We start from the raw sequence: 57,435 nt of genomic DNA on the forward strand, positions 1-57,435 counted from the left end.
CGACACACGACCCACGCCGCCGACGTCCTGACCAGCAACCCGATCCAGTACGCCGCAGGCGAGCCCGGCGTCAAGGTGGGCCAGTAGCCCGTGCCGGCCCCGCGGATGTGGAGATCGTGACCTCATGAAGCCGTTTCGGTATCACCGCCCGGAGAACGTCACGGAGGCCGTGACGATGCTGGCCGATGCGCCCCACGGGGCCTATCTGGTCGGCGGCACCGACCTCGACGACCTGATGCGACTGGACGTGGCGTCGCCCGATCTACTGGTCGATGTGCGGTGCCTGACCTCCGATCGCGTCGAGGAACTGCCGGACGGCGGCCTGCGGATCGGCGCTTCGGTCCCCGCCCGCGAACTGGCGGCCGACCCGCGGCTCCGGCAGCGTTATCCGTTGCTGACCGAGGCCCTGTCGGCGGGTGCCCCGGACCGGGCCCGCAACGCCGCGACCACGGGCGGTGACCTGCTGCACCGCACCCGCTGCGCGTTCTTCCAGGACGTGACATCGGGGTGCAACAAGCGCGAGCCGGGATCGGGCTGCGCGGCGCGCGAGCGCCATCATCCCGAACTGGCGATCCTCGGCGGTTCCCCCGCGTGCGCAGCCACGCATCCGTCGGACATGGCTGTTGCCATGACCGCGCTCGACGCGGTGGTGCGCACACAGCGTCCGGACGGGGAACGCACGATCCCGCTGACCGCGCTGCACCGGCTGCCAGGAGACGAGCCGGAACGCGACACCGTGCTGGAGCACGGGGAGCTCATCATCGCCGTCGACCTGCCGCCGCCGGCCTTCACGAACTCGCGATACCGCAGGGTGCGCGCTGAGGCCTCGTATTCGGTCGCGCCGGCGTCGGTTGCCGCCGCGCTCGAGGTCACCGACGGGGTGGTGCGTGACGTGCGTATCGCGCTCGGTGGCGTGGCGCCCAAGCCGTGGCGGGCGACGGTGGCCGAATCAGCTCTGCGCGGCGCACCGGCGACGCAGGCGAGCATTCGCAATGCGGCCACCGCCGAACTCGCCGCCGCGCAACCACTGCCTGGCAACGCGTTCATGGTCCCGCTCGTCCGCACCACCATGATCGCCACGCTGCTCGAACTGGCCGAGGACGAAACAGCGGCTCCAGCCGCGGTCGTCGTGGGCGCAGGAACGCCGCCGCCCCTGTGACGCCGTCTCCCGCGCCCCGTCAGTCGGCGTGCGGAGTGTGCGGCTGGGTGAGCGCATGCACGATCCGCTTCCGCATGCTGGGGTGGATCGGCAGGAGCGAGAGTTCGGCGGGGTCGACCCAGGCGGCGTCACAGGTCTCGTCGTGGTCGGGCTGTGGCTCGCCACACCGCGGTTCCGCATGGAAGCACACCGCGAACTGTTGGCGCGCCTCACCGGTGGCCGGGTAGACCATGACGTGCCCGGGGTCGGTGAACACCCCGACGAGCCGAGTCACGCGGATGCTCACGCCGCTCTCCTCGGCAACTTCGCGTTCCGCGGCCGCAATGGCCGATTCGCCGACCTCGACGCGCCCGCCGGGCAGCTCCCAGTTGCCCGAGTCGGTCCGGCACACCAGCAGCATGCGACCTCGTTCGTCCTGCACTGCAGCAAAGGCCGTGGGCGCGATCGAGTTCGCCGGCGGCGCAGACCGGTCGTGAAAGAACTCCTCGCGGGCCACTGGCCTACCGTCCACCCGGGCCGGCCTGCCACATCGGGAGGTCAATATCTGGACACCAAGAGTTCACCATTGAGCAACCTCCATAACGCGTGAGGAGAACAATCTCCACGGAGCGGTCGGCCCGGCGTTCACGATCTCGATCGAGCGGCCTGCGGACTGATCGTCGAATGGCACCATGGCGGCGGGGTTACGGATACTCGGGCGCAAAGCCGCCGACGATGCCGCGCATCTGATCAATCCCGTGACGCTGGGACGGCTGGCATGCTTTGCGCTCATGGAGGCCTCGACTGTGCTGCGTCGCGCCGACCTGAATCTGATTCCCGCCCTCGCCGCCCTGCTCGATCAGCGACACGTGACCAGGGCAGCGGAGTCGATCGGGATCGGCCAACCGGCGATGAGCTCGGCATTGGCGCGGCTACGGCGGCTGTTCGACGACCCGCTGCTCGTACGCCATGGCCGGGTACTGGAACTGACGCCGATGGGACAAGCACTTCTCGAACCGGTGCACGACGTACTCGCGGGCCTCGAGCACCTGTTGGTGATCACACCGTCGTTCGATCCGGAGAACGACATTCGGTCATTCACGATCGCGGCGAGCGATTACGTCACTCTCGTACTGCTGCGCCCACTTCTCGAAGAGCTCTACCGGGAAGCCCCTGGCGTCAGGGTGAACGTGGTGCCCGTCAACCTGGCCACCTCCGTTGCGATCGAGCGCGCGCAGATCGATCTCGCCGTGGTTCCCCGGCAGGCGATGACCTCGCGTATGCCACATATCCAGCACCGCGAGTTGTTCACCGAGGAGTACGTGCCGGTGGTGTGGAAAGAGAACCGCGAGATCGGTGACGTTCTCGATCGAGAAGCGATCGAACGGCTCTCGTACGTCCGATACCACGACGAAAGCAGTGGTCCTGCCCTCATCGACGCACAGTTGGCCACCCTGGGCATCGAACCGCGGGTCGCACTGACCACGCTGAGTTTCGCGCTCGTCCCGTTGCTGCTGCCGGGCACCCAGTTCCTCGGCTTCGTGCAGAGACGGCTGCTGCGACAGGCGCACCTGAGGCGTGATCTACGGATGCTGACCACACCGATCCCCATCGATCCGATCGTCGAGCACATGTACTGGCACCCCGTCATGCACAGCGACCCCGCGCACCACTGGCTCCGTGAGCGGATCGCGGCCCTCGCCTCCAACATCTGACCCCGCGTCCCGGATGGATCGGCCACACCCGAGTCAGGCCCCCATGACCGCCTCCTCCGCGTCGTGCCCGTAGAGCCATTCGTTGTGGCGCAGGGGGTCCTGGCCTGCGAACTCGGCGTCTCTCGCCCGCTGCTCCGGCCCGTCGGGTAGATGATTGATGCCCGCCCGGTCCCGGCTGCCCAGTTGCACCGCCGTCGCCCGCTCGATCCGCATGTCCTGGTAGACCCGCAACGCCTTCTGGACGTCCGCGCCGCCATCGACGAGGCAGCGCGCGAGCACCGCGGCGTCCTCGATCGCCTGGGCAGCACCTTGTCCGAGATACGGGACCATGGGGTGCGCCGCGTCGCCGAGCAGGGCAACCGAGCCGCCGACCCACCTCGGCAGTGGATCCCGTTCGAAGACAGCCCACCGGCCGGCGCTCGGAGAAGCCTCGATGAGGCTGCCCAGTCGGGGGTCCCACGTCGCGAACTCGGCTGCCACGTCGTCCACTCGGCCCTGTGCGCTCCAGGACTCCACCGCCCAGTCCGTTTCGGGCACGTAGGCGACGAGGTTGATCAGCGTGCCGCCCGAGATCGGGTAATGCACCACGTGACGGCCCGGGCCGAGCCACAGGGTCTGCACCGGGCGCCGGGCGAAGTCGGGTGCCGCTTCCGCCGGCACCAGGCAGCGGTAGGCACAGAGCCGGGCGAACACCGGCTCCGGCGCCGGAACCACGGCGGGAGCCACAGTGGAATGCGTGCCGTCGGCCCCGATGACCACAGCGGCGGTGGTGGACGTGCCGTCGTGGAAGGTGACGAGCACGTCGCCCGCCCGCTGCTCGACCCCGACGCAGCGCTTGCCCAGCACGAGGCTCTCCGGGTCGACCGCGGCCACCAGCGCCGCGAGCAGATCGGCGCGGTGAGCCACCAGGCAGTCCTCGCCGTACAGCCGACGGCACCGCGCTCCCAACTCCTGGGAGAACAGCACCGCGCCATCGCTCCAGCGGCGGAACTCCCAGCCGACCTCGAGGGGAACGGCCTCGCGCTGCAGAACATCGATCACTCCCAGCCTGCGGATGAGTCGCACGGCGTTGGGAGATACGACAAGCCCTGCACCGACGGGCCGCAGTTCGGTGGTCTGCTCGTAGACACGCGCCCGCAGACCTGCCCGCCGGAGGAACGCGGCTGCGGCGAGTCCGCCGATACCACCACCGATCACGACGACGTCAGACTCGTCATTCGACCTCCAAACTGCGGACAAAGCCATCCTCCTGGAACGTTCTCGTGGCGTGGAATGGGCGTCTTCGCCGGCTTTCAGGATCAACGCTCGCTATCTACGATGATGTACCCACCTGGTCGAGCCCCGTTACGCACGCTAACGGTCCAGCTCAGGGATCCGACCGTGTTCCGTTGTCAAGAATCCGCAGAGGAGGTGATCCCGCAAGGCGACGGCGAAGCCCCCGGCGGGCGGTCGGCTGATCGAACCGGCCGGGCCCCGCTACCGGTCCGTCACGCCGTCGATGATCGCGGTGGTCCCACGTCGGCGCATTGTGATCATTTCCGGGCGGGCCACCGTTGATGATGACGCTTTCTTGATCACATCGGGTGAGACTCGACGACAAGCGGTCCCGTGGTGGCATCCTGAAAGGGGATGCTTCACTCGAACCGGTTACGAAGCCCGGCGCCGGAGGGTCCCCTACTCGGGCGCTTCCTGCATTCTCCCTGATTTCGCACATTGTTCATCTCCTGGTGGTGCTACGGTCCCGGCCGTGTATTCGTCCACGGGACATCGCGCCGATCTGTGTCCGGTTCGATACGGGCTGCCGATCACATGACGGGCACATGGTTGCGCCACAGGACGGCGACCGCCCACGTGGACGGCGCCGCCCCTGTCGTCGGCGTCGCGTCGACCGCCGTGGCCGGTTTCGCGTTCTGGCTCGTGGCCGCCCGGCTCTACCCGGCAGCCATGGTCGGCGTCATCGTCGTCGCACTGTCCGCGATGCAGTTGCTCACCGGCATCGCGCAGCTCAACCTGAACCAGGCCCTGCATCGTTCCGCGGCCGGACCGCACGACCACCGGCGGATCGGACGGGCCTACCTCGTCAGCGCCATGCTCATGGCGGCCGGGGCGGTGGCCGTCGTCGCCGCTGCGAGCTTCTGGGCACCTGAGCTCCTCGGATACGCCGGGCGGGTGCCGCTGCTGGAGTTCTTCATACCGGCGACGATCATCTGGTCCTTCTTCGCACTGCAGGACTCCGTGGTGGCGGCCGCCGCCCGGGGCGGATCCTTGCCGGTCGGGAACGTCGTCCTCGCACTGCTCAAGATCATGCTGCTGGCCATCGCCGTCGTCTGGGCGCTGCAGGACGGATCGACGTTCACCTGGGCACTGGCCGTGGCAGCGGTCGTGGCCTGCGCCGTCGGCTACCTCTTCCTCCGGGCGCTGGCCGACCGTGAGGCCACGCCCGTGCAGCAGTCCGGACTCGACCACGCCGGGCGGCTGCTCTGGTCGGCCGCGGTACACGGACTGCCTCTACTGGTGCTGGTCGTCATCGGTCCGGTGCACGCAGCCGTGTACGGCATCGTCTGGACGATCGGGTTCTCACTCCACCTCGTCTCGTCGACGATCGGCCACGCCCTCACTCCGCAGGCCGTCGCGGCGCCGGAAGGAGCACCCACGGCTCGGCGCGACATGGAGCGCCGGGCGCTGACGCTCCTGCTGCCGGCCGTCGTCCTGATCGAGGTGACGGCACCGTTCGTCCTCCGCATCTTCGGACCCGAGTACGCCGAGCTCGGCAGCACCGCCCTGCGTATCGCTGCGTGGTCCGCGATCCCCGGCATCGTCACCACCTCGGCCATCAGCATGGCCAGGGCCCGGAAACGAGGCGCCGTGCTGTTCGTCGTGCCGGCAGCGGTCGCGACGATCACGATCGGACTCTCGCTCATCCTCGTGCCCCGCTGGGGACTCATCGGCATCGCGACGGCGTGGCTCGTGGGTCAGAGCCTGGTGGCAACCGTCGTGCTCGTCCTCCGGGCCACGTGGCTACCGCCGCAGCTCGATGCGCCACTGAGCGCGGTCCGGCATGCGCGGCTGCTCGCGCGTCTCCGCTACGCGGCCGGCGGGCAGGTCCTGTCCGGTGGCGACTGGGGCACTTCCAGGATCCTGTCCGGTGGTTCGCAGGGGCTGGTCGTTGCGGTCGGGCACCAGGACGGCACGGACTCCGTGCTCAAGGTGGCCGCCACCCCCGTCAGCCGCGAGGCCCTCACACGGGAATGCACCACGCTGCTCGCCCTGCACGCGAACCCGCGCGTCGGCAGCTGGCGCAGGCTGGTGCCCGAGCTCGTCTCCGACGGTGCCGCAGGCGGGATCAGCTACGCACGCCACACACGACTCCCCGGCCGGCCCGCCACCGACGTCACCGATGCAGCCGTCCAGGAGCGGGTCGCCGCGGATGCCGTCGCGACGATCAGCGAGCTGCACCGGCGCACGGCATACGCGACCCCGGCCACCGAGGAGCACCTCGCCCGGTGGATCAGCCGGCGCGCCGCCGTGGTGCGGGAGCACGTGCCTCGCGCCGACCACGACCGCCTCGACCAGGTCGAGCAGCTCCTGATCGAGGAGCTGCGGGATCGCCGGGTCGCGCTCGGGTGGACGCACGGCGACTACACCGCGCCCAACGTGATCGTCGCCGACGACGGTGCGGTCTGCGGCGTGGTCGACTGGGAGCAGGGCGACCCGGCCGGGCCGACCATGCTCGACCCGGTGGCGTTCCGCCTGATCGCTGCCGTGCAGGCCGGCCGAGAGGAGCTCGGAGCCGTCGTCGTTCGCTGGTCGGCCGACGGCGGCCCGTACGCGGGCGAGCTCGCCGACCTGCAACGCAGGCTCGGCGCCGACCCGCTCCACCCCAGAGCGCTCGTGCTGTTCGGATGGCTGCACGTCGTGGCGCTCAGCATCGAGAAGTCGGCCCGGTTCGCCGCGAACCCGGTGTGGATGCGGCGCAACGTGCGGATGGTGCTGCGCGACGCCGTGCTCGAACCCGTCGGCCGAGCGCACCACCGATAAGGCCGGACCACCGTCACCCCGGTCTCCCACACCCCCTCGGAACGACCGGATCGCCGATCCCCACGTCGGTCATCGACCATGCGGGTCCCAGCGGGATCCCGAACACACACCGCACCTCACGAACGAGCCGGTTCGTCACGGCTGTCGCGCCGCACAGGACCGTGCGCAGCGCCTGCAGGTGCTGGGGCCTTCCCCGCGCGGCCGTGATCATGTCGTCGACGAAAGCGGGTGCGGCGAGGAACACCGTCGCTCCTGTCTCGGCGAGCAGAGCCAGACCGTTCTCCCCCGACCAGTCATCGAGAAGCACCACACAACCGCCGGTCAGCAGGGAGGAGAGGAGGGCGAGATTCCCGGTCACGTTCATCAGGTCGTGCGGCGTGAACACCACGTCCGGCCTGCCGGGGCGGCCTGCTCCCGCCCATCCGGACGAACGGGCGTGCAGGGTGTTCCACGTGTGGAGCACGCCCATCGGCTCGCCGGATGGGCCGGCGGTGAAGCAGACCACCGCGACCCGGTCCGGATCCTCGTGGGCGTCGTCCAGAGCCACCGGATGACACTGTTCCCACCGTGTGTCCTCGAAGAACGAGCCGAACTCGATCTCATCCTCGCTGGCGAGCCCGCCCAGGACCACCCGGTGCCGTAGCCACGGCAACCGCGGCGCCATCTCCCGCAACGCCCCGGCATGGCCGAACCCCGACCATCGGTCGACCGTGATACAGACGCTCGCCCCCACCCGGTCCAGCACTTGCTCGAGCTCACGCGCCACGATCCCGGTGGTGATCGACACCAGCATCGCGCCCAGCCGCGCCACCGCCAGCATCAGCGCACTCGTCTGCCACAGGTTCGGCAACTGCAGCGCGACCACGTCTCCGGGCCGGACCTCCAACTCGTACAAGGCACCGGCAAACCGCTCCACCCGGCCGGCGAACTCGGCATAACTGACCTGCTCCGGCTGCACGCCGGACCGGTACGCCCTGACCGCTACCCCCTCCGGCGTTTCGTCGCGCCATCGGCGTAGGTCGCTCAGTGGCCCGGAATCCCGCCACACTCCCGCGGAACGGTATTTCGCTGCGAGCGCATCTGGTGGGCGAATGCCGAAATCGAACACAGAAGATCTCCCCGAGCTCGTCAACACGGACGGCTTCGACTTTGGCCGGCCGCGCACACAATGGACGGAAATAACCATGCACGACGAGCCGACACCAGGTCGGGTTCGAAACACCCGGATCCGGCCGCCATCGACTCCCCATCGGACCGGCAATGCGTTATCTCGATAAGGCCGACCGGCAGAGCGGTCCGACCGTTCCGTGTTCTCGGGCAGCACCGGCCGACCAGGCCCCGACGCGAGAATCGGACGGCAGGGATCAGCGAACCGGTGGCATCACCGGTATACGCCGCACCGAGTGGCGCGGACCGCGATGGCGAGCCATTTTCGGATCGGCATCCCCACCTAGCGCGGGTGCATGCGAATCGCGATCTCCAATGACCTCCATCTCAGATGGAGCGAGCTGGCCCTCATTGCTTTCCCCTTTACCGCCTCACGGGACGAGGTAGTGGACACCGTGACCCGTCCTTTGCCCTCCGCACGATTGACTCACCATCAATCTCATCCCTACCAGGTCATTCTGCCACACACTTTCAGCCGTGCCCCCTCAGATTTCGCCGGGCCACCTCTTGTGACATGTCATCATTGAAATCGAGCTGGACATGTCGGAAATGCGCCGTCACCAGATCACCACAGTGCCGACGAAGGGGATGATCGCGCGCCGAGGGCCCTGCCGCAGCGGTGGGGACGCCGGACTCGAGAACGCTCAGGTACGCCCCTGCATCTGGGCCGCACAGCGATTCCCGGCATCGACGCGGTTCTCGGCCGATGGCGGACCACCTGACGTCGATGTGCCCGAGCGTCGAAGTGATGATCATGTGCCGGCCCTGTTCGCACTGATCGCCATGACATCAAACTGCCACCGGAACGCGGGCTCGGCCACGCAGTTCCGGCCATCCCGGCCACAGATTCGGACGCCTGACCCCGGCGGGCCCGAGCCGCATTCGTCCCGTTCTGGCGGCGCAGTTCACAGGCCGCATGATGATCCTTCACAGGCGTGAGCGAACGGGTTGCGATCGCAGTTCGCGTAGCTTGTTCCGGAGCATGGTGGGCTGCCGTTTCATACGGCATCGGACGATCCTGGGGGGTGGGGCGCGGCGAAGAACGAGAAGGCGGTGTTGGCAGGTGCTGCGTGGCCGTCACGACGAGCGTGCGGCGCTCGACCAGTTGCTCGATGACCTTCGGGCAGGCGCGAGCCGGGCGCTGGTGATGCACGGCGAGCCCGGTGTGGGCAAGACGGCGCTGCTGCACGACCTCGCCGAGCGGGCGACGGGGTGCCAGGTCGTGCAGGCCGCGGGGGTCCAGTCGGAGATGGAACTGGCCTTCGCCGGCCTGCACCAGCTGTGCGCGCCGATGCTCGAACGCGTCGAGCAGCTCCCCTCCCCTCAACGTGAAGCGCTGAGCACGGCGTTCGGACTGAGCCGCGGCCCCGCGCCGGATCGCTTTCTGATCGGGCTGGCCGTGCTGGGGCTGCTCGCCGAAGCGGCCCGAAGCCGCCCGCTCGTGTGCCTGGTCGACGATGCGCAGTGGCTCGACCGGGCCACGGCACAGGTGTTGGCCTTCGTCGCACGCCGCCTGGGCGCGGAGTCGGTGGGGCTGATCTTCGCGGTCCGAAGCCCCGACGGGGTGGCGGAGCTGGCCCACCTACCGCAGCTGGTGGTCGGCGGGCTGTCCGACGCCGACGCGCGGGCACTGCTGGGTTCGGCGGTTCGTGGCCCGTTGGACGAGCGGGTGCTCGGCCGGATGGTCGCCGAGACCAGGGGCAACCCGCTTGCGTTGCTGGAACTGCCACGCGGATTGATGCCCGCGGAGCTGGCCGGTGGGTTCGGTATGCCCGAAGCGGCCGCGCTCCCCCAGCAGATCGAGGACAGCTTCCGGCGGCAGCTGGAGCCCCTCCCGGATGACACGCGGCAGTTGTTGCTGCTCGCGGCCGCCGAGCCGGTGGGCGACCCCGTGCTGGTGTGGCGGGCGGCCCAGCGGCTCGGCATCACGTCGGGGGCGGCGGCGCCCGCGGTCGGGGCGGAGCTGCTCGAGATCGGCACCCACGTGCGGTTCCGGCATCCGCTCCTGCGGTCTGCGATCTACCGAGCGGCGACCCCCGAGGAGCGGCGCAGCGTGCACCGGGCGCTGGCGCAGGTCACCGACCCCGAGGCCGACCCCGATCGCCGCGCCTGGCACCGCGCCCAGGCCGCGCCCACCCCGGACGAGGACGTCGCCGCGGAGCTCGAGCGCTCGGCCGAGCGGGCACGGGCGCGGGGCGGGCCGGCGGCGGCAGGCGCGTTCCTCGAACAGGCTGCCGCGCTGACGCGTGACCCGGCGCGCCGGACGGAGCGCACGCTGGCCGCCGCGCAGGCCATGCACCAGGCCGGCGCTCCCGACTCGGCCCTGCGCCTGCTGTCCCTTGCCGAGGCGACACCGCTCGACGAGCTCTCGCGCGCCCACGTCGACCTGCTCCGCGCCGAGATCGCCTTCTCCGTGAACCGCGGCGGCGACGCCGCCCCGCTGCTGCTCAAGGCGGCCGCACAACTGGAGGGGATCGACGTCCGGCTGGCTCGCGAGACCTACCTGGACGCACTCTCCGCGGCCATGTTCATGGGCCCGCTGGCTGCCGGCAGCGGTGTACGCAAGGCCGCCGAGGCCGCACGGGACGCACCGCGGGCGCCGCACGACCCACGGGCGGCGGACCTTCTCCTCGACGGCCTGGCCACCCGTTATGCCGACGGGTTCGCTGAGGGGATACCCGTGCTCCGGCAGGCGTTGCGAGGCTTCCGCGGGCCGGACCTCTCCGAGGAAGAGGGGCTGCGCTGGCTCTGGCTCGCCCATGTCAGCGCCGTCGACACGTGGGACGAGACCTGGGACGGGCACTCCGCCCGCCATCTCGAGCTCGCCCGCGATACCGGCGCACTCACCGCGCTCCCACTCGCACTGTCCATGCGCATCGGCGTGCACGTGTGGGTCGGCGAGCTGGGAGCCGCAGCGTCGCTGATCGAGGAGCTGGAGACCGTCACCGAGGCGACCGGAAGCCACCTCGCGCCCTACGGTGAGCTCGCGCTCGTCGCCTGGCGGGGTCGTGAGGCCGAGGGCACCGCGCTCATCGAGGCCGCGCTCGAGGAGGCGGCACACCGGGGCGAGGGGATCGGAGTGGCGTTCGCCCACTGGACAGCGGCGGTCCTGTACGCAGGCCTCGGCCGGTACGAGGACGCGCTGGCCTCGGCCACCCTGGTGACCGAGCACCCGCACGAGATGGGCCTGTCCACCTGGGGCGCGCTCGTCGAACTCATCGAGGCCGCGACCCGCACCGGGGACCGCGGACGCGCGGCCGACGCCCTGCAGAGGCTCACTCGACTGACACGCGCCGGCGGCACCGACTGGGCACTGGGCGTCGAAGCTCGCTCCCGCGCACTGCTGGGTGACGGCCCGGCAGCCGAGGCCGACTATCGCGAGGCCATCGACCGACTCTCGCGCACCCGCGTCCGGGGCGAGCTCGCCCGCGCCCAGCTGCTCTACGGCGAATGGCTGCGCCGCGCGGGTCGCCGGCTCGACGCGCGCGAGCAGTTGCGCACCGCCCACAACGCGTTCACCGCGATGGAGATGGAGGCGTTCGCCGAGCGCGCCGAGCGCGAACTGCTGGCCACCGGCGAGCACGTCAGGAAGCGCAGTGTCAGCACCACCAGCGACCTCACCGCCCAGGAGGTCCAGATCGCCCGCCTCGCCGGCGACGGGCTCACGAATGCCGAGATCGCCTCCCGGCTGTTCATCAGCCCGCGCACGGTCGAGTGGCACCTGGGAAGGATCTTCGGCAAGCTCGAGATCACCTCACGCAGACAGCTCCAGCGGCGCTGACCGCCGAATCGCGACGTCGCAGCCCGTCGTGCGTCCGCGCAGCACGCCGGGGCGTTTGCCTGTCGCTCGCGGGATCAGGTCACCCCACGTGCTGCGAGGTGCCGGCGCTCACTGTCGCTGCCAGTGAGGCGATGTGGTCGATCACCGTGTCCAAGCCGGCCTCCAGCCCGGCGGTGTCCCTGCGGACCTGCGTGAGCAGCAGGCCTCCTTGCAGAGCCGCGAGCAACGCCCTGGCCAGGCGTTCAGGATCGGCCTCTCCGGGCAGCTCGCCGCGGTCGCGCATCGCCTGGATCCCCGCCCGGATCGCCGATTCCCACGTGCTGAACCCGGCGGCGAGAGCCACCCGGGCCGCTGGGTCCGTGTCGGCGAGCTCGCCGGCCAGCGAGCCGATCGGACAACCCCCTTCGTAGTGGCGCTCGCGCTGGAGCCCGACCAGGAGGTCGCGCCACTTCCGCAGGGCCTCCACGCTGTCCAGCCGGTCCAGGAGAGGCTGCTGGGCGCCGAGCACCGCATCCGTCTGGCAGATGATCACGGCACGAACGAGCGCCCGCTTGTCGCGGAAGTAGTGGTAGATCTGTGAGCTGCTCACCCCGGCAGCGGCCTGCACGTCCTCGATGCTCGTCCCGGCGACGCCATGGTCGAACATCAGCCCAGCCGCCGTGGTGACGATCCGGTCCCGGGTCGCCCGGCCCTTGCGTGTCAAACGTGACTCCGCGGGCACGACCCCGTCTGTACTCACGAGAGCCGATCCTACTTTTGGACCCACCGCCCGAGGTCGAAGCGAGGCGAGTCGGTCACGGATCGGCGAGCACCGCTCTTAGGACTCTCTTACCGATCCACCGCGCGGGCCTGTTCGCCGCCGCCGTTGTCGTAATTTGGAGCGCCCACACCATTTCGAAGGGACCCCCGATGACGCTCCTGCAGCGCGGCCCACGTTCGCGCCGGCGCACCGGACCGCATCCCATCCGGTTCCGCAGCCCGCTGCGCGGACCGTGGCTGACCTCGGTGTTCGGGGCCGTGCTGCTCGCAGCGCTGCCTCTGGTGGTGATCACCGGCCTGCTCGACTACGTCGCCTACGGACCGGGACAGAGCATCCCCGGCGACGTCGGCTGGCTGCACCTGCCGGTCTTCGACTGGCCCACCCGCCCGTCGTGGCTGTTCCGGTTGACCCAGGGGCTGCACGTCGGGCTGGGGCTGGTCGTCGTCCCGGTCGTGGCGGCGAAGCTCTGGTCGGTCATCCCGAAGCTGTTCACCTGGCCGCCGGTACGCACGCCCGCGCAGTTGCTCGAGCGCGCGTCGCTGCTGCTGCTCGTCGGCAGCATCCTCTTCGAGATCGTCACCGGGCTGCTCAACATCCAGTACGACTACGTCTTCGGTTTCAGCTTCTACACCGGGCACTACCTGGGCGCCTGGGTGTTCATCGCCGCGTTCGTCACCCATATCTCCCTCAAGCTGCCCACGATGGTCCGGTCGCTGCGTTCGCGATCCCTGCGTGCCGAACTGCGCACGCCGCTCGCCGACACCCGGCCCGAGGAGCCCGACGGCGAGATCGGGCTCGTCCCGGCCGCACCCGCGGCACCCACGATGAGCCGGCGGGGAGCGCTCGCCCTCGTCGGCGGCGGGGCGCTGTTCGTCGCCTTGCTGACGGCCGGTGAGACGGTCGGCGGCCCGCTGCGTCCCCTCGCGCTCCTGCTCCCCCGAAGCCGCACCCCCGGCGGTGCCGATGCCGGAGCCAACGACTTCCCGGTGAACCGCACGGCCGCCGCCGCGACGATCCAACCCGCCACTACCGGGCCGTCCTGGCGGCTGGACCTCCGCGGGGGCCAGGTCGCGCAGCGGCTGGACCGGGAGATGCTCCTCTCCGGAGCCGGCCCGCTGCCCCTGCACACAGCGCAACTCCCGATTGCCTGCGTCGAGGGCTGGTCGACAGTGCAGACCTGGACGGGCGTGCGACTGCGCGACCTCGCCACGCTCGCCGGAGTCGCGAACCCGGCCTCGGCGTTCGTCGACTCGCTCGACCCCGGCCCGTTCGGCCGGGCCACGCTGTCGGCCGGCCAGGTCCTCGATCCCGACTCGCTGCTCGCTCTGCGGGTCAACGGCGCCGACCTCAGCGCGGACCACGGCTTCCCGGCCCGTGTCATCGTCCCCGCCCTGCCCGGCGTGCACTGCACGAAGTGGGTCCGCTCGATCGACTTCCGGGCCGCGTGATGGTCCCGTTCCACCGTCGCTACGGCGCCCGTCCCGGCCATCTCGCGCTGCTGCTGGCCTGTTTCGCGCTCGCCGGCTACGCGGCGTCGTTCCTGCTGGGCGATCCGACGCTGCTCACCGTACTCGTGTGGTTCGTCGGCGCCGCCGTCGTCCACGACCTGGTGCTGTACCCGCTGTACGCCGGGGCCGACCGGATTCTCACCACGGCTCTCGCCCGCCTGCCGCGCCCGCGCGTGCCGGTCGTCAACCACGTCCGTATCCCCACCCTGGGCGCGGGCCTGACCCTGCTGATGTTCCTGCCCGGCATCATCCGCCAGGGCGGGGCGACTCACCTGGCCGCCACCGGCCTCGACCAGCAGCCCTACCTGGGCCGCTGGCTCTGGCTGGTCGCGGCGCTGTTCGTCGCCTCCGCCCTGGTGTACGGAGCACGGCTGCTGCTCACCCCCCGCCCGCCCGACCGTGACAGCGGGCCACCGGCGAGCACCGTGCCCGAGCGCGCACCGTAAGCGGAGTTCTTGTATCCGCCTGCTCGCTCTGCGTAACACGGCAGCGGATACGACGATGATCAAGAGTGATCACGACATGATCCGGATCGGATACGCCATGCTGACCGCGGTCGCCGCGCTCGCGCTGATCGCCGGGTGCGGGTTGGGCGATGCGAGTCGATCCGCAAGGCCGTCCGCTCAGCAAGTCGTCGACAACTTGAACACGGAGTTCCCGGTGGGCCGTCAACGGGACAACACGGAGTCGTGCACCTCCGCAGGCTGCGTGCAGCTGATCACCACCGATGCGGTGTCGGTGTACCAGATGCGCGACGACTCGACCGCGGTGCACTTCGCCGACGGGCTCGGTGACAGCGTCGAGCGGATCGGGCCGTTCGTGCTCTCCTACAGCGGGTCCGAGCAGCAGCTCACCACCCCGGAGACACGCGCGGCCTACGCCACGCAGGTGCGAGCGCTCCTCAGCGGCTGAGCCGCCGAGGAGCGGTCTCTCACGACATCGCGGGGATCGCGCCGGTCTTCGCCAGCACCGGGACGTCCACGGGCACCGTGTCCGGATAGATCAGCCCGGTGCCGGTGTTGAGCACCACCACGTCCTCGGCGCCGGTGAGCCACCCCGACTCCCGCAGCTGTGCGACCGCCGCGAAACAGGCCGCACCCTCCGGGCACACCCAGCTGCCCTCGTCGCGGGCCAGCGCGCCCTGCGCCGCGAGCAGCTCCTCGTCGGTGACGGCCACGGCCGTGCCGCCGGTCGAACGCACCGCGTCGAGCACGAGGAAGTCACCCAGTGCCTTGGGCACCGTGATCCCGAACGCGACGGTGTGCGCGTCGGCCGGCGGGCTGCTCTCGTCGAGCCCGGCGTGGAAGGCCTCCACGATCGGCGCGCATCCGGCGGCCTGCACCGCGACCAACCGTGGCAGGTCACCGGTGAGCCAGCCGAGCTCGCGCAGCTCCAGCAGAGCCTTGTGGATCGCGATGATCCCGACCCCGCCTCCGGTGGGATAGAGGATGACGTCGGGCGCCCGCCAGCCCAACTGCTCGACGATCTCGTAGCCCATCGTCTTCTTGCCCTCCAGCCGGTAGGGCTCACGCAGCGTCGAGGTGTCCTGGTAACCGGAGCGCTCCGCCACCGCGGCCTTGATCAACGCCCCCGCGTCTCCGATCAGGCCGTCCACCAGGTACAGCTCCGCACCGGTCACCACACACTCCCGGCGGGTGATCACCGGTGCGTCCACCGGCATCGCGACCAGTGCGCGCATCCCGGCGCGCGCCGCGTAGGCGGCCCATGCCGCGCCGGCGTTGCCGTTGGTCGGCATCGCGATACCGGTGACGCCCAGCTCGGCGGCGCGTGACACGCCGACCGCGGCACCGCGGGCCTTGAACGCGCCGGTCGGGACGAGCCCCTCGTCCTTCATCCGCAGCGTCGGCACACCGATCCGGGCGCCGTGGCGGGGCAGGTCCAGCAGCGGGGTCATGCCCTCGCCGAGGGTCACGACGTGCGCGGGATCCCGCACCGGGAGCAGCTCGTGGTAACGCCAGAGATCCGGTGCGCGTGTCGCGATCCCGGCCGGGGTGACGGTTGCGGCCGCCCGTTCGAGGTCGTAGCGGGCCAGCAGCGGGGCGCCGAGCGGGGACGTCCCCTGCACCACGTCGGCGTCGTGGCGGGAACCGTCACGGGAACACTCGAGGTGCGAGAGCGTGGAGAACTGGTCGGGGCCGGTCGAGGATGTGGCGTTCACGACCAATGGGAACTCCGTCGTGATCCGGTCTCTTCCGATCATGGAACGAGGACACGACGAACCCGGCGCCGGCAAGGGTGGCGCCGGGGCCGGCTAACCCACGCAACTGCGGCCCTGGACCGCCCGAGCCAGTCGTTCGCGGGTGTCCGTGGTCAGGTCCGGTATCCAGATCACCATGTGCAGGTCGGGATGCCCTGCGGGGGCCAGCCGGTGGAGCCAGAGGTGGAGATCACCGGCGACGGCGTGGTGGATCAAGGATCTCCTCGGGGTGAATCCGCGGACCTCGTGAGCCTCCCAGTAGGAGCGGAAGAGGTCGCTCCGGGCGGAGAGCCTGCCGATCAGACGGGAGACCGGCGGGTCGGTCAGCCGGGGACCGACTTCGGTTCTGAAGTCGGCGACAAGCTGTCGCCCGGCGGCCTCCCAGTCGTGCATCAACTCGCGCACGTCCGGATCGGTGAACATGAGCCACAGCTCGTTCCGCTCGGCTTCCCGAACGGTCGCGACGCCGGGGTAGATCGCCTCGAGCGTTCTGGTCCACCCCACGATCTGCCAGTCCGCGGAGGCGACGTATGCGGGAAGGTCGTCCAGCACGGCAAGCAGCCTTCGCGCGTGCACCGGGGTGCGCCGGGGGATCTTGTCCTCGGCCGGTGGAGGAGCGGCATACCCGGCCAGCGTGAGGATGTAGGCGTGCTCGGCGACCGACAGGCGAAACGTACGGGCGAGCGAGTCGAGCACATTTCGGGACGGCCGGGTGTCGCGTCCCTGTTCGAGCCAGCTGTACCAGGTGATGCTCATGCCGGACAGGGCGGCAGCCTCCTCGCGGCGAAGCCCGATGCTTCGCCTGCCGATGGGGGGCAGACCCAGATCGGCGCGGAGGAGCCGCAACCGCCGGATTCTGAGGAACTCGCCCAGTTGGCGCCGCCGTTGCGCATCAGCATTCATGATTCGCGCGACGCAGGCTTATAGGGGGCCATGACCTCGGTTGCGGATAGGTCTCCTCTGGCGGCTCCGCCGACGGGCACGACGTGCAATCGGTCCCGACCGGAGGTGTGGATCCGGCGGCCAAGTGCGATATCGGGCCCCTCGGTGGGCGGCCGGGAGCCTCTCCGGGCATGTCCTGCCGGAGAGAAACGGTGGATGGTGATGACGGAACCGGCTCCTCACGCGAAGGGGAAGGCACCCGTGCCGCACAGCTTGCGGTCCTCGGCGGCGGCGGGCTATTCGGTCCGCCGCAGCACCCCTCGATCCGAGGCGAGTGGCGACCGTCGGTGCCGACCCTGCGCAGGTCGGGGAGCAGGAGGATGAACCGCCAGGGCGTGCCCCGCCTCGCGGGGATCCGGCGTTCGGGCTCGTCCAGGGCTGACGACTCAGGCCCTGCCCCAGCGCGCTGGTGCTGGATCGCGCGCGGCCGACCACGCTTCACCCCTGTAGGCCTGGGCGCACGTTATGCGTCCCGGCTTCCGCCGGCGTGACATCGAGGGAACGGGGCCCGCGTTCTCGGTGCCCCCGGTAGCCGTTTCCGGCAACGCGTCCGGAGGACTCGACCTCCTCGTGCAATTGACTCGGGATCGTGTCACAGGCATTCCTTTCGATTCGCGGGATGGCACACTCGCAAAGACAGCTACCTCCCCCCGGATAGCCGCGCGGTCCAACCGTCATCGTCATACTCATCGTACTTTCGGAAGGCCGGACGGCCGAGGACTGCACTTCTGCTATTGCTGACGCTAAGCAGAAAATCGAGATACGCACGGATCGAGCGGACTGCACGAAGAGGACAGGAGCCGGCCCGTCGCGAAGGTCAGCACGCCGACGTGATCGGAGTTCCCGCATGACCTTGGGGCGATTCTGCGCAACACTGACCAGCGCGCACGCACCGGACGTCCACCGGTAGCGGGGCCGACGACCGCACTCCTGGCCGAAACCGAAGGAGCACTCGGATGCGCACTCAACCCCGACCCGACCGCTTGTCGAAGCTCGCTGCTCCCGACATCGACGTCGCCCGGCTGCGGAAGGAACTGGAGTACGTCACCGCCCACCGCGACGAGCACGAACAACGTTTCTGGGCCCTGCGCCGCCCCGGCTGCGGCACCTCGCACTGCCTCGCCGGCACAGTCGTCCGGCACGAAGGTCTCGCCCTCGACTGGGAACCGATCACCGACCCGGTCTCCCAGTGGCACGGTGCCTACTCCGCGCGCCGGCTCACCGACGGACGCGAGATCGGCGGCGTCGCCCGTGATCTGCTCGGCCTCACCACCTTCGAGGCCGACGCCCTGTTCTTCGCCGAGAACGATCTGCACACGCTGTGGTGCGTCGCCGAGCACATCACGGGGGGTGGGATCACGATGCCGCCCGAGGTCCCGAGCGAGCACAGCGATCTGTGCATCACCTGCCGCGTCGTCGCAGGCATGCGACCGCGGATCACCTTCTGAGTCCGCACTTGACGCATACGAGAACGCCGACCGCGGTCGTCCGCGGCCGGCGTTTCGCCGATCAGTTCTGCGAGTAGGAAGAACCGTTGGTACGGCTGGGCTGCCCGGCCGACGAGTACCCACCCGACGACCGGCCGTAGGCAGGCGCCGGGGCAGCAGAAGCGATCTCGCTCCCCTGCGACTGCCTATCCGAGGACTGCCCGTAGCCCTGGTAGCCCGACGAGCCACCCGACTGTCCGTAACCCGTCGAGGATCCTGAAGACCTGCTCGACGACTGCCCGTTGCTGGACGACTGCCCGTTGTTCGACGACTGTCCGTCGCCGGCCGACCGGCCGTTGTTCGACGACCGCCCGTTGCTCGACACCTGCACGGCCGTGCTGCCGCCCTTCGGGTTCACAGCGGACCAGGTGTTCGAGACACCCTGGCCGTTGATCTGGCCGGGTCGGTCCTGGGAGTAGTAGTAGACGGGCGATCCGTTGAGGGTCACCTGAACAGTGCCGTCGGACCGCTGCATCACGCCGACCTTGGAAGCGTCGATCCCCGACAGGTAGATCTTCGCGGCGCCGTCCACCAGCATCGGCTGGAAGACCTCGGCACAGCGGCCGCTGCAGTTGGACCGCGGCGGGTTCGTGTTGTCCGAGGTGGACTTGTAGAGGGTCATGCCGGCGCTGTCGGTGACGTAGGTGCCGACCTTGGGGCTGGAAGCCGCCTGCATCTGGATGGTCTTGGCCGGCTTGTGGCCGGCAGGCGGTGTCACGTAGCTCGGGGCCGCCTCCTGGAAGATCTGCACCTGACCCAGGGGCTCGAGCGTCTGCTGGTCACCTTGCTGGGGAGGCAACGCAAGGGGCGTCGGCGCAACGGGGGCCTGCTGCACCACCGGCGCCAGCGAGGCGGGGGCACCTTGGCCGCACGCGGTGAGCGCGGCGAAGCCTGCGGCGGCGATGACCCCGTACCGGACAACGGAGATGAGCTTCATCAGGAAATCCCTCGATCTGTAGGCGGTCGCTCCGACCCGGTCGCGTGATCACACGAACCGACGGCCCGTCGCGGTTCGACGAATCCAGTGATCCACAGCACGCCCGGGAACGTGAACCGGAAAGCGGCCCACGCCGTGCCAGTTCATGAGCGGGCGAACCTGGAGTGCCTCCGGCCGTAGCCGCAGTAGAGCGCGAGTCCGACAACCATCCACACCACGAACCGCAGCCAGGTCTCGATACTCAGGTTGACCATCAGCCACAAGCAGGACAGCACGGCCAAGATCGGAATGATCGGCATCAACGGGGTACGGAATGCACGCGGCAGGTCGGGTCGGCTGCGCCGCAGAACCACCACCCCGATGGACACCAGCACGAATGCGAACAACGTGCCGATGTTGACCATCTCCGCCAGATCCCCGGCGGGCAGCAACGAGGCGACGACGGCCACCACCGCGCCCACGATCACGGTGATCCGCACCGGCACCTGCCGGGAGCCGGTCTTCGCCAGCCCGCGCGGCAGCAGCCCATCCCGCGCCATCGCGAACAGAATCCGGATCTGGCCGAACATGGCCACCAGAACGACGGTCGTCAGCCCGGCCAACGCTCCCAAGGAAATGACCACCACCGCCCAGCTGACCCCGTCCAGCGCGAATGCGGTGGCCAAGGTGGCCGTTGTGCCGTCCGGCCGAGTGGCGAGCTCCGTGTAGCTCACCATGCCGGTGAGCACGAGCGAGACCGCCACGTACAGAACCGTCACCGGCACCAGCGCGCCGATGATGCCGCGAGGGATGTCCTTTTGTGGATCGCGGGCCTCCTCCGCGCTGGTGGCCAGCGCGTCGAAACCGAGGAACGCGAAGAACACCAGCGACGCCGCGGCAAGCAGTCCGGCCACGCCGTAACTGCTGCCCCCGCTGCTCCACAGCCTCTCCAGCAGTGTCTGGTGCAGCCACGAACCCGTATGGACCGATGTGGACCCGTGGGCAGGCGGCGGGATGAACGGGCTGTAGTTCGCCACCTTGACGTAGCCGGCACCGACCACGACCACCAGCAACACCACCAGAACCTTGATCGCGGTGATGACCTGGCTGACCCTGCTGGACAGCTTCACCCCGAGCGCGAGGACCGAGGTGAGAGCCACGACGATCAGCAACGCGCCCCAGTCGAGCTCGATCGGGCCCAACGGCACCGTGGCAGCGGACATCGGCACTCCGGCCTGCGTCAGGAACTGGGCCAGATACTGCGACCATCCCTTGGACACCACAGCGCCGCCCAGCGCGAACTCCAGCACCAGATCCCAGCCGACGATCCAGGCCACCGGTTCGCCGAACGTCGCGTAGGAGAAGGTGTACGCGCTGCCGGCCACCGGGACGACGGAGGCGAGCTCCGCGTAGCACAACGCGGCGAGCCCACACGCCACGGCGGCCATCACGAATGCCAGCGACACCGATGGTCCGGCCACGTTGCCCGCCGTACTCGCAGTGAGCGTGAAGATTCCGGCGCCCACCACGGCCGCAACGCCGAACCCCACCAGATCCATCACCCCGAGCTCCTTGCGGAGCCTTGTGCCCGGCTCGTCCGTATCGGCGACGGACTGCTCGACCGACTTGACACGCGCTCGCCCACCACCGATAACCGGTGCCCCGTCACGCAGGCTCAAGGAGATTCCCTTCTCCGTCGCGTCACAATGACTTTGCATTCACTTTCCACTGTGCCTATATCATCCATTTCGAATGAAAATGAGTGAAATTAGCGCTACTACCGGCGCCGACGACGCTAGCACCGCCGCAAAGCCGACGGCCCGCTTTCAGCGCTCGATCGCCCGGCGGGCCGCAGGACCACAGGTCCGTTGAGCGGACACCACCTGGAGTCTCCCCACAAGTCTTCCTATCGTCATCCCCATGACTTCCACTGTGATTGTCGGTGGCACCGGCAGCCTGGGCTTGGGAATCGCCCGCAACAGGGCCACGCTCGGTGACCACGTCGTACTCACTTCGCGCAGTGCCGATCGCGCCGAGAAGGCGGCACGTGACATCGGGGGAGATACCCACGGCCGCGCGCTCGACCTTTCGGACCCCCACAGCATCGAGGGAGCTTTGTCCGGATTAGGGCCGGTCGATCACCTCGTCCTCGCCACAGCAGCCAACGACACATCTCGAAACACCCTGGCGGAATTCAACGTCGACGCCGCGGCGGACTCGGTCACGGTGAAGCTGATCGGCTTCACCGAGACGATCCGGGTGGTACGCGAGCGATTCACGCCGTCGGCGTCGATAGTGGTATTCGGCGGATTGGCCCGAAACCGCCCCTACCCCGGTTCCACCATGGTCACCACGTTCAACGCCGGCGTCAGCGGACTGGTCCGCACGCTCGCGCTGGAGCTGGCGCCGATTCGGATCAACGCTCTGCACCCCGGGGTGGTCGGCGACAGCTCACGGTGGCGGGATCAGCCCGATCACCCGGCCATCGCCCGCACGCCGCTGGGCCGGCTCGTCACGATCGCCGAGATCGTCGATGCCACGGACTTCCTGCTCACCAACACAGGTGTGTGCGCGATCGACCTCATGATCGACGGCGGGATGCGGGCGAGCTGACACCGGGCTCACATCGGCTCGGCCGGGTGCGCGGCCAGCAGCGTCGCGATACGGCTCGTGGTTGCCTGCAGCGGGGCGAGAAGTGCGCGAGGCAACCGCGGCAGCGGGACGGTCATGCCGACGCATGCGACGTCGCCGCCGGGCAGTGGGAGCGCATGCGCAGCGCAACTCACACCGTCGATCGACCTGCCGTCGTCGATGACAAGAGCCCGCCCGCGGGACTGCAGCAGCCGCGCCCCGGCCGAGCCCGAAGGCGCCGGTTCACCCGGCTCGCGACGGAACGGCAACCGGCCCCTGCCCAGGAACACGTCCAGGTAGATCGGCCCTGTGGCCGCCGTCACAAGCAGGCCTACGTGGGCCGGGGTTGCCGCAGCGAGCTCGATCAGCGGCCGCTGCGCCACGGCGCGCAGCCGTTCGAGCGGTGTCACGCGCCGGCCGAGGGTCAGCAGGTTCGGACCGAGCCTGTAGTGCGCGTCGATGCGTTCGACCGCCCCGACGGCCGCCAGTTGGCCCATCAGGCGATGCACGGTCGTGCGAGGCAGCCCGGATTCCCTCGTCAGGTCGGCCAGCCGGGCCCGGCCGAGGCCCCCCAGCAGTTCGAGCAACCCGAACGCCGACCGGATCACACCCGGTCCACCGTCGTCCTGACCAGCCTCGGCCATGCCCGCCCTCCCCGTGCACCTGTGACTGCCGGCTCCTGAATAGCGCGGGAACCCTCAGCCTACGATCCGCCGTCGGCCACTGCGGGCAGGAGTGGCGCTGCTACCAGCGTCATCACTGCTGTTTGCGCTCGCTTGACGTAGGCACGCCCGATCCCGCACCCGGGGGAGATCCACAACGAGGCCGCCATGTGCGCCGGATCACTACTTCCAGGATGGATGTATTTCCTCTGTCGCATCACCCCGGTGATCAATTCCACACATTCGCACTGCGACCAGGTAATTTACAGAACTAGTGATCAGATCATTTGATCAGGTGATGCTGGTCACCCAGCGATCATGTGGACAGAACTCGTAGCTTCATGTGGCGGTCGTTCCGGAGAGGAGCGATCGGGAAAACATCCGGAACCGTCGCACCGCCCCCAGTCCCCGGTTCCGGTCCGCCGATCCCCCGTCGGGACTGGGCCGAGACGGCCATTTATCGAGCCGACCCCGTGGCTCGAAGAAGCACCTGGACCCCATTTTCCAGGCCGCCTCTAACCCGCTGACCAGCAGGTTCGTCTCGGGGTGCGCCATGGAGAAAATCAGAATGAACACCCCGAAACCCCGCAAGAGTCGAGCTCTCCTCCGCGTGGCCGTAGCCGGCGCAGTTGCGCTCGGAATCCCGCTCGCCATCGCCGGAACCGCGAACGCCACGCCGACCGCGAACGCTGCGCCGGCCTCCCTCTGGGACCGAGTTGCGCAGTGCGAGAGCAGCGGCAACTGGCAGACCAACACCGGAAACGGTTTCTACGGCGGCCTGCAATTCACGATGAGCACGTGGCGCGGATTCGGCGGCCAGGGCATGCCCCACCAGGCCAGCCGGGCCCAGCAGATCGCTGTCGCTCAGCGCGTCCTCGCTACGCAGGGTTGGAAGGCGTGGCCGGTCTGCTCCAGCAAGCTCGGCCTGCGCTGAGCCGAGGTGTACTCGTGCCCGGGCTCCCCAGCCCTCACCACTCCCCGTCGGACGTCGGTGGGGTCGGGCGGGGCCCGGGCGCACCGGCCGAGATGTGGTCGGCCCGCAGCCACCGTCGCCGCTCGGTGATCACCCGGCGAGGACCAGCGCGTCGACGACGACCGCGCCCTCGCCGGCAGCCCGGAGCATGACCGGGTTGACGTCGATCGCGACGAGGCCGGGGTCGGTCGCCACCATCTCGCCCACACGCACCGCCAGGTCGGCGAGGGCGTCGACGTCCGCGGCGGGTTCTCCACGGACCCCGCCGAGCACGCGGGCGAGCCGCAACTGCCCGATCGCCTGCAGGGCCCGTTCGCGCCCCAGCGGCGCGAGCACGACCTGAACGTCCGGGAGGTACTCGACGTACTTCCCGCCCTGCCCGATGAGGACAACGGGTCCGAAGGTGGGGTCGCGGCGAGCCCCGACCACCATCTCGTGCAGTGCACGGACCTGCTCGGCGATGATCACGCCACCGAACGCGAGCCCGAGGTGCCGAATCCGCGCGCTGAGCCGCTCGTATGCAGCACCGACGGCGTCGGGTGTGGTCAGGCCGAGCTCGACGAGGTCGAGCTCGGACTTGTGCGGCGCATCGATCGAGCAGCCCTTTGCGACGACGTCTCCGGTCCCGAGCTCGGCGAACGCCGCGACCGCCTCGTCCCGGCTACGGCACAGGTGATGTCGCACGACGGGAATCCCTGCGTCGGCGAGCCGCGCCAGCGCGGCGGCCTCGTCGAGTGTGACGGGGTCGGCCGACGCCGGTCCGGTCCCGTACGAGCGAGGTTCGGTTCGCACCGAGCGTCGCAGCTCGGCGTGTGCGAGGTAGTGGTCGAGCGCGCCGATGGCGGTCGACTCGTCCGGGTAGACGGTCATGCCGCGGCGACGGAACTCCTCCGCAACCGACTCCTGCGGCGCGGCGACGACGAGGGGCTTGCGCGTGCGCGCGGCGAACTCGGCCGCGTCGACCGCGAACCGCGGTACGTCGTAGCCCTTGCCCGCCACCGGAATCCCGAGCAGGAACGCGTCGGCGTCAGGATCCTCGGCGACCAGTGGCAGGACCCGCCCGAACAGCCCGCTGTCGGTGAGGAGCGCCGCGGTGACGTCGATGGGGTTCGCCGAGGTGGCGAAGCCGGGCAGGACCGAGGCGACGCGCTCTTCGGTCTCCGCGGACAGAGCGGCGAGCGGCATGGCGCGGTCCTCGGCAGCGTCGGCGGCAAGGACGCAGACCGCACCGGAGTTGCTGACGACGACCAGCCGGCGACCCTGCGGGCGCCAGTCCTGCAGATACAACTCCGTGGTGTCGACCAGTTCCGGCATGCTCATGGCCCGCCGGATGCCGAGCTCGGCGAAGTAGGCGTCGATCACGCGGCGCTCGCCTGCGAGCGCACCGGTGTGCGACTTCGCGGCGCGCTGCCCGGCGGCGCTGCGCCCGCCCATCAGCGCGACGATCGGCAGGTCCCGCTCGCGGGCCACCCGGGCCGCAGCAGCCAGCGACTCCGGGTCGGCGAGGTTCTCCAGGTAGAGCAGGATCAGCCGGACCTGGGGGTCGGCCGCGACCGCTGCGGCCAGTTCGCCGACGGTCACGTCGGCGTCGTTTCCGGTGGCGTGCGCGTGCCGGACACCGATGCCGCGCCGCCTCAGCAGCCCGTAGGGCACCGAGCACATCGCGCCGCTCTGGCTGATGACGGCGACCGGGCCGTCCTGTGGGGGCTGCTCGGCGAACATCGTGGAGAACCCGAGGACCGCGCCGGTGCCGAAGTTGGCCAGCCCTTGCGAGTTGGGCCCGAACAGGCGCATTCCGGCCGTCCGAGCCGCTGTGAGCATCCGTTGCTGCTGCGCGACGCCCTCCGGGCTCCTGGTCTCGCCGAACCCGGCCGTCATGACGATCGTCGCGAGGGCCCCGGCCTTTGCCGCTGCCTCCACCGCCTCCACCGCAGCCGCTCCGGGTACCGCGACGAGCACGACGTCGACCGGTTCGTCGAGGGCCGCGAGGCTGGGCACCGTGCGCAGGCCTTGCACCTCGTCGCGGCGCGGGTTCACGGGGTGGATGACGCCACCGAAGCCGTACCGCCGCAGGTAATCGACGGGGCGGCCACCGACCTTGTCCGGGTCGCTGGACGCTCCGATGATCGCCACGGATCCTGGGTCCAGAACGGCGTGCAACGGGTCGCGGGCGCTCGACACGGTCGGGGTCCTCTTCTGCGGGTCGGGCCGCATCACGAGTTCGTCGGTCATCCTGCTCCGCTCGTCGGTGAGCTTGCGGCGTGGTGCCGCTCAAGATCGCCGTCGCGAGATTTCGCCGCGCCGCTGCCGGTGTCAATCACTCGTTCCACCAGTGAAACGGCCTCGCATTCCTCGAACGAGACCTTTGACAGGCTCAGATCGGCCTTGCCATAGTCCGGTGACAGTGAGCCGAAGGAACGGCGTTTCATATATGGCACAAATCGGCTACCACTCGCCCGGGGCGGACCTCGCCGCCAGGGTGCTCAAGCTGCTCAGCCGCTACCGCACCCGTGAGAGCACGCTCTCCGAGATCGCCGCCGAGTTGGACGTCTCCAAGACCACCTGCCTGCGTGTCCTGCGCACCCTGCAGGGGCACGACCTGCTCTCCTACGACGACGAGACCCGCCGCTACCGGCTGGGCGAGTACGCGGTCGTGATCGGGGTGCGGGCCGAGGAAGGGCTCGATGTGCTCCACAGGGTGCGCCCGCTGCTCGCGGCGATCTCGCGGCACACCGGCCTCACCGCAGCATTCGTCCAGCGCGCCGGCGACAACCGGATGATGTACATGGCCAAGGTCGAGCCGCCGTCTGCCGCCGGCGTCAGCGTCTCCGTGGGGAATCGGTTTCCGATCACGTCGGTCTCCTACGGCAAGTGGGTCGTCGCCTTCGCCGATGACGAGGAGCGCGAGCGGCTGCTCGCCCCCGGACTGGCGCAGATGACGGCAGCAACCACGACCGACCCCACCATGTACCTCGAACAGGTCGACGCGCTGCGCCGCGGCGAGATCCTCGAGTCCAAGGGTGAGTACGTCGCCGGCATCTACGCCGTGTCCTGCCCGGTGGTGAACGCCCGCCACGAACTCGCCGGCGTGCTCGTGGCACTCGGCGTGCTGGCAGCACTCGACGACGACGAGCGCCGCGACGTCTGCCGGCATATGCGACGAATCGCCGCGCAGTGCACGGCCGAGGCCGCTGCGCACCCCCAGCCCTCGACCGGCCGCTCCCGTGAGACGGGCTGACCCCAGGAGGAGACATGCCCCTGTATTTCGAGGACTTCGCGACAGGGCAGGAACTGGTGTCGCCCGCGCGGACCGTGACCGAGGCCGACATCGTGTCCTTCGCGGCCTGGACCGGCGACTACAACCCCGTCCACACCGACGCCGTGGCGGCAGCCGCGGGCCGATTCGGGGAACGCATCGCGCACGGCGCGCTCGGCCTGTCCCTCTGCCTGGGCCTCATCTCCCGGACAGGCGCGTTCGAGGGGAGCGCCGTCGCGCTTCTCGGGATCGACGGCTGGCGTTTCCGCGCGCCGGTGAGAATCGGCGACACCGTGCACGCGCGGGTCACGATCCTCGACACCCGGTTGACCAGCCGGGGCGACGCCGGTGTCGTGGAGCGCCGGTTCTCGCTGGTCAACCAGCATGGCGACGTGACACAGGAAGGTCGGATGGACGTCATGGTGAAGCTGCGTCCGGAACCCGCAGCCCGATGACCGGCAACGGTGGCCCGTGGCTCAGCGGGGTGGGCCTGACCCCGTTCGGACGGCAGCCCGGTCCCACCGCCCTCGAGTGGCAGGCTCGCGCGGCACTGGCAGCCCTCGACGACGCGCAGGTTCTCGCGACCGAGGTTGACGTCGTGATCTGCGGCTACGCGACAACCCATGGCCATCTGATGCCCGCCGATCTGCTCGCCGAGCAGATCGGCGCCCGGCCCGACGCAGCGTTCGGCATGAGCGCGGGCGGTGCAACAGGGCTCGCGATGGTGGCCGCTGCGGCACGGCTGATCCGGGCAGGCGACGCGACGACGGTGCTCGTCGCGGCGGGAGAGGACCGCGCAAGCGGGCAGAGCGGCGACGTCTCGACCAGGACGCTGGCCCAGGTCGGGCACCGCCGGTACGAGGTCCCGCTCGGCGCGACCGTTCCCGCGTACTACGCGCTCCTGGCATCACACCACCTCGCCCAGCACGACCTCACCCCGGCCGACCTCGCGCCGCTGGCCGTGCAGATGCGGGCCCACGCCGGCCCGACCGAGGGCGCTCACCTGCGTGCACCCGTCACCGTCGCCGACGTCGAGCAGTCGCGCATGATCGCCGAACCCCTCCGGCTCCTGGACTGCTGCCCCGTCTCCGACGGCGGGGCCGCGTTCCTCGTCAGCGCGGAGCCACGGGGCGGACGGGCAGTGCGCATCACCGGGACCGGAGAAGGACATCGTCATCAACACATCTGCGAAGCCGACTTCTCCGACCTGGGAGCCCGGCGCGCCGCGCGTACGGCCTTGCGACGGGCCGGTCGCGATCTCGACGACGTCGACATCGCAGGCATCTACGACAGCTTCACGATCACCCTCGCGATGCTCCTCGAAGAGATCGGCTTCTCCACTCCGGGCACCAGTGGTGCCGACGCCGCCCGTGGCAGCTTCGACCGCGCCGGCCGTCTTCCCCTCAACACGCACGGCGGTCTGCTGTCCTACGGACATTGCGGGGTCGGCGGCGGGATGGCGCACCTGGCCGAGGTGGTGACGCAGCTGCGCGGGGCCGCCGGAGCGCGGCAGGTGCCCCGCCCGCCCCGGACCGCACTCGCACACGCCGACGGCGGAGTGATGTCGGCGCACGTCAGCATCGTGGTGGAAGCGGCGTGAGTACCGAGCCGGGCCCGGACGCCGACTGGACGCGAGGCGTCCCCCGGATCCTCTACAGCCAGTGCCGGCGATGCGGCCGACGAGGCTACCTGCCCCGGGATCGTTGCCCGGCCTGCGGACACGACACGATCGACCGCCTCCCCAGCCACGGGGTCGGCACCGTCACCGCCATCACCGTCGTCCATCGGGCACCCCGAGGAGCGGATCACCCACCCACACCGTTCGGGATCTGCCTCGTCGAGCTCGACGAGCAGGTCCGCGCGATGGGGCGCTGCGCACCCACGTTGACGGTCGGTGACCGGGTGCGCGCCGGCTTCACGCACGAGGTTCCACACTTCGATGCTGTCGACCCGGCGGCGGCGTCCACGTAATCGGCGTCGTACTACGTGTCGGGCGAATTCGCAATTCCTGTTACAGCTCGTTTTCTCGATTCCGCCGGTGGGCGCACCCCCGTATCCTCGAATTCGCTGCAGGCAGACGAAAGGGCGATCGTGGATATCTACGGCGATTCCGACACCACTGACTATCTCGTTGTGGGTGCAGGCACTGCCGGATGTGTGGTCGCCTCACGGCTCTCCGAGGACCCGGACGTGAGAGTCGTGCTGCTGGAAGCGGGAGCGGCCGACGGCCCGGAGGCGATGTCCGTGCCGTGGACCTGGCCCAGGCTGCTGGGTACCTCGGTCGACTGGGCCTACACCACCGAACCGCAGACCGCCCTGACCGGAAGGGACCTGGACTATCCGCGAGGCCGGGTGCTGGGCGGGACGAGCAGCATCAACGGGATGATGCATCTGCGCGGGCACCGGGCCAACTACGACGGCTGGTCCGCTGCGGGCGCGACGGGCTGGGGATACGAGGATCTGCTCCCCTATTTCTGCCGGAGCGAGCACGCGGCCGGCCGCGACGAGCGGTACCGGGGCACCGGCGGCCCCATGATCGTGACGGGCGCCGAGGAAGTCGCGCCGTTCGAGAACGCCGCATTCGAAGCCGTGGCCGAACTCGGCCTCCCGATCTCGGACGACCTCAACGGCGCCGATCAGGACGGCGTGGGCTGGATCGACCAGAACATCGTGGACGGACACCGGCAGTCCGCGGCCGACGCCTACATCCGCCCCGTCCTCGCGGACCGGCCGAACCTCACGGTCATGGCAGGCGCTGTCGTCCGCGGCCTGGTGCTCTCCGGCGGTCGGTGCCGGGGCGTGGAGTACGTCCTCGACGGTGTGCGGCGGCGGATCGACGCCACCCGGGAAGTGGTGCTGTGCGCCGGAGCGATCGGGTCTCCGCACCTGCTGATGCTGTCGGGCATCGGACCGGCAGACGACCTCCGCCGCCACCGGATCGACGTCGTCGCCGACCTCCCCGGGGTCGGCCGGAACCTGCAGGACCATCCGATGGCCCGCGTGATCCGGTCGGGGGCCGGGCCGGTGGCCTCCAGCACGGAGGTCCATCGGGTTCTGGGCGCCCTGCTCCGCACCACCCGGACGCTCGACGCACCGGACGTCCAGATCTTCTTCTTCGACCGACCGTTCTACCCCGCGACCGTTCCGGTTGGCGGGTACGCCGTCGCCGTCGCCGCCGCGCGCCCACACAGTCGCGGAACGGTGACGCTGGCCTCGGCCGACCCCACCGTCGCACCCCGGATCGATCCCGGCCTCCTCACCGACGACAGGGACGTGGCGGTGTTGCTGGCCGGGCTGCAGATGGCCCGGGAGATCGCCGGCACCCGGGCCCTGGCCGGCTGGAGCGAGCAGGAACTCCGGCCGGGCCCGGACATCCAGGATCGGCCCCGGTTGCGCGAGTACCTGCGGGAGTCCGTGCACAGCGGGGCCCATCCAGCAGGCACCTGCCGGATCGGGGACGACGAGCAGGCAGTGGTCGACACCGAACTCCGCGTCCGGGGCGTCACACACCTGCGCGTCGCCGACGCCTCGGTCATGCCGGACCTCGTCGGAGCCAACCCCAACGCCACGGTGCTGGCGATCGGCGAGCGCGCCGCGGCACTGATCCGAGACCGGAGAGCGGCCTAGTTCGGGGTCACGGCGTCGCTGACACCGGGGTCGGACGAGTGAGTCCGTTTGGGCAGCAATAGCGGGGTGGCGAGCAGGAGAACGCCGGAGACGGTGATCGCGGAGAGGGGGCTGGTGAGCGTGGCGAGGACACCCCAGATCACCATGAGGGTGGCCTGCACGAGTTTGCTGCTGACACTCCATGCGGTGAGGACTTGGGCGGCATGATCCGCGGGAGTCCGTTGCAGGCGTGCTGTGGCGTAGATCGGGTTGAAGATGCCCATGCAGGTGATCAGCAGGCCCTCGACGACGATCACGGTGAGGAGCCCTGTGATGCCGGGATGGATGAACGCGAGACCGAGCGGGAAGAGCGATCGCAGCCAGCCGGAGACGGTCATGACCCGGTGCCGGCCGTAACGCCTCACGAGGCGTGCGGAGAGGCGGGCGCCCACGAGGCCGCCGAGTGCCGGGATGCCGAAGGCAAGACCGTATTGCCAGGCCGGGACGTGGTGGTCACCCAGCAGGAGCACGGCCAGGAGCGGGACGGTGGCCATGATCAGGCCGCCGACCAGGATCGAGTTGAGGAACAGGCACCGTAGTACGCGGTCGTGGAGGATGAAGCGCCAGCCACCGAGAAGGTCGGCTCCGCGCAATCTGGTGGCCGGGTCGCGAGGTGCTGCGACGTCGCCTCCGCGGATGCGGAGGACCGCGAGCGCCGACAGCAGGTAGCTGAGCGCGTCGGCCGTGATGGTGACGACCGGGCCCAGCAGCCCGATGAGCGCGCCGCCGAGGGGCGGTCCGGCCGCGGTCGCCACCCAGCTCGTGCCCTCGAATCTCGCGTTCGCGATGAGGAGATGGTCGCTGCGGACGAGGTGTTTCAGGTACGCGCCGGACGCGGCGGTGAAGGCGATGCTCGCCGCTCCGGAGACGACCGAGACCGCCAGCAGCTGACCGTAGGACAGCAAGCCCAGAACGTAGGCGACCGGAACGCTCGCCATCGCGAGGAACCGAACCAGGTCCATCGCCATCATCACCGGGCGCTTGGACCGGTGCTCGACCCACGGCCCGAGCGGGACCGCAACGATCGCCGCGACGGCAAGCCCGGCTGCCTCCAGAAGCGCAACCTCGAATGCCGACGAGTGCAGCACTCGAACAGCGATGAGCGGGAACGCTCCGAAGGCGATCCACGTGCCGTACGTGCTGACGGCGTAGGCCGACCACAGCCAGCCGAAACCGGACCCGAATCTCACGCGCACATGACTCCTCCAAGACAACCGATGTTTGGATCCCGGAATCACATCGGTTACACGAGCGCGTGATCAAACAACCGACTTTCGGCGAGCCACAACGATTGGTTGGATCGGCATAGGCTGGATCAGTGGATACCGAGGCAGTGCGGTCGTTCGTCCGGGCGGCCGAGTTCGGACAGCTGCAACACGCAGCCGACGAGTTGGGCGTGACACAGCAGGCGGTTTCCAAGCGGATCGCCGCCCTGGAGCGCGAACTGGAGGTCCGCCTTTTCACCCGGACCGCACGAGGGGTCGAACTGACGCTCGACGGCCAGGCGTTCCTCTCACACGCACGGAGCATCGTCGCGGGTGTCGATCGCGCCGTCGCCTCGGTCAGGCCGGGCTCACGGGCCCTTCGGATCGACGTTCTCGGCCTCCGAAGCGCGCAGGCCGTCGTTCTGCACGACTACTGGCGCTCGCATCCCGACACCGACCTCGACGTGGTGACCCTCAGGGTCGACGACCCTCACGTGGCGGCCGCCGCCGTCCGGACAGGCGACATCGACGCCTCGTTCCGCACCGTCACCGATCCGGCCACGCTGCCGCGCGACGTGCAGATGATCCACGCCTTCGACTCCCCGCTGGAACTCCTCGTCGGCCCCAGGCATCCGCTTGCCTCCGCACGAACACTGACACCACCCCGGCTGCGCAAGCTTCGGATCTGGGTGCCGGGTATCGCGCCCCGAAGCGAATGGGCAGAGTTCTACGACCAGCTCGCCACCGCCTTCGACCTCCGCATCGACGCGGCGGGCCCCAACTTCGGCACCGAGGTACTCATCGACGAGCTCGCGGAATCCGCCGACGTGGCCACCCTCGTCGGCGCGCGCGACCGGTACGTCTGGCCGACGAACTACGACCTACGCCGCATCCCGATCGTGAACCCGACGCTCGCCTACCCGCTCTCCCTCATGTTCCCCAGGACGAATCCGCATCCGGGACTTCAATCGATCATCAACCACTTCGCCGGCCTGACACCGCTCCCTGAAACGGCCTGGCTCCCGTCCTGGGCAACGACACCACGCCGCAGCGCTGGCGACATCGCGCACACCCGCCACTGACGGTCGGTCGACATCGGCAATGAGTTCTGCCTGCCCAAGGCCCGTCCGATCATCCCGGATGGACGGACGAGGACGGTCGTGAGCCCGGCCGGATCTGAGGAAACCGGCTACGTCGCAACGTCCGCAGCAGCGTCTCGGCGGCCAGTTGGCCGGAGATGGCGTTGACGCCGCCCCCCGGCCAGGTTCCCACGCCGGCCAGGAAGAGCCGGGGTATCGGCGTGCGATAACGACTGAGCCCCAGGCTGGGGCGCAACATCAGGAACTGATCGAGATGGTGGCTGCCGGAGATCGAGTCGCCGCCGACGAGATTGCTGTTCGCCCGCTCCAGGTCGTCAGGAGAAGAGATCGCCCGAGCACGCACCTGCCCTGTGAGGCCCGGGGCGTGCGCCTCGAGAATGTCTGTCACGCGATCGGCGTAGGCCTCGCGCACGTCCGGCCAGTGTGTTCCGCTGATCCGGCCGCCTGCGTCGCCCGTGATCTGTGACGGCACCATGCGGACCTGGATCCACACGACGTGCTGTCCTGCTCGTTGAACCCTGGTGGGATCGACGACGCTGGTCTGGCCGACCACCAGCAACGGGGCCTCGGGCAATTGGTGTGCGAGCGCCTGCTGGTACGTCCGCGCCATGTCGTCGACGTACGAGCCGATATGGACGTACGCGAAATCGGACAACCGCGGATCCCGCCACGGAATGCGGCCATCGAGAGCCAGGTGCAGCATGAAGGTGGCCGGCCCGAATCGATAGTTCCGCGCGGTGGCCGACATTCCGTTGGGGACCGCGGCGTCGGCGAGGAGATCCTGCACGAGACGAGGCAGCACGACGGTCGAGACGACCCCGTGCCGCGCACTGATCCGCTGCCCGTCGGCGAGGGTCACACCGCGCGCACCGCTCCCGTCGACGTCGACGCGGGCCACCCGCGCACCGGTGAGAACGGTGCCGCCCCGTGCCTTCACCAGCGCGGCCATCGCGTCCGGAAGCCGCCCGGCACCGCCTTCCACAATCGATATGCCTCCCAGCATGTCGGCGAACATCTCCAGCAAGGGGAAGACGGCGCCACCGGCGATGTCGGGCGCGTAGTCCAGATGCATGCCCCAGGCAGCCGCCAACGACTTCGCCTCGGGCGTCGAGAAGTAACGGTCGCCGAGCGCTCGGGTCGAGGAGAGGAGCGTTGCAGCAAGATCCCCCGGCGGCATGCTCTTGCGATGGCGCCACACCTCGCGCACGGACTTCATGGCGACCCACGACGGCTGGGGGCTGGTGTAGATCGGTAGGTAGGCGGCGGCGAAAGCCTCGAACAGTTCGCGAAGGCGCCCCCACCCAGCCGCATCCGCCGGGGAGTGTTCCTGCCACATCGCGAGAGTGGTGTCCTGGTCGGATGTGACGCGAAGATTCGCACCGTCGGGGAAGGCCGATGCGTACGGGTGAGCGGACCTCGCGAACCGCAACCCCTCGTTGCACAGCTCGGCACCGTACTTCGCGAAGAACGGGGATCCGAGGAACAGGTTCATATTCGTGGCATAGAGATCGTGGACGTATCCGGGCAGCGTCACCTCGCCACTCTGTACCGCCCCGCCCACCGTGGGGTTGGCCTCGACGACCACCACGGACAATCCCGCGTCGGCGAGCACGGTGGCAGCGACCAGGCCTTGATGGCCGGCACCGATGACCACCACATCACACTCGTCCACGCGGTTCTCCTGTGCGTCTCGTCATCCGGCGAAGTCGTGCCAGCCCATCACATCCTCACCGAGGCGTACAGGGCTCGGCGGCAGTTTCCAGGATCGCGATGAAGGGCAGGTCGCGGTAGCGCTCGGCGAAGTCGATTCCATAGCCGACAACGAACTCATTCGGGATGTCGAACCCGACATAGCGCACCGGAACGTCGGCTTTCCGCGTGGTCTGCTTGCGCAGTAGGGCACACACCTCGAGGGAGGCCGGCTTGCGCACCTCGAGGTGCTGCAGCAACCAGGCCAGGGTGAGGCCGGAGTCGATGACGTCCTCGACGATCAGCACGTGCCGGCTACTGAGATCCGTCTCCAGATCGTTGACCAGACGCACCTTGCCCGAGGACACGGCGGCCGACCCGTACGAGCTCAGTGTCAGGAATTCCAGCTGCGCCGGAATCGACAACGCACGGGCCAGATCCGCCAGGAACATGACGCTGCCCTTCAGCACCCCGACCAACACGAGAGCATCGGCGCCATCCCGGCAGCGCTCTCGGAAATCCCGGCTGAGCTGCTCGGCCAGCTCATCGATCTTGTTGCGGATCTGCTGCTCCGTGAGGAGCACACGAGCCAACTCTGCGTCATACACGCCGTATCGTCCCGTCTGCATATAACAGCAAGATTCTTTCCCGATCCCGTCAATTCAGGGATGAACGCCACGTCGTGCACGGTTCGACGAACAGTCAGCTGCAAGCCTTGGCTGAGCGCCACTCACGATGCCGAGTGTGGGCGGGCCCGGAAGATGGCGGCCAGTGCCTGATAAACCTGAGGATCGCGCGCCCCTGGTGCCGCCACATCCAGCAGCACGCTATCCCCCCGCGATGAATGTCGCAACAACATGCGCCGCCGGCACGACGTGAAGCCGGACAGAGCGTGCGCATTCCGGAAGAGCGCGAAAGGTGTTCTATTTTGCACTTTCTCTGGAACACGTGGCCGACCAGGGCGGTTACCAGAGCGCGGCATAGCGCTGGGAGTACTAGTCGGGGCGCGCTGCAAGGAGATGGGCGGTCGATCGCACCGCTTTCAGCGCCTCCTCGTCGCGCGTGGCGATGCACAGGACGAAGGTGCCCTGGATGAGGGCGAGTATCGCGTTCGCCAGCTCCTCCGCCGTGCGGTCGGCACGGACGTCGCCGCTCTCCTGCCCCTGCGCCAGGAGGGCGGCCAAGTGCTCCCGCCAGGCAAGCAGGGAGGCGCCGATCTGCTCACGGAAGGCGTCGGAGCCGACGGCGACCTCGGTGGAGAGCTTCCCCACGAGGCAAGCCCGCCGGTAGCCGGACCGCACGAAGAGCTCCACCAGTTCGTCGACGTATCCGCCGAGCCGTTCGGTCGCGGAGAGATCCGGCTCGCTCGCCCAGCGGTCGAGCAGGGCAAGCTGGAAGTCCGTGTAGCGGGTCAGGACAGCTCGCGCAAATTCCTCTTTCGATCCGAAGTGGTGATAGAAGGAGCCCTTCGGCACCCCCGACGCCTCCAGGATCGCATCGACCGTAGTGCCGTGGAAGCCACGGTCGTAGAAGTACTTCAGGCCCTGCCGAAGCAGCCGCTCCTTGTGTGACAACGGCTCACTCTGCTGCGTGCTCATGTCGTCTTCGTCCTCTTACGAAAAAGGTCCTTTCCATCCATACTAACCGTTCATTGACGTGGCCATAACCTTCCACGATTCCTTGACGACCTGGTCTAGACGACTTAGTCTAACGCTCAATACAAGGCCACGACCAGCGCAAACGTCCGAAGGAAAGGTACAAATGGGTCACACCGAGTATCAGGCCGTGGACACCGTCGCGGTCGTCACGATGAGCAGCCCACCAGCAAGCCTGTTCAACGAGGAGTTGTCCGATAGCCTCCTGGCCGACGTCGAGCGCGCCTCCGACGAGGGCAAGCGTGCGCTGATTCTCCAGGCCGATGGCGCCGTATTCTCCGGCGGCGCAGACGTTTCCATGTTCCGGGCCCGCACGATCAGCGGCGCGCGCGAACTGATCGGCCGGTCCATGCCATTGATCGCCGCGATCGAGGACGCCCCGTTCCCCGTCATCGCGGCAGTGCACGGCCTGTGCCTGGCCGCCGGGCTGGAACTCGCGCTCGCCTGCGACCTGATCGTCGCCGAGGAGTCCGCTCGCTTCGCCCAGGTCGAAGCCATGATCGGGGCGACGACGTTCCTCGGCGGGGTCTACCGGCTGGCAGAGCGCTGCGGACCGGCCCGCGCCCGGGAGATCACCTTCGGGGCCGAGCAGTACACCGCCGCCACGTTCGAGCGCTGGAACATCATCAACCGGGTCGTCCCCGACGGTGAGCTGCGGGAACACGCGCTCGGCTGGGCACAGCGCCTGGCGAAGGGACCGACGGCCGCGCACGCGGTCACCAAGCGACTCGTCCGGTACGGGCTCGCGCACGGGCCCCGGGAGGCCGACCGCTACCTGCTCGATGCCGCGACGCCGTTGTTCGAGAGCCACGACATGCAGCACGCCGTCGGCGAGCTTCTCTCGCAGGGCGCCCGGAAGTTCCGGGCGAACCACGACCAGTTGGTCTTCGAGAACCGCTGATAGTGGAGACCACGTCGTCGCAGTCGATCTGCGCCTTGCTGGAACGGCAGGCACGGCAGCGTCCGCAGGCGCCGGCCGTCTCCGAACTCCATGACGGCGAGCTGCGCACGACGACATGGGCGGACTACCACCAGTACGTCCTCGACACCGCGGCGGCGTTTCTCGACCTCGGCCTGCAGGCGCGCGAAACCGTGGCCATCCTGGCCGGCAACCGGATCGAGCATCTGGTCGCCGACCTCGCCACTGCACACTGCGGCGCCGTTTCGGTCACCCTCTACCCCACGCTGTCCGCCGAGCAGCTGGCCCACGTCGCCTCCGACGCGGAACCGCGCATCATCGTCGTCGACGGGCCTGCGTCACTCGCCAGGATCACGGAGCTTCCGTGGGTCGAGCAGAACCGGCCGGTCCTCGTCACGCTCGACGTCGACGGCGAGCCCACGCACGGCGAGCTCCACTGGCAGAAGCTGACAGCGGCCGGCGCGGGCCACCGGGAGCAGCACGACGCAACGCTGCGTTCCCGCCAGGCGGCCATCCGCGCCCACGATGCCGTCACCTACGTCTACACATCCGGTACCACGGGTCCGTCCAAAGGCGCGGTGCTGACCCACGGCAGCATGCGCTGGATGGCCGGCGCCATCGAGCGAGCCGGCCTGACCGACTACGAGTACCGGGGGATCTCCTACCTGCCGCTCGCTCACGTCGCCGAACGGCTGTGGAGCATCTACCTGCCGCTGCAGACCGGCGGACACGTGCTGTGCTGCCCTGCCCCGGAGCGGCTCGCGGAGTATCTCCACGTGTTCCGGCCGAGCTTCTTCATGGCCGTTCCCCGCGTGTGGGAGAAGCTGCTCCAGGGCGCCGAACGACTCCTCGCCTCGCCCGCGTTCAGCTCGCGGGGCGACGAGCTCGCGCGCGACCGCGACACACTCCTGCGCGAGTGGGCGCAGCGCTACGACGACATGCCCGTTCCCGCAGCTCTCCGGATGCAGGCCGCCGAGGCCCGCGAAGGAGTCCTACGAGACGTGCGGGCGGCGCTCGGGCTCGACAGGACGCTGGTGCCCGCCAGCGGCGCGGCTCCGATCGGGGACGACGTGCGGGGCTTCTTCGCCTCCCTCGGCGTCGAGATCATCCAGGGATACGGGCTCACCGAGACCAGCGGCGTGGTTGCCTGCGAACGCTTGGGCACCGCTTCCCGCGGCTCCGTGGGCCTCCCCCTGCCGGGCGCCGAGATCCACATCGCCGACGACGGCGAGATCCTGGTGAGCTCACCGGGCAACACCCCCGGCTACCGCAACCGGCCGGATGCGAATGCCGAGCTCTTCGACGCCAGGGGCTGGCTGCACACGGGCGACATCGGCCGGGTCGACGAGGCCGGGCGCCTGCACATCACGGACCGCAAGAAGGACATCATCATCACCGCGGCAGGCAAGAACATCTCCCCGACGGCGATCGAGTTCCGGGTGGCGGGGCAGTCGTTCATCGACCAGGTGCTCACCTTCGGTGACACACGGCCATACGTCGTCGCACTGCTCACCGCCCCACCGGAAAACCTGCTGGAGTTCGCCCGGGACCAGGGCATTTCCGGTACCGACCCGGACGAGCTCGTCCATCATCCGGCCGTGCTCGCAAAGGCCCAGCGCGTCGTGGACGAGGCCAACAGCCACCTGTCCCGGCCCGAACAGATCAAGCGGTTCCGGTTGCTCGCAACGACGTGGACCGTTGAATCGGGCGAACTGACCCCCACGTTCAAACTCCGGCGAGCAGTCATCCACCGCCGGCACGCCGACGATCTCGCGGCCCTGTACGCCCAGCGCGACCAGTAGTGAGCGCTGACCTGTCATCCGGCCTCCACTGCCCGCGACATGAGCGGGAGCAACTCTCTGCGGCACCGATCGTGGCGTCGAATTTCACATACCGCTGCAGATCACGACCAGCTGACCTAAGGTGGTTTCAGTTTACTACCACTTTGGTCCGCGCTACGGGCCGGGGGAACCGAGCGCTCTGGGCGAATGGCGGAAGACCTCGGGAAGGAGTGCCACGATTGTCACGAGTCGCCGTGGTGACGGGAGCAGGCCGCGGGATCGGGAGGGCGTGCGCAACACTGCTCGCCGAGCGCGGGATGCGGACCGTGGTCAACTACCGCTCGAGCCGCGAAGAGGCCGACGCCGTCGTCGCCGCGATCGGCGCGGCCGGAGGTGAGGCGTGGGCCGCGCAGGCCGACGTCACCCTGCCCGCCGACGTGGATCGGATGTTCGCCGAGGTCCGTGACCGGTGGGGCGGGGTCGACGTGCTGGTGCACAACGCCCCCACACCGTTCGCGATGGGCTCCTTCCGCGACCTCACCTGGGAGGAGTTGGGCGGGAAGCTCGACCAGGAGATGCGTGCGGCGTTTCTCGTGACCAAGGCGGTGGTGCCGGACATGGTCGAGCGCGGCCGAGGCCGGCTGGTCTATCTGAGCACGGGCCTCTCGCGCCGTCCTCGCTCCGGGATGATCGCGCTGGGCACGGCCAAAGCCGCTCTGAACCAGTTCGTGCGCTACGTGGCCCAGGAGTTGGGCCCGCACGGCATCACGGCCAACGTCGTGGCGCCCGCGACCGTCGAGGAGACCTGGTCGGAGGAGAAGCTCGACCCGGCACTGCTGGCACAGATGGCGGCGGCCACGCCACTCGGTCGCCTCGCCCGCCCGGCCGATGTCGCCCGCACGGTGGCCTTCTTCGCGGGTGACGAAGCCGATTTCACCACGGGAAGCTACGCACCGGTCAACGGTGGTCTCGCAATGGACTGAAAAGGGATGATGCATTGGAAATGCTCGATCTTGCTTACGTCGGACGTGGCATACACGAGGAGCTGGTCGCGTACATCGCGGACCAGGAGGGCTATTTCGAGGACGAAGGCGTACGCGTCGCGCTGCGCGACGGGGTCGCCTGGAAGACCGAGCGGCTGCGTCGCGGCGCGACGATCGGGTTGGGCCGGTCGATGCTGTCGCGGCTCACCGACGACATCCCGCGGACCGGGCTGAGTGTCAGCACCCACCGGCCGCTGTTCTGGTTCGTCGGCCGCGCCGGGCTGGAGTCACTGCAGGACCTGAAAGGTCGCAAGCTGGCCGTGCACGCTCCGGAGACCGCCCCCGGATGTTTCGCACGGATCGTGCTGCGCCGGGCCGGACTCGACCCGGACCGTGACCTCGAATGTCAGTACCGCACGCCCGGTGACTACGGGATGCACCTGCGCAGTCTGCGCGCCGGTGAGATCGACGCCGCGCTGATCGGCAGCACGATGGCTCCCGAACAGGTGGCAGAGCAGGAGGGATGGCGGGTGCTCGCCTGGGTGGGCGACCACTTCCAGATCCCGACCGTGGGAGTGATGGTCGACCCGACCTACATCCCGCTCGACAGCCCGGCGCTGCACGCGATGGTCCGCGCCAGCCGGCGCGCCCTGCACACCATCCAGGACCGGCCCGAGACCGTGGTCGACCACGTGCGGAGCTTCATGGGCCGCCACACCGACGACGAGATCCGCGCACACCTCGACCGATTCGTGATCCCGCACTTCACCCACGACGGCCAGGCCGACCTCGAGATCGGGGACGCCGCGATCACAGCCGTCGCCGCGGAACTCGGCGTCCCCGCGACATTCCGGGCTGCCGACGTCTACCGCACCGATCTCGTCCCCGCCGACCGATAGAATTGCGTCCGGCCTCATACGAGCTGTCGACATTCGACGGGCTGGACTTCTGCCATGGCCAGCGGCCGGTGATCTCCAGCTCCAACGAGAAGCTCAGGAACGTACGGATGAGGACGATTCCACCCAGCACCGCCACGCTGTTGAGGCTGGGCAGGATCGCCACGGTACGGACGATGTCGGCGGCCACGAGTAGTTCCAGTCCCAGGAGGACGGTCCGGGCGAGCATTCGCCGGAACTGGCGGTAGACGTCGCCCCCGGCCCTGCGCTGCGCCAGGCGAATGACCGCAACGACAACCGCGATCGCAGCACCGACGGCGATGATCGCGACGCCGGCGGCGTCGATGACCATCCCGATCTTCTCGATCACGTCATCGAAGAGCATTTCGCCCCGTCCCTGTGTTCCGGTGACTCCTCTCTACAGCATCCATCGCCGCATCGGATCCGGATTCACCGAGCAGGCCAAACTGCGCAACAACCGTGGAAAGCCGTATACCGACGCTGCTGTTGCTTATTCAGGCGCGGACTCGGCCCATGGTGTCACCTGTTGCGGACCCCGGAGGTCACCGCGCGGCGGACGTCATCCGACCATGGAACGGCCGGCTCCGTTCGGCCAACTCGTCCGGTTCACCCGCCAGAAGCCTTGTGCCGGAAATTTGACGTCCGAAAATCAGGCGCGATACCTTTTCGGTGCTCAGGAGGCCGTGACGACCGCCTCCAACGGATCCGAGAGTGGAGATCCTCATGCCCGATCGTTCCGCCTACCTGAAGCCGGGCGCCGACATGGTGATCCGCGCAGGGGCTGTGCACACGCTCGTCACCGGCCAGGAGGCGCAGCGTGCGGTCGCTGTCCGCGGCGACCGGATCGTCGCTGTGTCGGCGGACCGTCACGGCCTGGACGACCGGATCACGCCCGGCACCACCGTCATCGACGAGCCGACCGCAACCGTGCTCCCGAGCTTCGACGACACGCACACCCACCTCATCTTCGCCGCGCACGGCGCGCACGACGTCCCCGTCCATCGCGCCAAGGACATCGCCGAGTTCCTCGACCTGATCCGAGAGCGAGCGGCGATCACCCCGGACGGCGAGTGGATCCGCACCACCACCAACTGGCAGGAGCTCAACCTCGCCGAACGCCGGATGCCGACGGCGACAGAACTGGACACCGCGACGGACCGGCATCCGATCCTCGTCAAGCGCGGTGGCCACAACGACGTCGTCAACTCATTCGCATTGCGACTGGCCGGCATCACCGAAGACACGCCCCTGCCGCCAGGGGGTCTGATCGGCCGCAACACCGACGGCACGCTCAACGGCAGGCTGGTTGACACCGCCATCCATCTGGTCGAGCACCTTCTTCCACCGGCCGACGACCAGCGCCGTATCTCCGGCCTGGACCTGGCCTCGCACGACTACGCTCGCACCGGGATCGGCACCGTCCGGGACTGCGCCGTACCGCTGCCGGATCTCGACCTCCTCCAGCGCACGCTCGACGCCGGCCGACTCGGCACCCGCGTCCGAGCCCTGGTGTCGGCGATGGGTACGGCCGACCCGTCGGATGTCGACGGGCTCCTCGACGGAATGGAGCCGTGGCGCTACCGACACGATCCCTGGCTGCGCGTCTGGGGAATGAAGTTCATGCTGGACGGCGGGCTCGAGGGCGGCGCGACCGAAGAACCCTACGTCGGGCACGACGACTTCTGCGGCCTGTTGCTGTGGGAACCGGACGCGCTGACCGAAGCCATCGAGCGCGTTGTGCGGCGAGGGTGGCGAGTCGGCACGCATGCCTTCGGCGACCGCGCGGTGCGCATCCTGCTCGACACCTACGAGAACGTCCTCGAACGCAATCCGGGGCTCCCACCGCACTCGCTCGTCATCGAACACGGCGGTCTGGCCGGCCCTGAACAACGCGCACGAGCGATCGCGCTCGGCATCCCCGTCACGATCCAGCAGCCGCTGTTGCACGACACCGCCGAGGTCGGGATCAGCCACTGGGGACAGGAGCGCGTCGGGAACCTGTTCCCGGCCCGCGAGTGGATCGACGAGGGCGCCTTCGTCACGGCCGGGTCGGACTTCCCGGTCGGCCCGTTCGGTGCCATGCCATCGGTGTGGGGCATGGTCACCAGGCAGACGGTGGTGGGAGTACAGGGACGGGAGCACGCGATCAGCCGCGACGAGGCGATCGCGCTCCACACGACCGACGCCGCCCGATTGGTGGGCGAGGGCGACCTGCGCGGCCGTCTCACCCCGGGCAGGCTCGCCGACCTCACGCTCTGGCCCACGGATCCGCGAAACTGCTCGATCTCGGAACTACGCGACCTCACACCGAGTCTCACCGTCGTCGGTGGTCGCACGACTCACGACGCGGCGCTCGCGAGCTAGCATCCGTGCACGTCGGCCACCAGGACCATTCACGCCTTTCCTCGCATTCCCAGGCCGTGGACCTGCGGATACGGGTTCGGCGGACGCCGCAGCTGGTTCAATGGTCGGTGTGCCTCGATGCGAATCGAGCGCTGCCGCAGCCGGTCGAGGGGCGGACGTGCCCGAACACCCGTCAGCCGGCCTGAGCGAGCAGCACGACGGTGCGCTGCGCTGTCGTGGCGCCGAGGGCAATCTTCCGATCGAGCTGACGAGCTTCGTCGGCCGGCACAACGAACTGGCCGAAGCCAGGAGATTGCTCGGTTCGGCGCGCTTGGTGACGCTCACCGGGATCGGTGGGGTCGGCAAGACCAGGTTGGCGCTGCGAGCAGCTGAGAAGGTCCGGCATGCCTTTCCCGACGGTGTGTGGCTGGTCGAGCTGGGTGAGCTGTCGGACGCGTCCCTGCTGGTCGACGTCGTCGCCGGGACGCTCGGGGTGCGGGCACCTGCCGGTAGGCCACTCGAGGACGCGCTCGTCGACGTGCTCGCCGACACCGGGTGCCTGCTGGTCCTCGACAACTGCGAGCAGGTCGTCGAGGCCGTCGCGGCGCTGTCCGAACGCGTGCTGCGTCGGTGTCGCAGGGTGCGCATCCTGTGCACCAGCCGCGAGGAACTGCGCACCGACGGAGAGGTCCTCCTGCGCGTTCCGCCGCTGACCGTGCCTGGCGGCGCCGGTGATGCGAAGCTCACAGGCCTGTCGCAGTCCGACGCCGTCACCCTCTTCGTCGACCGCGCCACGGTCGCCGTTGCCGGGTTCACCCTCACCGACGGCAACGCGGCCACCGTGGCCGACATCTGCCGGCGGCTGGACGGGCTGCCGTTGGCCATCGAACTCGCCGCGGCGCGTCTGCGGACGCTGTCGCCTGCGCAGATCCTCGAGCGGCTCGCCGACCGGTTCGCGTTGCTCACGCAGAGAGGCCGCGGAGCCCCGACCCGCCAGCAGACCCTCCGGCTGTGCATGGACTGGAGCCATGACCTCTGCAGCCCTCCGGAACAGCTCGTCTGGTCGCGCCTGTCGTACTTCGCCGGAAGCATGGACATCGACGCCATCACGGCGGTCTGCGAGGACGCGGTCGAGGCGATGTGCGAGCGGGACACCGGCGGTCCGAACGAGCTGCTCGACATCGTGACGTCGCTGGTCGAGAAGTCGATCCTCGTGCGGGAGGACTCGGGGAGCGCGCCGGTCCGGTTCCGCATGTTGGAGACCTCCCGGGAGTACGGGCGAGAGAGGTCGCGCGCCCGCGGGGACGAGCACGACGTACACGAGCGTCTCTCCCGCTGGTACGAGGACCTCGCCGTCGCGGCGCGCGATCAGTGGATCGGGCCCGGGCAGCTCGGGTGGATCGCCCGTATCGAGCGCGAGCAGTCGAACTTCCGCTACGTCCTCGACTACTGCGCCCTCGAGAACCCGCGGCGGGGCCTGCGGACGGCGGCCGCCCTGTTCCCGTTCTGGAACTCACGCGCTCTGTTCAGTGAGGGGCGCCACTGGCTCGATCGGCTGCTCGCGCAGGCCGGTGCAGAGGTCTCCGGCGAGGTCACCATGGCCCTGTATGCCGACATCGTGCTCACCGCGTCGCAGGGCGATCTCGACGCGGCCGATGTCCTCGTCGCCCGAGCCAGGGAGATCGCGGAGTCGAGCGGGGACCCCACGGCGCCAGGGATCGTCGCGCTGGCCGACGGGACCGCCGCGCTCTTCCGCGCCGAGTGCGGGCGTGCCCAGACGCACCTCGAGGACGCCGTCCGCGTGCTGCGCGCCGACGAGGCCCCTGACGTTCTCCGTCTGTCGGCCCTCGTCCTGCTCGCCTTCTCTCATGAACTGCAGTCAGCCGGCCACCGCGCCATCCGGTATTTCGAGGACGCCCTGGAGATCAGCCGAGCTCGCGGCGAGTCGGTGTACCGGTCCTACATCTTGTGGGGGATGGGCGTCTCGCTGTGGCGCAGTGGCCGCCGGGAGGACGCCAGGGCCCGGCTCCACCAGGGCCTGCGGATCGCGGACGACGTCGGACATTCCCTCGTCGCTGCGTCGTGCCTCGACACCCTCGCGTGGATCGCCACAGAGGAGGGGGATGCCCGGCGCGCCGCCGTTCTCCTCGGGGCCGCTGACGCGCTCAGCCGTCGCAGCGAGAGCATCACGACATTCCTGCCCGCCCTGCTGGTCCACCACCGGGACTGCGAGCAGAGCATCCAACGGACGCTGGGGGAACGTGCGTACGCCGCGGCGTACCGGAGGGGCGCCGAGCTCGCGAGCTCCCGCGACGTGACGGCGGCGCTGGCGTCGACGGCACCGCCCTCGCCCGGGTCTGCGGCGTCCACCCCCGCTCCGGCTTCTCTGCCGACCGGCTCAGCGGACAACCCGCTGACCAGGAGGGAGTCCGAGGTCGCCGCGCTCATCGGCCGCGGACTGACCAACCGCGCCATCGCCGAGGAGTTGGTCATCTCGCAGCGCACGGTGCACGGGCACGTCGAGCACATCCTGGCCAAGCTCAACTTCTCCTCCCGCGTGCAGATCGCAGCGTGGGTGGTCACGCATCGGGCGTCGGCCTGACGCGATCCGGTCGGAGCACGCCTTCGCCAGAGAGCAGTACGTCCTGGGGGACGCCACGCACGGCGACTGCGCGTCAAGGGGTAGGCATACCCATTTCCCTTCGGCGCGTATACCCGTTTCACGGTTGGCGCCCTGTTACCCATAGCCCCGTTGACGTTGTCGTCCTTATGGTCGGGATCAACGCACACCTACGCCATCACACGGCGTTAGTGATCAACGGCGATCGACATGTGCCGGCCAGGGCGCTGCGCGCGAAAGATTCATTCCAGGAGGCCTCGATGGCCGAGTTCATGGTGTCCCTCGACGACCTGACGGCGATCGTCTGACGCGTCCCCTGGTGCTGCGCACCGGCCGCGGCGTCTGTTTCACGTCGATCTCGCGGTGCGACCAGTGAGGTTCTCTCGAAGATCGACTGCACGGACCAGAAAGGAGAAAACCATATGACCGCGCAGATCGACGCGCCCCAGGAGCCGCTCGGGTGGTTCGGCAGCGACACCCCGGAGAAGGAACCGGTCAAGGAGGACGTCTTCGCCACCATGGTGACCCATCAGGGGATGCAGCAGCAGCGCGAGCTGTTCCCCTATTTCAGGCCGAACGACCTGGTTCCGGCCGGCGCGTTCTCGTCATCACCATCCGGATGAGACCGCTCGCACCACAGAACGAAGCCAAGGTGTTTCGGTGCTCCGAGTGCAATGAATTGATCTACCGGTACGACGAGGACATGCACGTCGGCCTTCCGCGGCGCCCACGTCGCGGACAACATCCGGTTCTTCGCCGAACCGCTCCCCGGCCGGAAGGAGCCGGTAGGGCAACCCGGCGGCGCCGAGGACTTCGGTCCCGTGGGGGTGGACACCGAGTTGGTGCAGGGCATCCCCCGACGCGACGCCGGCTGACGGCGAAAGTCCGCTCTGGGTCCGCTGCGACGACGAGCTACGTCGCAGTTCCCCGCTCCAGCCGGGTGAGCCTCGACCGGATGTCCTCCAGAATGGCGCGAACCGGCGCGGACAGGCCTGCCGTGGCCTGCTGGGTTCGGCTGAACACCACGCCGGCGACCGCGGCACTGACCGCTGTGCGGAGCCTGGCGAGATCGGCGCTCATGGCTCGGAGAGCAACCGCGACGCCGTCGTCGTCCGGCCCGGCGGCGAGCCCCAGCAGCAGGTGTTCGCACCCGACGAAGTTGTGCTGCAGCCGGACCGCCTCGCTGACGGCTCGATCCAGAGCGCCGCGCAGATCAGTGCCGTTGCCGTGTCCCCGGGCCTCCGCGACGACGTCCGGCGGCTCCACGTCGAGCGCGGCGAGAACGGTCAACGCCAAGTTCTCGCCCTCCTCGACCAGGGCACTCAGGAGCTCGACAGTGGTGGCCGGCTTGTTGCGCAGCGCGCGATCGACCGCGCTCCGTGCCCGGGCTGTGAATCGATTCCAACTTGCCGTCTCGATCATCTCGAGTCCTCCGCTGGGCGCTGTGCCGCCGGTGGCTGCGAGTACCGCCTCTGCCAGCGCCTGTTGGCACACCGAGGACACCGGTACCCCGGCTTCCTTCACCGCGGCGGCCAGGTCGTCCGGCAGGTACACGTTGATCTTGGGCACAGCAGCCTCCGAGGCTATGGGCACAAGGGGTTATAACCCTCTATAACCCCACACGCAAGCTGCTTATGTGCCGTCAGCGTCCGCGGCCCGATCGCCTCTCCGCGCAGGCGATGCAGGTCTCCGCCACGGGCAGTGCCTCCAGCCGCGCCTCGCCGATGGCACGCCCACACCGCGCACACAGGCCATAACCACCCGCGGCCAGGCGATCCACCGCCCGATCCAGCGCGGCCAGATCCCGTCGGGCGCCGGCCAGCAGTCCCTGCAACTGCGCGCGCTGGACCGCGATCGTCACCCCTTCTGGATCGTGCTCGTCGTCGTGCGTGGTGAAGGCCTGTTCCTCCGCCAACGACCCGACCTGCCGCTCCAGCCCGGCGATCCGATCCGCCGTCTCCTCCCGCTCAACAGCGAGCCGCGCAGCGACTTCGGGCCTGTACATGCAGGTCAAACGGGCATGAGCGTGCGACGGTTCCGCTGGGCAAGCAACCGACGCCGGTACGCGCCCTTCCGAACCCTCACCGCGCCGGACTGGAAGGCGACCGTCCTCACCAGCCGCTTTCTCGACTCCGGGCTCTCGCTTCTCGCAGCCGCGCTGGAGGAGTCCGCAGCGAGCGGCCGTCCCGGCACCTGCGAGATGGGGCCTACGTCCCGTGCGTGCGACCCGACCGCAGCATCGAGCACCTCTGTCTGATCGAGCGCTAGGCCCCGATTACGGGTGACGAGCCGCCCACGCGCCAGCCTGTGGAGACCGACGCGTGACGGCCGGCAAGCATCAGGCCGCTGGATGGATCTCATCCAGCGGCCTGACCAAATTGCTTGTCGGACTATCTGAGCTTGCCGGCGTGGAACCTGAGACCGGGGATCAGCCCGCCGAGAATTCCGGCGATAACACCGGTCAGGACCACCAACAACTGGATCCACGGGGATCCCATCACCTCGGGGACGGTTGCCGCCAGGACGATCGCCGTGATCACTCCGAGGGCGAGGCCACCCAGGCCTCCGAGCATGACGAAGCGAGCATCCCGCCGTTCACGCCGGCTCTGTTCCTCCTCGATTCTGGACTGATACCAGGGAAGAACGGGATCGCCCTGAGAGGAAGAGGATGGAGTCTGTGCGGGCGGGATGGCCGTGCTGTAGAGATCTCCCTTGTCAGGCTTGGACCAAAGATCGTCAGTCATCGATGCAGAACCTCCATTGGGGCATCGACCGGTCATGGCGGCTCAACGAGAGCGTGCTGGTCAGCCCTGATACCCGGACAGCAGGGTTTGCGCCAGGTGGCGCCGACGATGACAACACCATTCTCACACGTCACATCGTTTTGATGAAAAAGTAAGGACAAACCTCATCGCAGGCATCTCGGCGAACCGCTAACCATCTGACTTTCAAATTTGCAATGAGGGGCGCCGCGGCTCCCATCGGCCGCTCGGCGGAAGGCCTCCCGGGCGGAGTTCAGCTCGTCGGACCGACGGTCGAGGACCACACTCCCCTGCGCCTCGCCGAGCTCCTCGAACGCGAGTTCGACGGCTTCACCCCGCCTCCACCCTTCCGAGCATTGCTCGAGCCCCCGGGCGGGTACCTCGACTGCGGACAGAGCGCTCCACACCACAACCGAAGGAACGCCATGACCGCACTGACGCTCGCCGACGCTCGCAAGATCATCGCTGCCGCCGAGGCCAAGGCCGAGGAGATCGGCCAACCCATGAACGTGGCGGTGGTCGATGCCGGCAGCAACCTCATCGCCCACATCCGCATGGACGGCGCCTGGATCGGGTCGGTCGACATCTCGATCAACAAGGCCTGGACCTCCCGTGCCTTCGACATCACGACGAAGCACCTCGGTGAGAACTCCCAGCCCGGCCAGGACTTCTACGGAATCCTCGCCTCCAACAACGGCAAGGTGATGATCTTCGCCGGCGGAATCCCGCTCACCCGCGACGGCAAGGTGGTCGGCGCGATCGGCGTCAGCGGCGGCACCGGCGACCAGGACCAGACCGTCGCCGAAGCAGGCGCCGCCTCCCTCTGACGCCGCGACGGTCCCGTCCACCGCTTCGTCGTCTTGACGAAGGAGGGCTCAGCGGCGTAATTGCCGTCGTGAGGTGATGTTGAGTTTGGTGAAGATTCTGCTCATGTGCCATTCGATGGTGCGGGGGCTGAGGAAGAGCCGGGATGCGATCTCGGGATTGGACAACCCCTCGCGGACCAGGCGGACGATCTGCATCTCCTGAGCGGTGAGCTCGTTGCAGGTCTCCACATTGCGCTTTCGCGCCGTCGCGCCGGTGGCTCCCAGCTCACGAGCAGCGCGCCGGGCGAACCCCTCCGCGCCCATCTCGCTGAACATCTCGTGCGCCGTCCGCAACTGTTCATGCGCGTCCGACCGCCGCCGCTCACGACGCAGCCACTCACCGTAAACCAGATGCGCCCGCGCCAGCTCACCGCGAATGCCGGTGCGACCCAGACGCTCTATCGCCTCACGGTAGGCACTCTCGGCGGCCTGCCCGCCGCTGAGCAGGCCACGGCAGCGCGCCTCCATCCCCAGCGCCCAGTCGGTGCCACTGGCCCTGGTCAGCGGGCTGAGCCGCTGGAACGCCTGAGCCGCAAGTGCCGGCTGCCGGACACGGACGGCGGCTGTGACGAGCTCGACCAGGGATGCCCAGGTCGGCATGCCGATCTCCACGGGCGGGTCGGTGGCCTGCCGCGCAGCCGTCAGCGCCTCGTCGTACTTGCCGACGCCGTTGCACAGCAGGGCTTTCATCCACCCGCAGCAGATCACGCCGGTCCCCTCGCCGCGGCGCGTGTTCTCCTCGAAGGCAGCCTCGATCAGCTCGAGGGTTTCCGCTTCGCGACCCTGCCAGGCAGGGAGCAACATGGTGCCGTACGACGCGACGGGCAGAACGGTCTCCCCGAGCACCACCTTCTGTTCCTCGAGCAGGGACGCCGCCACGTTCAGCTCGCCGGCGAAGGTGTGCCAGCTGATGCGGGCCGTCAGGGCGAGCGGCAGCAGTGCGAGCGCGCCGGCATCGCGGGCGAGCTGGAGGTAACGCATGCTGAGCACGTCATAGGTTTCGTCGTCCGCGAGAAGCGCGGCGACGGCGATGTAGGTGAACCAGGGCACGCTCAGGCCCTCGTTCCCGGAGGGGCCTCGGTCGCGGAAGACTCGAAGTGCCCGCTTCAGGCTGGGGGCGGCAGCCACGTATCCCTCCGTGAAGCGCAGCGCCAAGGCGTCGAGGAGGAGATCCGCGGTCGACGGACGCGGCGGCACCGGTGCGTTCCGGACGGCCTCGCCCACCTCGCGCATGTCGCCGCCGCTGGCGAGATGGGCGGCGAACCAGGCAGCCATCGACGCATCCAGGTACGTGTCGCGAGCCAGCCGGAGGTCCAGTGGCTCCAACTGGGCGGCAGCTTTGAGCAGTAGCGACGAGACCTCACCCCCGCGGTTCATCGTGAATGCGATCCGCGCACGCAGCAGGTCGACCTCGGCGCGCTGGAGCTCGGCCAGCGAGCTCGCCTTCGCCACGGAAAGCAGTCTCAGCGACGAGTCGGGCAGGCCGGCGAGGTGTTTGGCCCGTGCCGCAGCGAGTGCTCGCTGCCCGCGCTGTCGCGGGTCCGGCGTCAGCTCGGTTGCACGTTCGAGGAATGCGGCTGCCGCGGCCAGACCGCCGCGAGCTTGCGCTCGCCCAGCCGAGCCTTCGAGTTCGAAAGCGACGTCCTCGTCGGGTTCGGCCGCCGCCTGAGCGTTGTGCCAGGCGCGCCGGTCCGGATCGGCATCCGGATCGGTGACCTGCGCCAGAGCCAGATGCGTGGCCCGCCGGCTCTCCGGCGGCGCCGCGCGGTAGATCGCCGACCGCACCAATGGATGCCGAAACCGCACCCGGTCGCCGAAATCGACCAAGCCCGCCGCTGCCGCCGGCGCCGCCGCTTCGACGCCGACGCCGAGCCGCTCACCCGCCCGCCACATCAACACCGGGTCACCCACCGGCTCCGCCGCCGCCACCAGCAACAACTGCCGAGTCTCCACCGGCAGGGCCGCGATCTGCCGCCGATAACTCTTCTCAATCTGACGCGGCAGCCTGCCCCGACCCGAGAGCCCGAACCCGCCCGCCAACTCCGTCGGCGTGAACCCTCTCGGCAACTCCAGAAGCGCAAGCGGATTGCCCTGGGTCTCCGCGAGCACCCGCTCCAGCACCCGCTCATCGACCGGACCGCGATGCTCCGACAACAACAGCGCGCGCGCATCCTCGTCGGGCAGGCCGGTGACCAGTACCTCCGCCAGACCATCCAACTCCGGCACCTCGGAATGCTCCCGGCCCGTGGTGGACTCACGCACCGCGAAAACGATCGCCACCGACTCCGCCAGCAGCCTGCGCGCAACGAATCCGAGCACCTGCGCTGACGCACGATCCAGCCATTGCGCGTCATCCACCACACACACCAGTGGCCGTTCCCGGGCAGCCTCGGCGAACATTCCCAGGACCGCCATCCCGACAAGGAAACGATCAGGCGGACTACCGGCGCTCAACCCGAAAGCGGTACTCACCGCCCCCTTCTGCGCATCCGGCAGAAGCGCGAGCTGATCCAGCATCGGCGCACACACCTGGTGCAACCCGGCGAAAGCCAACTCCATCTCGGCCTGCACACCCGTGGCCCGTACCACTCGGCAGTCCGCCGACCGCCCCAGCAGATACTCCAGCAACGTCGTCTTGCCCACACCGGCGTCACCGCGCACTACCAAGGCGCGGCTCTGTCCCGTCCGGACACCTTCGAGCAGCCGGTTGAGCAGATCACGCTCGCTGCGCCGGTCCAGCAATACCGCTGTCACCTGTCAGCCCATCGTCGAGGCACCACACGTTATTGCGACGCCGATCCGGGCGCCATCCTCTGGGACTCAGGACGGTGTGCCCAGCTATTCGCCCGCCGGCCCAGATGAACACCGATCCCCGTCCTATCGGACGCAATCCGTGCCGCCGCCCGGCAGGACGGATTGCGCCCTGCGCCGAGGGAATCTCAGCGGAATGGTCGATCGTGGCTACTACACCTTGCCCGTAGGCGACGGGTGGTTCTCGGCGTGGTGACGCTGGTAGTGGCGCGCGACGCGAGCCCGGTTGCCGCACACGGCCGAGCACCATTCCCTCCGCGGATGCTGCTTGACGAAGTACAGGAGACAGCCAGGGGCCAGACACGCGCGGAGCTGGTTGCGTTGCGCGCCCGCGAAGAGCTCGACGGCCTGGTGAGCGATCAGGGAGACCGCGAGTTCGCCGGGGGCGCCGGTTGTCCGGAAGGCTCGCGCCGGCTCCCCGCGGGCCGGCCAGAGCAGCTCGGGCCAGGCCGGCGCGAGAGCGTTGACGGTGTCGATCGCGTCCTGCCGCGCCGGGATGGTGGACGTCACCGGAGCACGTGGATCGTCAGTCGTCTCCGCAGCCAATCGGCGCAGAGCGGCGCGCAACCCGCGCAACCGCCCGGCGACCTCAGCAGTGGCTCCCCCGCCGAGCTCCGCCGAATCCACGCTTCCGCCGGACTCCACCTCCAGACGATCGCCGACCGCGTACAGCCAGCCGACCGCGGCGGCGTCGTCACTCAGTGCGTCCTGCACGTCGCCCCGGTCGATCCGGACCGTGTTCATCAGCTCAACCGCAAGCGGCTCACCGAGCAACGTGGCGCCCGCGGGCACCTCTGGACGTCTCATCTGCCCACCGTACCACGCAAACTAATGGTTTGATGCCGATCTCCCCATTTGACAGCAGCCCACACGCGTGGCAGCGTGGCTAATGGATGCGATGCCGTCCATACATTAGAATCTGGAAAGTGGTCATACCGCCACGGAAAGGACACCACCATGTCCGCGCTGCCTCAGATCGAACCCGCCGACGCCATGGGCGCCGCAGCCGACGTGCTCGTCCAGACGAGGAAGACCCTCGGGTCCGTCCCGAACATGGCCAAGGCCATGGCCAACAGTCCCGCTGTGCTGAAGGGCTACCTCGCGCTGTCCACCGCCCTGAGCGGTGGAGTGATCTCCGCGCCCGCACGTGAGCAGCTCGCCCTCGCCGCGGCCGAGTACAACCGCTGCGAGTACTGCCTGTCGGCCCACACCTTCATCGGTTCGAAGGTCGCCAAGCTCAGCCCCGAGGAGATCGAGCGCGCGCGGCACGCCGAGTCCTCCGATCCTCACGTCGCCGCTCTCCTGGCGCTGTCCGACGCCATCGCCAGGGGACGCGGCGCCGTCGACGACACCGTGCTCAAGACCGCCCGAGCCGCCGGGGTTTCCGACGCCGAGATCGCCGAGGTCGTCGGCAACCTCGCGCTCAACATCCTCACCAACTACTTCAACATCCTCGCGGACACCGACAACGACTTCCCGGCCGTCACACCGCACGAGCAGAACTGACGCCGACACCCAACTGGTCGGAGTGACCCGGATCCGATCACGAGCCAGGCCGAGGACCACCTTTCAGATGGTGGGAACCGGCCGACCGAGCTCCGTGGCCGAGGGGCTCACCGAAGAGCTCCTCGGCCACGGAGCGCCAATCTGCTGACCGAGGACAGCAGCAACGACGGCGCGACGAATGTCGAAACGGCCGTGTCGGCCCCGACTCCATGACGGATCGTCTGACACCACCTCCGAAGGAGCCCCGATGTCCCGTCCCGCCATGGAGTCCGCCCGCGTCGTCCAGGTCGCCGCCGGTATCGAGTACACCGACCGAGCGGCGCCCGTCCGCGACGGCCGTCACCAGGCGCTCGACGTCCTCATCGGCAAGTGGATCAACGAAGGTCGCACGATCGGGACCACGCAGACCCCCTCGGTTCCGATCCTCACCAGCGACGTCTACGAGTGGGCGCCCGGTGGGTTCGTCGTGGTGCACTCGGCCTTCGGGAGGATCGGCGACACGGCTGTCGGCGGCGTCGAGATCATCGGCGTCGACGGCGAGGCGTACGGCTCCACGTTCCACGACAGCTTCGGCAACGTCCACCGCTCACGGCTGGAGATCGAGGGCGATGTGATCAGGTGGATCGGAGAGCGAACGCGCTGCACCGTCACGATGACCGACGCCGGCATGACCCAGGTTGCCCACCACGAGTCCAGCGCCGACGGCGTGAGCTGGGCCGCATCGATGGACGTGACGCTGCGCAAGATCACCTGAACCGGAATCGGTCCAGCAGGCGCAGGGCTACGAGGCAGTGACCCGGTACTCGACATGTGGCACCGCATCGGAGTCACCTGGATGCTGGTAGGGAGCACACCAGAACCGACACGCACCGCAGAGCGAACACTAGGAGTGAACAGTGACTGAACAGCAGAAGGCCGTCCTCGCCGGGGGTTGCTTCTGGGGGATGCAGGACCTCATCCGGAGGCGCCCTGGAGTGGTGTCGACCCGCGTCGGCTACACCGGCGGCGACACACCCAACGCGACCTACCGCAACCACGGCTCGCACGCCGAGGCGATCGAGATCATCTTCGACCCGGCCGTCACCTCGTACCGCGAGTTGCTCGAGCTCTTCTTCCAGATCCATGACCCCACCACGAAGAACCGCCAGGGCAACGACATCGGAATGTCCTACCGCTCCGCGATCTTCTACCTCGACGACGAGCAGCGCCGCATCGCAGAGGACACCATCGCCGACGTCGACGCCTCCGGCCTGTGGCCCGGAAAGGTGGTCACCGAAGTCACGCCGGCAGGGCCGTTCTGGGAGGCCGAGCCCGAGCACCAGGACTACCTCGAGCGCTACCCCAACGGGTACACCTGCCACTTCCCGCGGCCGAACTGGGTGCTGCCGCGACGAAGCGACGCCGTCGCCGGGTAACCGGCCACCGCGTCGACACCCGATTTGCCCGAGGTCGAGTTGGTAAGGACCGTCACCACTTGACCTCGGCCCGGGTGGCCTGCCGCCGGGTTGGCTCAGTCTCACGGCGTGACTGGTGGCTCCTCGATTCCCGATCCGCGAACCGTACGAGCAGCCGTTGTCGGCGGCCTTCTCGGAGCGGGTCTGCTCACCGTGCTGTGACGGTCTGTCGGGCCGGTGCCAACCTCGCAGCTCGGGGTCGGTCTCGAATCGGTTACAGCGCACGATCCTGGATTCCGCCGGGCCCCGAACGGGAACAGATCCTCAGACCGGGCCGAGCATCGGCCCGCCGTGCGCTGGAGGGACTGTGACCATCACCGGCATCATCACCGCGATCGTCGTCGGAGCGATCATCGGGGCGTTGGGGCGCCTGGTCGTTCCCGGCCGGCAGCCCATCCCCATCTGGCTCACCATCGTGATCGGGATCGTGGCGGCATTCATCGGGACCTTCATCGCCCGCGCGCTCGGCGTCCCGACCGCCACCAGCGGCATCGACTGGCTCGAACTGGTCGTGCAGGTCGTCGTCGCCGCAATCGGCGTGATCCTCGTGTCGAACCTCTACGGGCGTCGTTCAGTACGCCGCTGACACGCGTTCCACGGCGCCGGGTCCACCTCACTCCGAGGTGGGCCCGGCGTCGTTATCGCAACTCGATCCCGGCCTCGTCCTCCAGGAGCGCGACGGCCGGCAACTCCGGGTCACCGAGGACCTCGAGCGAGGAGCGGTCCGGCCGACGATCGACGAGCCGCCTGAGGGCTCATCGAGCCTCCTTCCCCACGCGGTCCGGCGTCGCACGGCTGGGCGACCCCGCGTCCGCGATCCGGACCGAGAACGACTCGCCGAGACGCTCTGCGGTGAACCCGAGTTCCGACAACACGTCCACGAGCGTGTCCGCCATGATCTTCTCGACCGCGGTCACCCGCTCATCGATGGGCGAGAAGGCCGCGACGTGCGGTGCCCAACTGACCAGCAACCCACCGCCGTACTCGGCCGGGCACGGCCTGACCTCCACTCCTCCTGCCGGGCCCACGCCGTGGATGGTGAAACCCGCCAGCTCAAGCTGTTGCCTGACCGTCCGCGACAGTGGGAAGTCGACGACGGCCTCCTGACGGGACGGCTGGTCCGAGGTGTCCAAGGCCGGCCCGCACAGCTTGCAGGTCCGAGGAGACCACACGCCGGTCAGCCGCAGGACAGCAGCGATGATCACCGCGCCCCCGAGCGGAGCGAGCATGTAGAGCCAGAAGAAGCGGAAGTCCGAACCGAGCACGAACGGACCGAAGTCGCGTGCGGGGTTGAAGCTCCCCCCGGAGGTCGGACCGGTCGCCACGATCAGAACCGCGATCAGCCCGCCGATCACCCACGGTGTCTCGCGCGGCCGTGGCTTGGAAACCAACCAGGACAGCACGAACAGCAACACGATGACACTGAGCGTCTCGCCGACCACAGCACCCAGTGCGCCCACACCAGGGCCGGGTTGGATCAGGCCGTTCGAGACCTCGTCCATCCGCCCGGCCCAGCACAGACGTGCCACGAGCACACCGACGACCGACCCGATCAGTTGTGCCAGGGAGTACACGAACGCATCACGAGCCGGCAAGGCGCCGCGCAGGGCCATGAACAAGCTCACCGCGGGGTTGAGGTGCGCGCCCGACCTCTTTCCGGGGGGCGTGACGGCGAAGACCGCGACGGTGCCTCCGACAGCGAGACCGATGACGAGCAGACGCATCTCCAGCGGCCAGGCTCGCAGCGGAGCTGCCGGAGCCATCGTCACCGCGATCGCGCTCAGTGCGTCGAAGACCAGCAGCGCAGTTCCGAGCGCTTCGGCAGCCCCTGAGGCCAGCAACCCCTCGGCCTGCCGATCAAGCAGCCGACCGCGGAACCGTCCGGCCAGTGTCACGGCTTGCGGGCCGTCGTCACACCGATCATCGCGTCCCGGGTGACCAGCTCCGCGAGTTGTTCCTCGCTCCA

General features: G+C 69.0%; 52 protein-coding genes and 1 pseudogene (1 of these 53 only partly in view). 30 read left to right on the top strand and 23 right to left on the bottom strand.

The features are described 5' to 3' along the window. Window positions 1–124: 124 nt before the first annotated feature. Window positions 125–1,159, top strand: a complete 1,035-nt coding sequence (locus tag MMF94_RS38610; RefSeq protein WP_241042442.1) for an FAD binding domain-containing protein — start codon at window positions 125–127, stop codon at window positions 1,157–1,159. Between the two features lie 19 nt (window positions 1,160–1,178). Here MMF94_RS38610 and MMF94_RS38615 read toward each other — a convergent pair whose 3' ends face one another. Next, a complete protein-coding gene (locus MMF94_RS38615; protein ID WP_338104420.1) occupies window positions 1,179–1,670 on the bottom strand; it encodes an NUDIX domain-containing protein in 492 nt (163 codons plus the stop codon). A gap of 259 nt (window positions 1,671–1,929) precedes the next feature. On the opposite strand from MMF94_RS38615, the gene MMF94_RS38620 reads away from it, so the two are divergent. Continuing rightward, the gene (locus tag MMF94_RS38620; RefSeq protein WP_241042444.1) at window positions 1,930–2,853 is read left to right on the top strand and encodes a LysR family transcriptional regulator; all 924 of its coding nucleotides are present in this window, start codon (window positions 1,930–1,932) and stop codon (window positions 2,851–2,853) included. 33 nt (window positions 2,854–2,886) lie between these two features. Here the strand turns inward: MMF94_RS38620 and MMF94_RS38625 are convergent, their stop codons facing one another. Then, entirely contained in the window at window positions 2,887–4,092 is a 1,206-nt protein-coding gene (locus MMF94_RS38625; protein WP_241042445.1) for an FAD-dependent monooxygenase, read from the bottom strand. A 570-nt stretch (window positions 4,093–4,662) separates the two neighbouring features. On the opposite strand from MMF94_RS38625, the gene MMF94_RS38630 reads away from it, so the two are divergent. Next, window positions 4,663–6,891, top strand: coding sequence for a phosphotransferase (locus tag MMF94_RS38630; RefSeq protein WP_241042446.1), 2,229 nt, complete (start codon window positions 4,663–4,665; stop codon window positions 6,889–6,891). 13 nt (window positions 6,892–6,904) lie between these two features. Here the strand turns inward: MMF94_RS38630 and MMF94_RS38635 are convergent, their stop codons facing one another. Continuing rightward, on the bottom strand, window positions 6,905–8,077 hold the full coding sequence (locus MMF94_RS38635) for an AMP-binding protein (RefSeq protein ID WP_277398925.1): 1,173 nt from the start codon (window positions 8,075–8,077) through the stop codon (window positions 6,905–6,907). A 1,044-nt stretch (window positions 8,078–9,121) separates the two neighbouring features. Here MMF94_RS38635 and MMF94_RS38640 point away from each other — a divergent pair. Further along, window positions 9,122–11,839 carry a helix-turn-helix transcriptional regulator gene (locus tag MMF94_RS38640; protein ID WP_241042448.1) on the top strand — a complete coding sequence of 906 codons (2,718 nt, stop codon included), beginning with the start codon at window positions 9,122–9,124 and terminating at the stop codon, window positions 11,837–11,839. Window positions 11,840–11,918: 79 nt separating this feature from the next. On the opposite strand, the gene MMF94_RS38645 is transcribed toward MMF94_RS38640, so the two are convergent. Next, window positions 11,919–12,578, bottom strand: a complete 660-nt coding sequence (locus tag MMF94_RS38645) for a TetR/AcrR family transcriptional regulator (protein ID WP_241042449.1) — start codon at window positions 12,576–12,578, stop codon at window positions 11,919–11,921. Window positions 12,579–12,748: 170 nt separating this feature from the next. Here MMF94_RS38645 and MMF94_RS38650 point away from each other — a divergent pair, with 170 nt between their 5' ends. Genes MMF94_RS38650 through MMF94_RS38660 form a run of 3 tightly spaced genes read left to right on the top strand, consistent with a single transcriptional unit; the run spans window position 12,749 to window position 15,019 of the window. Beyond that, complete coding sequence (locus tag MMF94_RS38650; RefSeq protein ID WP_241042450.1) at window positions 12,749–14,047, top strand: molybdopterin-dependent oxidoreductase; 1,299 nt, start codon at window positions 12,749–12,751, stop codon at window positions 14,045–14,047. Then, the gene (locus MMF94_RS38655; protein ID WP_241042501.1) at window positions 14,047–14,553 is read left to right on the top strand and encodes a hypothetical protein; all 507 of its coding nucleotides are present in this window, start codon (window positions 14,047–14,049) and stop codon (window positions 14,551–14,553) included. Before MMF94_RS38650 ends, MMF94_RS38655 begins: the two co-directional genes overlap by 1 nt. 55 nt (window positions 14,554–14,608) lie before the next feature. Continuing rightward, complete coding sequence (locus MMF94_RS38660; protein ID WP_241042451.1) at window positions 14,609–15,019, top strand: hypothetical protein; 411 nt, start codon at window positions 14,609–14,611, stop codon at window positions 15,017–15,019. 19 nt (window positions 15,020–15,038) lie between these two features. Here the strand turns inward: MMF94_RS38660 and MMF94_RS38665 are convergent, their stop codons facing one another. Next, window positions 15,039–16,328 carry a threonine synthase gene (locus tag MMF94_RS38665; protein WP_241042452.1) on the bottom strand — a complete coding sequence of 430 codons (1,290 nt, stop codon included), beginning with the start codon at window positions 16,326–16,328 and terminating at the stop codon, window positions 15,039–15,041. Between the two features lie 51 nt (window positions 16,329–16,379). Continuing rightward, window positions 16,380–17,228, bottom strand: a complete 849-nt coding sequence (locus MMF94_RS38670; protein WP_277398926.1) for a helix-turn-helix transcriptional regulator — start codon at window positions 17,226–17,228, stop codon at window positions 16,380–16,382. A gap of 995 nt (window positions 17,229–18,223) precedes the next feature. On the opposite strand from MMF94_RS38670, the gene MMF94_RS38675 reads away from it, so the two are divergent. Continuing rightward, the gene (locus MMF94_RS38675; protein WP_241042454.1) at window positions 18,224–18,715 is read left to right on the top strand and encodes a hypothetical protein; all 492 of its coding nucleotides are present in this window, start codon (window positions 18,224–18,226) and stop codon (window positions 18,713–18,715) included. A 61-nt stretch (window positions 18,716–18,776) separates the two neighbouring features. On the opposite strand, the gene MMF94_RS38680 is transcribed toward MMF94_RS38675, so the two are convergent. Both MMF94_RS38680 and MMF94_RS38685 read right to left on the bottom strand, forming a co-directional pair. Continuing rightward, complete coding sequence (locus MMF94_RS38680) at window positions 18,777–19,691, bottom strand: hypothetical protein (RefSeq protein ID WP_241042455.1); 915 nt, start codon at window positions 19,689–19,691, stop codon at window positions 18,777–18,779. 143 nt (window positions 19,692–19,834) lie between these two features. Beyond that, complete coding sequence (locus MMF94_RS38685; protein WP_241042502.1) at window positions 19,835–21,229, bottom strand: amino acid permease; 1,395 nt, start codon at window positions 21,227–21,229, stop codon at window positions 19,835–19,837. 361 nt (window positions 21,230–21,590) lie between these two features. Between MMF94_RS38685 and MMF94_RS38690 the strand changes: the two genes are divergently transcribed. Beyond that, window positions 21,591–22,283 carry an SDR family oxidoreductase gene (locus tag MMF94_RS38690; protein WP_241042456.1) on the top strand — a complete coding sequence of 231 codons (693 nt, stop codon included), beginning with the start codon at window positions 21,591–21,593 and terminating at the stop codon, window positions 22,281–22,283. A gap of 8 nt (window positions 22,284–22,291) precedes the next feature. On the opposite strand, the gene MMF94_RS38695 is transcribed toward MMF94_RS38690, so the two are convergent. After that, on the bottom strand, window positions 22,292–22,945 hold the full coding sequence (locus MMF94_RS38695) for a helix-turn-helix domain-containing protein (RefSeq protein ID WP_241042457.1): 654 nt from the start codon (window positions 22,943–22,945) through the stop codon (window positions 22,292–22,294). A 571-nt stretch (window positions 22,946–23,516) separates the two neighbouring features. Between MMF94_RS38695 and MMF94_RS43490 the strand changes: the two are divergent. Continuing rightward, window positions 23,517–23,888: pseudogene (locus MMF94_RS43490) on the top strand (transglycosylase family protein); the annotation flags it as partial. A 138-nt stretch (window positions 23,889–24,026) separates the two neighbouring features. Here the strand turns inward: MMF94_RS43490 and MMF94_RS38705 are convergent. Then, complete coding sequence (locus MMF94_RS38705) at window positions 24,027–26,168, bottom strand: acetate--CoA ligase family protein (protein WP_241042458.1); 2,142 nt, start codon at window positions 26,166–26,168, stop codon at window positions 24,027–24,029. Next, the gene (locus tag MMF94_RS38710) at window positions 26,165–26,365 is read right to left on the bottom strand and encodes a hypothetical protein (protein WP_241042459.1); all 201 of its coding nucleotides are present in this window, start codon (window positions 26,363–26,365) and stop codon (window positions 26,165–26,167) included. Before MMF94_RS38710 ends, MMF94_RS38705 begins: the two co-directional genes overlap by 4 nt. Window positions 26,366–26,367: 2 nt before the next feature. Here MMF94_RS38710 and MMF94_RS38715 point away from each other — a divergent pair, with 2 nt between their 5' ends. From MMF94_RS38715 to MMF94_RS38735, 5 genes are all read left to right on the top strand, one after another. After that, on the top strand, window positions 26,368–27,174 hold the full coding sequence (locus tag MMF94_RS38715; protein WP_241042460.1) for an IclR family transcriptional regulator: 807 nt from the start codon (window positions 26,368–26,370) through the stop codon (window positions 27,172–27,174). A 14-nt stretch (window positions 27,175–27,188) separates the two neighbouring features. Beyond that, window positions 27,189–27,647, top strand: a complete 459-nt coding sequence (locus MMF94_RS38720; protein WP_241042461.1) for a MaoC/PaaZ C-terminal domain-containing protein — start codon at window positions 27,189–27,191, stop codon at window positions 27,645–27,647. Then, on the top strand, window positions 27,644–28,792 hold the full coding sequence (locus tag MMF94_RS38725; RefSeq protein ID WP_241042462.1) for a thiolase family protein: 1,149 nt from the start codon (window positions 27,644–27,646) through the stop codon (window positions 28,790–28,792). Before MMF94_RS38720 ends, MMF94_RS38725 begins: the two co-directional genes overlap by 4 nt. Then, entirely contained in the window at window positions 28,789–29,163 is a 375-nt protein-coding gene (locus MMF94_RS38730; protein ID WP_241042463.1) for a Zn-ribbon domain-containing OB-fold protein, read from the top strand. The genes MMF94_RS38725 and MMF94_RS38730 overlap by 4 nt, the downstream gene beginning before the upstream one ends. Before the next feature lie 162 nt (window positions 29,164–29,325). After that, the gene (locus tag MMF94_RS38735) at window positions 29,326–30,819 is read left to right on the top strand and encodes a GMC family oxidoreductase (RefSeq protein WP_277398927.1); all 1,494 of its coding nucleotides are present in this window, start codon (window positions 29,326–29,328) and stop codon (window positions 30,817–30,819) included. Here the strand turns inward: MMF94_RS38735 and MMF94_RS38740 are convergent. After that, window positions 30,816–32,048: an MFS transporter gene (locus MMF94_RS38740; protein WP_379660469.1), complete on the bottom strand. Its 1,233-nt coding sequence runs from the start codon at window positions 32,046–32,048 to the stop codon at window positions 30,816–30,818. The two genes, MMF94_RS38735 and MMF94_RS38740, sit on opposite strands and share 4 nt — an antisense overlap. A gap of 128 nt (window positions 32,049–32,176) precedes the next feature. On the opposite strand from MMF94_RS38740, the gene MMF94_RS38745 reads away from it, so the two are divergent. Next, entirely contained in the window at window positions 32,177–33,145 is a 969-nt protein-coding gene (locus tag MMF94_RS38745; protein WP_241042465.1) for a LysR family transcriptional regulator, read from the top strand. Window positions 33,146–33,194: 49 nt separating this feature from the next. Here MMF94_RS38745 and MMF94_RS38750 read toward each other — a convergent pair whose 3' ends face one another. From MMF94_RS38750 to MMF94_RS38760, 3 genes are all read right to left on the bottom strand, one after another. Continuing rightward, window positions 33,195–34,835 (bottom strand): phytoene desaturase family protein, encoded by a 1,641-nt coding sequence (locus MMF94_RS38750; RefSeq protein WP_241042466.1) that lies wholly within the window; start codon window positions 34,833–34,835, stop codon window positions 33,195–33,197. Between the two features lie 55 nt (window positions 34,836–34,890). Then, window positions 34,891–35,460 carry a hypoxanthine phosphoribosyltransferase gene (gene hpt / locus MMF94_RS38755; RefSeq protein ID WP_241042467.1) on the bottom strand — a complete coding sequence of 190 codons (570 nt, stop codon included), beginning with the start codon at window positions 35,458–35,460 and terminating at the stop codon, window positions 34,891–34,893. 387 nt (window positions 35,461–35,847) lie between these two features. Then, window positions 35,848–36,450 (bottom strand): TetR/AcrR family transcriptional regulator, encoded by a 603-nt coding sequence (locus tag MMF94_RS38760; protein ID WP_241042468.1) that lies wholly within the window; start codon window positions 36,448–36,450, stop codon window positions 35,848–35,850. A gap of 163 nt (window positions 36,451–36,613) precedes the next feature. Here MMF94_RS38760 and MMF94_RS38765 point away from each other — a divergent pair, with 163 nt between their 5' ends. The 4 genes from MMF94_RS38765 to MMF94_RS38780 all read left to right on the top strand — a co-directional run bounded on the left by MMF94_RS38765 (window position 36,614) and on the right by MMF94_RS38780 (window position 41,089). After that, window positions 36,614–37,408, top strand: coding sequence for an enoyl-CoA hydratase/isomerase family protein (locus MMF94_RS38765; RefSeq protein WP_241042469.1), 795 nt, complete (start codon window positions 36,614–36,616; stop codon window positions 37,406–37,408). Between the two features lie 2 nt (window positions 37,409–37,410). Further along, window positions 37,411–39,228, top strand: coding sequence for an AMP-dependent synthetase/ligase (locus MMF94_RS38770; RefSeq protein WP_241042470.1), 1,818 nt, complete (start codon window positions 37,411–37,413; stop codon window positions 39,226–39,228). A 218-nt stretch (window positions 39,229–39,446) separates the two neighbouring features. After that, a complete protein-coding gene (locus MMF94_RS38775) occupies window positions 39,447–40,190 on the top strand; it encodes an SDR family NAD(P)-dependent oxidoreductase (protein WP_241042471.1) in 744 nt (247 codons plus the stop codon). 20 nt (window positions 40,191–40,210) lie between these two features. Then, window positions 40,211–41,089: an ABC transporter substrate-binding protein gene (locus tag MMF94_RS38780; RefSeq protein ID WP_241042472.1), complete on the top strand. Its 879-nt coding sequence runs from the start codon at window positions 40,211–40,213 to the stop codon at window positions 41,087–41,089. Here the strand turns inward: MMF94_RS38780 and MMF94_RS38785 are convergent. Beyond that, a complete protein-coding gene (locus MMF94_RS38785) occupies window positions 41,001–41,471 on the bottom strand; it encodes a DUF1622 domain-containing protein (RefSeq protein ID WP_241042473.1) in 471 nt (156 codons plus the stop codon). The genes MMF94_RS38780 and MMF94_RS38785 overlap by 89 nt on opposite strands. A gap of 359 nt (window positions 41,472–41,830) precedes the next feature. Here MMF94_RS38785 and MMF94_RS38790 point away from each other — a divergent pair, with 359 nt between their 5' ends. The 4 genes from MMF94_RS38790 to MMF94_RS38805 all read left to right on the top strand — a co-directional run bounded on the left by MMF94_RS38790 (window position 41,831) and on the right by MMF94_RS38805 (window position 46,693). After that, window positions 41,831–43,471: an amidohydrolase gene (locus MMF94_RS38790; protein WP_241042474.1), complete on the top strand. Its 1,641-nt coding sequence runs from the start codon at window positions 41,831–41,833 to the stop codon at window positions 43,469–43,471. A gap of 157 nt (window positions 43,472–43,628) precedes the next feature. Beyond that, complete coding sequence (locus MMF94_RS38795; RefSeq protein ID WP_241042475.1) at window positions 43,629–46,052, top strand: LuxR C-terminal-related transcriptional regulator; 2,424 nt, start codon at window positions 43,629–43,631, stop codon at window positions 46,050–46,052. A gap of 167 nt (window positions 46,053–46,219) precedes the next feature. Further along, the gene (locus tag MMF94_RS38800) at window positions 46,220–46,378 is read left to right on the top strand and encodes a hypothetical protein (protein WP_241042476.1); all 159 of its coding nucleotides are present in this window, start codon (window positions 46,220–46,222) and stop codon (window positions 46,376–46,378) included. 114 nt (window positions 46,379–46,492) lie between these two features. Beyond that, window positions 46,493–46,693, top strand: a complete 201-nt coding sequence (locus MMF94_RS38805) for a hypothetical protein (RefSeq protein WP_241042477.1) — start codon at window positions 46,493–46,495, stop codon at window positions 46,691–46,693. Window positions 46,694–46,982: 289 nt separating this feature from the next. Here the strand turns inward: MMF94_RS38805 and MMF94_RS38810 are convergent, their stop codons facing one another. Next, window positions 46,983–47,639: a Clp protease N-terminal domain-containing protein gene (locus tag MMF94_RS38810; RefSeq protein ID WP_241042478.1), complete on the bottom strand. Its 657-nt coding sequence runs from the start codon at window positions 47,637–47,639 to the stop codon at window positions 46,983–46,985. Window positions 47,640–47,712: 73 nt separating this feature from the next. After that, window positions 47,713–48,075: a TraR/DksA family transcriptional regulator gene (locus MMF94_RS38815; protein ID WP_241042479.1), complete on the bottom strand. Its 363-nt coding sequence runs from the start codon at window positions 48,073–48,075 to the stop codon at window positions 47,713–47,715. 15 nt (window positions 48,076–48,090) lie between these two features. On the opposite strand from MMF94_RS38815, the gene MMF94_RS38820 reads away from it, so the two are divergent. Next, the gene (locus tag MMF94_RS38820; RefSeq protein ID WP_241042480.1) at window positions 48,091–48,327 is read left to right on the top strand and encodes a hypothetical protein; all 237 of its coding nucleotides are present in this window, start codon (window positions 48,091–48,093) and stop codon (window positions 48,325–48,327) included. A 133-nt stretch (window positions 48,328–48,460) separates the two neighbouring features. On the opposite strand, the gene MMF94_RS38825 is transcribed toward MMF94_RS38820, so the two are convergent. After that, a complete protein-coding gene (locus tag MMF94_RS38825) occupies window positions 48,461–48,814 on the bottom strand; it encodes a hypothetical protein (protein WP_241042481.1) in 354 nt (117 codons plus the stop codon). A gap of 443 nt (window positions 48,815–49,257) precedes the next feature. On the opposite strand from MMF94_RS38825, the gene MMF94_RS38830 reads away from it, so the two are divergent. After that, on the top strand, window positions 49,258–49,659 hold the full coding sequence (locus MMF94_RS38830; protein ID WP_241042504.1) for a GlcG/HbpS family heme-binding protein: 402 nt from the start codon (window positions 49,258–49,260) through the stop codon (window positions 49,657–49,659). Between the two features lie 48 nt (window positions 49,660–49,707). On the opposite strand, the gene MMF94_RS38835 is transcribed toward MMF94_RS38830, so the two are convergent. Both MMF94_RS38835 and MMF94_RS38840 read right to left on the bottom strand, forming a co-directional pair. After that, entirely contained in the window at window positions 49,708–52,452 is a 2,745-nt protein-coding gene (locus MMF94_RS38835) for a helix-turn-helix transcriptional regulator (protein ID WP_241042482.1), read from the bottom strand. A 210-nt stretch (window positions 52,453–52,662) separates the two neighbouring features. Beyond that, window positions 52,663–53,316: a CGNR zinc finger domain-containing protein gene (locus MMF94_RS38840; protein WP_241042483.1), complete on the bottom strand. Its 654-nt coding sequence runs from the start codon at window positions 53,314–53,316 to the stop codon at window positions 52,663–52,665. A 150-nt stretch (window positions 53,317–53,466) separates the two neighbouring features. On the opposite strand from MMF94_RS38840, the gene MMF94_RS38845 reads away from it, so the two are divergent. The 4 genes from MMF94_RS38845 (at window position 53,467) to MMF94_RS38860 (ending at window position 56,055) form a co-directional block, all read left to right on the top strand. Next, window positions 53,467–54,015 carry a carboxymuconolactone decarboxylase family protein gene (locus MMF94_RS38845; RefSeq protein ID WP_241042484.1) on the top strand — a complete coding sequence of 183 codons (549 nt, stop codon included), beginning with the start codon at window positions 53,467–53,469 and terminating at the stop codon, window positions 54,013–54,015. Window positions 54,016–54,262: 247 nt separating this feature from the next. Continuing rightward, a complete protein-coding gene (locus MMF94_RS38850) occupies window positions 54,263–54,769 on the top strand; it encodes a hypothetical protein (protein ID WP_241042485.1) in 507 nt (168 codons plus the stop codon). Between the two features lie 142 nt (window positions 54,770–54,911). Then, entirely contained in the window at window positions 54,912–55,430 is a 519-nt protein-coding gene (msrA, locus tag MMF94_RS38855) for a peptide-methionine (S)-S-oxide reductase MsrA (protein WP_277398929.1), read from the top strand. Window positions 55,431–55,776: 346 nt separating this feature from the next. Then, window positions 55,777–56,055, top strand: a complete 279-nt coding sequence (locus MMF94_RS38860) for a GlsB/YeaQ/YmgE family stress response membrane protein (RefSeq protein ID WP_241042486.1) — start codon at window positions 55,777–55,779, stop codon at window positions 56,053–56,055. Window positions 56,056–56,224: 169 nt separating this feature from the next. On the opposite strand, the gene MMF94_RS38865 is transcribed toward MMF94_RS38860, so the two are convergent. Further along, window positions 56,225–57,364, bottom strand: a complete 1,140-nt coding sequence (locus MMF94_RS38865; RefSeq protein WP_241042487.1) for an MIP/aquaporin family protein — start codon at window positions 57,362–57,364, stop codon at window positions 56,225–56,227. Continuing rightward, a protein-coding gene (gene nthA / locus MMF94_RS38870) for a nitrile hydratase subunit alpha (protein WP_241042488.1) crosses the window boundary here: on the bottom strand, window positions 57,361–57,435 show its 3' end. It continues 552 nt past the right edge of the window; the window shows 75 of its 627 coding nt (coding positions 553–627); its start codon lies beyond the right edge, outside the window; its stop codon occupies window positions 57,361–57,363. Before nthA ends, MMF94_RS38865 begins: the two co-directional genes overlap by 4 nt.

The sequence above is a fragment of the Pseudonocardia alaniniphila genome (assembly GCF_022524485.1).
Classification (GTDB): Bacteria; Actinomycetota; Actinomycetes; order Mycobacteriales; family Pseudonocardiaceae; genus Pseudonocardia; species Pseudonocardia alaniniphila.

Bases quoted from the DNA above. Each gene is read 5' to 3' on its own strand.
- MMF94_RS38790 (WP_241042474.1), top strand. From the start codon at position 41,831: ATGCCCGATCGTTCCGCCTACCTGAAGCCGGGCGCCGACATGGTGATC.
- MMF94_RS38845 (WP_241042484.1), top strand. From the start codon at position 53,467: ATGTCCGCGCTGCCTCAGATCGAACCCGCCGACGCCATGGGCGCCGCA.
- MMF94_RS38610 (WP_241042442.1), top strand. From the start codon at position 125: ATGAAGCCGTTTCGGTATCACCGCCCGGAGAACGTCACGGAGGCCGTG.
- MMF94_RS38715 (WP_241042460.1), top strand. From the start codon at position 26,368: ATGGCACAAATCGGCTACCACTCGCCCGGGGCGGACCTCGCCGCCAGG.
- MMF94_RS38660 (WP_241042451.1), top strand. From the start codon at position 14,609: ATGATCAAGAGTGATCACGACATGATCCGGATCGGATACGCCATGCTG.
- MMF94_RS38805 (WP_241042477.1), top strand. From the start codon at position 46,493: ATGACCGCGCAGATCGACGCGCCCCAGGAGCCGCTCGGGTGGTTCGGC.
- MMF94_RS38680 (WP_241042455.1), bottom strand. From the start codon at position 19,691: ATGAAGCTCATCTCCGTTGTCCGGTACGGGGTCATCGCCGCCGCAGGC.
- MMF94_RS38850 (WP_241042485.1), top strand. From the start codon at position 54,263: ATGTCCCGTCCCGCCATGGAGTCCGCCCGCGTCGTCCAGGTCGCCGCC.
- MMF94_RS38830 (WP_241042504.1), top strand. From the start codon at position 49,258: ATGACCGCACTGACGCTCGCCGACGCTCGCAAGATCATCGCTGCCGCC.
- MMF94_RS38780 (WP_241042472.1), top strand. From the start codon at position 40,211: ATGCTCGATCTTGCTTACGTCGGACGTGGCATACACGAGGAGCTGGTC.
- MMF94_RS38710 (WP_241042459.1), bottom strand. From the start codon at position 26,365: ATGAAACGCCGTTCCTTCGGCTCACTGTCACCGGACTATGGCAAGGCC.
- MMF94_RS38720 (WP_241042461.1), top strand. From the start codon at position 27,189: ATGCCCCTGTATTTCGAGGACTTCGCGACAGGGCAGGAACTGGTGTCG.
- MMF94_RS38815 (WP_241042479.1), bottom strand. From the start codon at position 48,075: ATGTACAGGCCCGAAGTCGCTGCGCGGCTCGCTGTTGAGCGGGAGGAG.
- MMF94_RS38670 (WP_277398926.1), bottom strand. From the start codon at position 17,228: ATGAATGCTGATGCGCAACGGCGGCGCCAACTGGGCGAGTTCCTCAGA.
- MMF94_RS38695 (WP_241042457.1), bottom strand. From the start codon at position 22,945: ATGGCCGAGGCTGGTCAGGACGACGGTGGACCGGGTGTGATCCGGTCG.
- MMF94_RS38760 (WP_241042468.1), bottom strand. From the start codon at position 36,450: ATGAGCACGCAGCAGAGTGAGCCGTTGTCACACAAGGAGCGGCTGCTT.
- MMF94_RS38825 (WP_241042481.1), bottom strand. From the start codon at position 48,814: ATGACTGACGATCTTTGGTCCAAGCCTGACAAGGGAGATCTCTACAGC.
- MMF94_RS38630 (WP_241042446.1), top strand. From the start codon at position 4,663: ATGACGGGCACATGGTTGCGCCACAGGACGGCGACCGCCCACGTGGAC.
- MMF94_RS38725 (WP_241042462.1), top strand. From the start codon at position 27,644: ATGACCGGCAACGGTGGCCCGTGGCTCAGCGGGGTGGGCCTGACCCCG.
- MMF94_RS38800 (WP_241042476.1), top strand. From the start codon at position 46,220: ATGGTCGGGATCAACGCACACCTACGCCATCACACGGCGTTAGTGATC.
- MMF94_RS38665 (WP_241042452.1), bottom strand. From the start codon at position 16,328: ATGATCGGAAGAGACCGGATCACGACGGAGTTCCCATTGGTCGTGAAC.
- MMF94_RS38705 (WP_241042458.1), bottom strand. From the start codon at position 26,168: ATGACCGACGAACTCGTGATGCGGCCCGACCCGCAGAAGAGGACCCCG.
- MMF94_RS38765 (WP_241042469.1), top strand. From the start codon at position 36,614: ATGGGTCACACCGAGTATCAGGCCGTGGACACCGTCGCGGTCGTCACG.
- MMF94_RS38650 (WP_241042450.1), top strand. From the start codon at position 12,749: ATGACGCTCCTGCAGCGCGGCCCACGTTCGCGCCGGCGCACCGGACCG.
- MMF94_RS38655 (WP_241042501.1), top strand. From the start codon at position 14,047: ATGGTCCCGTTCCACCGTCGCTACGGCGCCCGTCCCGGCCATCTCGCG.
- MMF94_RS38820 (WP_241042480.1), top strand. From the start codon at position 48,091: ATGAGCGTGCGACGGTTCCGCTGGGCAAGCAACCGACGCCGGTACGCG.
- MMF94_RS38620 (WP_241042444.1), top strand. From the start codon at position 1,930: ATGGAGGCCTCGACTGTGCTGCGTCGCGCCGACCTGAATCTGATTCCC.
- MMF94_RS38690 (WP_241042456.1), top strand. From the start codon at position 21,591: ATGACTTCCACTGTGATTGTCGGTGGCACCGGCAGCCTGGGCTTGGGA.
- MMF94_RS38675 (WP_241042454.1), top strand. From the start codon at position 18,224: ATGCGCACTCAACCCCGACCCGACCGCTTGTCGAAGCTCGCTGCTCCC.
- MMF94_RS38840 (WP_241042483.1), bottom strand. From the start codon at position 53,316: ATGAGACGTCCAGAGGTGCCCGCGGGCGCCACGTTGCTCGGTGAGCCG.
- MMF94_RS38785 (WP_241042473.1), bottom strand. From the start codon at position 41,471: ATGCTCTTCGATGACGTGATCGAGAAGATCGGGATGGTCATCGACGCC.
- MMF94_RS38685 (WP_241042502.1), bottom strand. From the start codon at position 21,229: ATGGATCTGGTGGGGTTCGGCGTTGCGGCCGTGGTGGGCGCCGGAATC.
- MMF94_RS38635 (WP_277398925.1), bottom strand. From the start codon at position 8,077: ATGGTTATTTCCGTCCATTGTGTGCGCGGCCGGCCAAAGTCGAAGCCG.